This window comes from Desulfotomaculum sp. (genome assembly GCA_003513005.1).
GTDB lineage: Bacteria > Bacillota > Desulfotomaculia > Desulfotomaculales > Nap2-2B > 46-80.
Genome location: DOTD01000055.1, coordinates 1 through 57,671, shown reverse-complemented (window position 1 = coordinate 57,671; position 57,671 = coordinate 1). Strand labels below are relative to the sequence as shown.

The window sequence follows — 57,671 nt, the reverse complement described above, 5'->3', positions numbered from 1 at the left end:
ATCGAGCAGTCTGGTTATTACGTCCAGCAAGAGGGACATCCCATCCTGTCCCAGGGTAACTGCACAATGTTTTTTCTGTTTGCCGGGGATGGCTAAAAAAAGACTCAGTACCTTTTCTGTATCCGCGACCAGGCCTAGAGCCTGCAGTTCTGCAAAAAGAGAGCGCACTTTCTTCTTTTTGTCCTGCAGCCAGAAACATAATAATTCATTTATCTTTGCCAGTGGATAAAGGTGGCTCTCCCGGCTAAACTTATTAATGGTTCTTAACGCTTCCAGGCGCCTTCGTTCCTGGATTAGGCAGATGGCTTTACATAATTGTATTTCAGGGGAAGAAGCGCCGTTTGCCGCGGCGCTTTCAAAATATTCCAGGGCCAGTTGATAAGCCCCGTGCCGGAAGTATATTCCCCCCATGATTTGATTAGCCTCAGGTGTGCAGAATTCAAATACTTTTTCCAGACTTTCTTTCGTGTATTCAGGATTTTCACGGGGTTTAAGTATTTTTACCATACTTTCCAGGGCGGGAGTAAAATTCGGGTTGTCCCGCAGACTTGAAATATAGTTCTTTAGCGCATCCTCGTAGTCTAAAAAAGTTTCCGCGATTTGACCCAGGTGGTAATATGACCTGAATCCTCTCACGCCGCCAAAGGAAGCGTAAAGGGAAGGCTGCGCCGGCATTGAAACGGCGTTTTGGAAAAATTCACGGGCTTTATTATACTGTTTCAATTCCAGAAACAGCAGCCCGGCGTAATAATACAGATCCGCATAATCGGGGAAAAACCGAAGGCCGAGCAGGGCGGTGTCGAGCGCTTTTTCCGGCTGTTTGGCTGATTGGCAGGACATGACGATATAACGGAACAGCTTGGGCAAATATATTGTGTTTGGATCGATGCCGTTTGCGGCCTGGATCAGTTCTACGGCCGCTTCCTCGTATTTTTCGGCGCGGAAAAGCTCTACTCCGTAATGATACCTTAGCAGCCGGTTTTCAGGATCTTGCAGCAGTTCTTTTTGAATAATATTAATGTTCCTGTTCTTCTTATCTTTTTCTCCGATCTGCTTGTCTAAATAACCGTAATGGATTATTTCAATTTCCTCAGCTATCCGGTAGGACGCCTGATTATTTTTTTCCAGGATTACACCGGCAATCTGCTCGTGAATCGCCCCGCGGAACCTGTAATCCCGCCTGTTTCGAAAGAGGCGAAAAACCAGGTCCGGACAGCTTTCGCTCCACCCGTCGTTGCCAAGGTAATTGATTATTTTGACAAAATAACCTTCCACAGCGTTGTCGTCAATAACTCTCCTCAGCGCTTCTCTGCTGCTTTGCGTTAATTCCTCATCCGCATCCAGAAATAGGACCCAGTTTCCGGTAGCCAAATCAAGGGAAGCGTTGCGGGCGTCGCTGAAGTTTTCGTTCCAGAGAAACGATTGGACCAGCGCGCCGTATTCAGCAGCTATCTGACCGGTATTGTCAGTGGAACCCGTATCGATAACAATTATTTCGTCGACAGCGCCGGCTGCGCTGTCAAGGCACCTTTTAATGTTCTGCGCCTCATTCTTGACAATCATACACAAGCTGACTCTTGAATCCATTAGTTTACCAGATACCTCTTGGAATTATTTTTTTACAATATATGCCGACAAAAACGAACATTCCACATGAAGCAAAATATTATATATTATTGGAGATCTAATTAATGGCATATTAACAAGTATTATGGAGGTTGATTTTAGTTGCCAAACTATAAAGTATTTCAAGACACCCCTGACCAGTTGAGAACAAAAGTCTTCGGCGGAAATGACGTAGCTTTTAACACCGACTCGACAGGCAACCTGGGCATAACTTCGACTGGATTGGCTATCACGCCGCCAACCAACGGTTTAAGCATTACCAGTACCGGCCTGGCTATCACGCCGCCCAGCGGCGGTCTTTCCATCACTCCGCCAACCGACGGCCTGAGCATTACCAGCACCGGCCTGGCTATCACGCCGCCGGTAAACGGCCTGTTGATTACAACTTCGGGTCTGATTACTACCTTAGGTACCACCGATGTGTCGGAAGTCAGGGCTAACATAACCAATACCGCAGGCAGTCCGGATACGACATTTAACGTGCTGGGATTAAGCAGTTATACTTTCGGGGTAGTAAATAACTCACTGGCGCCGGACGCGCAGGCTCTGGTCAAACTCCAAATCAGCCCGGACGCCACAAACTGGCTGGACGAGGACGGACCGGTGACCATTAACCAAAACTCTTTGACTACTCTGGTAGCATCCGTATTCTTAAAATATGCCAGGGTTTATTACAGCGCCGTCAACGCCGCCAGCGCCGTAACTCTGAACATATTCTTCCAGGGCCAGCTCTAAAATAATGTGAAGACCAGGAGGTCTTCACATTATTTCATGAGTTAAATATTTTTTAGTTCATAAGTGGGTATCACTTGGTACCCACTTAAATGATCTCTTATGAAATTAACATTGTCAAATTCAGCGGGGTGTATGGCCTCCACGCCAACCTATCCTTAAAATCAACTTGTATTAGGAAGGCCAACTGCCTACGCGCTCATGTTCACCTCTTTTACTTGTACGAACTCGTTCACTCTCGGACTCGGTCAAAACTCGGCGTTTACACGTCTCAAACACTTCCTCGCTTGTCATCGGGTTCACTTGTTCTTTGAATTAAAGCTCAATATCGTACTTAAGGCATTAGCCTCGCTTTATTAATAAATTTTTCATGATGAATTTTCATCCTTTAAGCTGGCGCCCCGTCCTACTAATTAATCAACCAACTCCGAAAGCAAATTATCCATCTGCTTTTTGGTCAGGTAAGGGCCTTTAGAATACGATGTTGGAGTAGGACGCTTAAGTGCTCTGGCTATAATTATTTCTGCTTCATTTTTAGAGATAATGTCATTCGGCCTGAAAGTATTATCCGTGTATCCGGAGATGATGCCCATTTTTAGCAACGGGTAGATGTATCTTACATTGGAGGAATCCTTATTAATGTCTGTGAAGGTAACGGGACCGTACTCTTCCAAACCAATTTTTTTGCTGAGAATTGCCAGAAATTCTATCCTGGTTATAGGCAGATCGTCATACTGGCTGGACGTTGGCACTGACTCAGCAACTGTCTTGTTATTTTTACACTCGTCGATCGAAATATGCCAGCGGGTAAACACAGCCATAATGCAGATCACGACAACGAGTATTATGATTAATAAAAATTCCAATGTTTTCATCTTTAAAGCCCCCACTTATGCACTTTTCCCTTTTAAAATTATTCATTTTACTGAACAATATAACTACCCTTTTTTGAAAAAATCTTCCTTAGGGGGGTCAACTACTAAACGTGCTTAGGTTCAAAATCACAGTTAAGGCATCGGCCTTCCTTTGTTGATAAATTTTCATCATTTTATCTGGCGTTGCTTTAGCGGCATGGATATCTATCTGAAAACTGTTCCAACCTAAACCGGAACCAATATTAAAATTCCATATATCGGTATTTTAAAAAAATATAAAATATTTATAATTGCCTATTGACACAAATAAAAATATAAAGTATTATGATTATACCCTCAGAAAGGGATCACTCGAGTAAGAGGGGTACCCCTGAAAAACCGGCGGGCTAAGCCGGGGCTGTTAAGAACCTGTTGGTAATAAAAGCTTTTACTTGGGGAAGTCGAGTAGTAATCTACCGGTAAACTGAAATTCGGAGGTAAATTGGGAAACCAGGAACCAGCCTAAAAGTAAGCAGATGTCCCTTGGAAGTAGAAGTTTCAAATAAACAGGTATTAAAAGCCACGGTGAAAGACTTGTAATAGGTGAAGGAGATAGCTTAACAAAGTTATTTTTCGGCAGTTGTTACATGAAGTAGCCGGTTAATCTGAAAAGCAGTCTGCCAAGACTGGCGGATCAGAAGGGGTAAATAAAAAAAGGAGGACGTGCTGAGTTGCACTACGCTCCTGGAAAAGGGTAGGCGCCAATCCGTTAAGGATACCGGACCTGCCCTTTTTCGTTATTAGATACGCTGAAAAACACTTCAGCCCTGCTAACAAAGCAGGGCTGAAGTGTTTTTCAAATCAGGCAATTTTGTCACAAACAAAGGCTCAAAATCACACTTAAGGCATTGAATTTGTTGATTAATTTTGGCGCCGCTCTCGCAGCATGGATGTCTAGCCTTAAACTTCCTATAATCCTCTTTTCATACCCGGTTTCAACTCGCGTATTTCTTTTTAATACTTCAGGACGGTGTTAATACCGGTAAGAAGTATTCGCTGTTTTCGACCATTCCTCAATGCTTGTTTTCCAAATATGTTTACATTCTTTCAATGCAAAATTAATCTTGCTTTAACAAATTGCAGCATTGAATTAACAATTTAAAGGTACAATCTATCTGATACATCAACTGGCAGGAGGGGGGGGAGTTGAAGTAGTTCGGAGGGTCGTATTATAGAGATTTTTACAGATTAAATGTACATCGAAAGGAAATGGAGGGTAATTAATGAAAAAACGCTTACTGGTTGTTTCTTTAGTTACAGTTCTGACATTGTTATGCGTTCAACTTGCCTTTGCTGCGGGAACTATTTCCGTGCAGGTAAACGGTAAGGTATTATCTATGGATTCGGAACCATTTGTTAAACAGGGTAAGGTTCTTGTACCTATGAGGGCAATTTTCGAAACCCTCGGTGCTTCCGTTAAATGGGATGATAAGGCGCAAAAAGTAACCGCCAAGAAAGGCAGCACAGAAATAGTTTTATGGATGGGCAAGAAAGAAGCAAAGGTGGGCAGTAAGACTGTAAATCTGGATGTACCTGCTGCAGTAAGCAACGGGCGTACTGTTGTCCCTTTAAGATTCGTAGCCGAGTCTCTTGGCGCTAAAGTTGACTGGGTAAGCAGCAAGAACCTGGTTGTTGTCACCACCGGCGGGGGCGGCGCCGCTGCCGCAGAGCTCAGTGGTTCTTTAAAAATGAGCGGTTCGACATCTGTGCAGCCTCTGGCCGAAGAACTGACGCAGGCTTTCATGAAAGAAAATCCCAAAGTGCAAATTACAGTGACCGGCGGTGGTTCCGGTGTAGGTATTAAAGATGCGGCGGACGGCAAGGTAAATATAGGCAACGTTTCGCGTGATCTGAAAGATAGCGATCCCAAGGGCCTTGTAACTACGACCATTGCCAAGGACGCCATTGTAATCGTTGTCAACTCGAAAAATCCGGCTGACAAGCTGACCACAGATCAGGTCAAAAAAATTTATACGGGAGCAATTACCAACTGGAAAGATATCGGCGGTAAAAATGCTCCGATTATAGTTAATTCCCGGACTGCCCCTTCCGGCACTTTTGATTTCTTCAAAGAAAAGTTTTTAGGTGAAGACAATGTTATCGCTACTGCCAAACAGCACGCATCAAACGGTTTGGTCCGCCAGGCTGTGGCCGGAAACGAAAACGCCATCGGATTCATCTCCATGGGCTTTTTAGATTCGAGCGTCAAGGCGCCAACTTTGGACGGTGTTAAACCTACCCTGGAAAATGCCAAGAACGGCACATACAAGGTAATCCGCCCCTTCGTTATGGTGACAAAAGGCGCTCCGACAGGACTGGCCAAGTCTTTCCTTGATTTTGTTTTATCTTCAGAGGGACAGAGTATTGTTAAAAAAGAATATATTTCCATTCAATAGAATATCTGTTTCTTTAGCGGATCCCGCCTGTTTTCAAAAGTCAGGCGGGATATTTTTCAAAGAGGAGGAAGGAGGATGAGAAAATGGAACTGGAAAATGTTTCCGTGATAATTCCGGAAAAGGCGCCTTCTGCAACAGGCTTCTTTACTAGACCAAGGAAGCCGTTTAAAGAGAGAATTATCGAAAGAATACTTTTACTGCTGACTGTTCTTAGCAGCATTCTCATATTCTTTGTCATGTTTTTCGTGATCAGCAAAGCTATTCCCGTATTGAAGGCCAGCGGCTTTAGTTTTGTTTTTTCCGGGGGTTGGGATGAAAATTTCTTAAATGCGTGGCAGACCAGCGGTGAACAATCCGCGTGGAGATTCGGAGCTTTGCCTCTAATTGCGGGAACGGTTTTAACCACTTCCGGGGCTTTGGCTTTTTGTCTGACGTTTGGCCTGGGTTGTGCAATTTTCCTTGCAGAAATGTGTCCGGCCTGGCTGAAAAAGCCATTAGAATCTACAGTCAGGCTGTTAGCTGCCATTCCTTCCGTAATTTACGGTTTGATCGGTTTAATGATCGTAGTGCCTTTTTTATCCAAACACCTGATCAGCAATGAACTTTCCTTGAAAATGATCAAAATTTGCGCCCTGGATGGAACAAGCCTTTTGGCTGGAATAATTGTGCTCAGTATGATGATCGGACCAATTTTTATCGCCATGGCCAGCGACGCGATTAAATCTGCGCCGAAAAAATATAAGGAAGCTTCCCTGGCGTTAGGATTATCCCACTGGCGAACAATAGTGAAAATAATACTTCCGGCGGCTCGTAACGGTATTGTTGCCGGCGCCATACTGGCCGCAGGCAGAGCCATTGGTGAAGCGATTGCTCTTTCTATGGTCACCGGCAGCGTGGCCAACCTGCCTAATCCGTCCCACGGGCTGGTTTTCTTTCTGGAGCCTGTCCGTACACTGGCTTCTACTATTGTAGACAACGCTGAAGGTATGAGTGTCGCATCCTGCGAATCAGCCCTGTTTGCCTGCGGTTCTTTCCTTCTTCTGTCATGTGTGCTGTTGAGTTCTTTTTCCAGAATCTTTTCAGGAAAGCTGCGGCCGGGGGGTGTTTCGGATAAGTAAAGGAGAAAATGCGGCAGGCCATGCAGCCTGCTGGTTATCCGGTTTGCTTACCTTATTTCTTTTGTTGTTTATAGTAATATTTCTTGTTCTAAAAGGAATTCATGTTATAAGCTGGGATTTCATAACGACTAATCCCAAACCGAGTTTGGACCAGAATCTCACCGGAGGAATTTTTACTCCCATTATAGGCACCTTTTTACTGGTCGCCCTGGGAACCTTGTTTGCCCTGCCGTGGGCCTTGGCTACGGCGATTTATCTGGCTGAATACTCTGGAGGAAATTTATGGGTAGGACCTATTCGGACGGGTATAGATATTTTATCAGGGGTACCGACTATTGTTTTCGCTATTTTCGGCCTGGCCATTTTCACTAATCCGCATCTTTCATTATTCAGCACGATGGTTGAAGGTGTCGCAAACGCCAAGGCTTTTGGCCGCAGCTTTATGGTCAGCTCCATAACTATGGCGATGATGGTGCTGCCTTTTATTATCAAATCTATTGAAGAGGCTATCACGGCCGTACCTTCCGCTTATCGGGAGGCCGCTTACGGGATGGGAATCAGCAAATGGAGAACGATAAGAAAAATAGTTTTGCCGTCTGCCACATCTGGAATAATCACCGGCGTTGTTTTAGGCATAGGCAGAATTGCCGGAGATACGGCAATTGTGTGGCTCTGCCTCGGTGGAAGCATGACTTTAACAGGTACCCAGCCCTGGTGGCAACCGCAGAACTGGCTAGCCACACTGCAAAATACGGGCAGTACGCTGACTACTTATATTTTTTATTCCTCACCCGCCGGTGAAGGAAACTCACCGGATAAGGCCTTTGGCGCAGGTTTGATTTTGATCGTAATTATATTTGCCTTGAATTCTCTGGTTGACTATTGGGGCCGGTACAGAACCTTAAGGGAGGAATAAAGAGGCAATGGAAAATAACGGATGTAAAATAAAGGTTAAAAACCTGTCGGTCTGGTACAAATCATTTCAAGCTTTAAGAGAAGTTAATATGGAGATTTACCCGCAATCAATTACAGGATTGATTGGACCTTCGGGATGCGGCAAGAGCACGTTTTTGAGATGCATGAACAGGCTGAATGACCTGGTCGCTTCCTTCAGACTGGAAGGAAATATAGATATAGACGATTACAATATATACAAGCCGGAAACTGATGTGGTCATGATCCGCCGCAAAGTCGGCATGGTTTTTCAGCAGCCAAATCCTTTTCCCATGTCTATCTTCGACAATGTCGCCTTCGGGGTGCGTGAACATAACCCTAAAATTAAAAAAAGAGAACTGGAAGATATAGTGATAGACAGTTTAAAACGGGCTAATCTCTGGGATGAGGTAAAAGACAAGCTGAATGTGTCCGGTTTGAGTCTCTCCGGCGGGCAGCAGCAACGTTTATGCATCGCCAGGGTGCTGGCCGTCTCTCCGGAAATAATTTTGCTTGACGAACCCTGCAGCGCTCTTGATCCGGTTTCCACGGCAAAGATTGAAGAACTTCTTTTTCAGTTGAAGAATTCATATACGGTACTGGTTGTCACCCACAACCTCGGACAAGCGAGAAGAATTTCCGATTACCTTGGTTTTTTTCTTAACGGAAACCTGGTTGAATACGGAAAAGCCGCTGATCTGGTTGTTAAACCCAGTGAAAAGTCAACTGAAGATTACCTTGCAGGTAATTTTGGCTAGAAGCCCAACAACCCCCCCCCTTACTAGAGGATGGGCAATAAAAAGGCGCCTCCCATCCTCTAGGCAACCTTTTATACAAGATAAGGAAACTCAATACAGGGAAACGGTTCTTGAAGGGTTGCTTAAAGATTCAAACCGGTTAACAAGACAAGCTCCAACAACTAGGTGCGCAACAGATGTTGTTACCATCCGGAAAAATATTTTTTGTTGTTTCCTTATATATATTTAACTTTATTCAGTTAAATGTTTCATTATAGAATTACTTTACTGGGAGAGTGTTAATATGCGTATATTGGTGTTAAACGGCAGCGCACGCAAAAATGGAACAGTTGCCAATCTTCTTAAAGAAATTGCAAACGGTGCGTCTAATAAGTATGAGGTTGAATGGATTGATGTACACGAACTTAAAATCAGGCCATGTACCGCATGCATGAAGTGTCGAACAGACCGGGAATGCATCTTGCCGCAAGACGACGGTCACGTAACAGGACGTAAAATAAGGGATGCTGATGGTCTTATTGTGGGCACTCCAACTCACTGGGGAAATATGAGTGCGCAACTTAAGCTTTTATTTGACAGGAACGTGCCAATTTTTATGGGAGAAAAGCCTAATGGAATGCCCTTCCAACGCCAAAAGGGAAAGCCAGCGGTTATAGTAACTGCCTGTACCACGCCATGGCCGTTCAACTTTATCGCAGGCCAAAGTAGAGGGGCAATTAGAGCAGTTAATGAAGTATTGCATTATGGGGGATATAAACTATTGTGTAAGATTGTTAAATCTGGTACTAAGGTAAAGCCAGATATCTCCAAGAATTTATTAAGGAAGGCCAATATTCTTGGGAGCAAATTCTAATCTTTTAAGCTTTTTAAAAGAAGGGATTCCCGCTTTTAAATACAAGAATCCCTTCTTTTATGTATTTCGGTAACCATTAAAGCGACATTGAAAAAGTACCATACTTTTTGTGCAGGATTTTTAGATTAAAGTTTGCTCAGCATCCTGGCAACCAATGAAGCCGCCTCAGCACGAGTGGCGTTGTCATTGGGGGCAAAAACATTGCCCGGTTTTCCTGTGGCGATGCCCTGTTCCACAGCAATGGCGATGTCGTTCGCAGCCCAGTCCGGAATCTCAGCAGCATCGCTGAAGCTCAGTGTTCCTGACTTCGCTGCGCCGTCCCCCTGGCCAAGGGCGCGCACGATAATAATAACAATCTCCAAACGTGTAATCGGCTGGTTTGCCCGGAAGGAATTGTCTTCATAGCCGCCGACAACACCCTTATCCACCGCCCTTAAGATGTATCCCCTGGCCCAGTCCGGGATTTCCGCCGCATCAGAAAAAGCGGGATTGCCTGGTTTTTCCTCCCAGCCCAGAGCCCTGCCCAGGATTGCAACAAATTCAGCTCTGGTAATGCTGCTGTCCGGCTTAAAACTGCCGTCGGGATAACCTGTTATGATGCCTTTTTCACCAAGTTCCGTAATGACTTTGAACGCCCAGTGGGTTGAAGGCACGTCAGTATATTCTGCCTTTATGCCTGCCGACGGCGCTTCGGTTTTTTTAAGGGTGGTGAAGCTCCAGTTGGTACTCTTGTTATGATAGCCGGAGCAGCCGGATCCGCTGTTTGCCAGAACGGCTTCAGGAATGGTAACGGTGTATTTGGTATTGTACTCAAAAGCATCATGTGACAGGGTCAGCTTTGTCCCGCTTAGAACAGCTGCGACATTGCCGACCTTGTTTCCGTACTCGTCAGTGATAGTGATGCCGTTTAATGAGTTTGTGGATGCTTTGCTTACGGCAATGTCAAAGATCACACTTACTTCGGCATCCAGCGCCACATTAGAGGCTCCCGTCTGCGGAAGGTAACTGGCAGCCGCGGGTTGTTTGCAGGGGCTTGCGCTGCCGCCTCCACTGCTGCTGCCGCTTGCAACGGTAAAAGCAGCCCTGCCGGCGCTTCCGCCGCCGGCCACATCCGCGGTCCAGGTACCGGTGGGAGCGCTCGCCGGCACTGTGAATTGAAAGGTGTAGCCGCCGCCGGCGCCTGCTGTGGTCTGATCAACAAAAGTCGCACTGCCGTTTGGATCTTTAATTGTAATGCCTACCGGAACGTTGCCCTGCGGCGCTGTTCCGCTGATCGTTACGACGCCGCCCGGCTTGACACTAGCCGGAGATACGTTGACCATACCGGTGGCTTCACTCACGGAAAAGGTCTTGTTGGCTGCGCAGCCGCCGCCGGCCGCATCCAGAGTCCATAAGCCCGTGGGAGCATTTGCCGGAATTGTTAAATAAAAACCAAACGAACCATCTGTTCCGGTACTGGTTTCATCCACGTAAGAAAGTGCGCCGTTTGGATTTTTAACGGTAATAGCTATGTGTACGCCGGATACCTCTTCCCCAATATAGTTACCTTTAATTTCCAAAGCTTCTCCCGGCATTGCGCTGGGCTTAACATCAAGCTCTATACCTGGGATAATTATGGTCAGGTTGTTGTCTTCCGGCGCAGGATCAAACCAGATTGACAGTAGTGCGCCACCCAGCATTTTGACCATGCTATCCGCAGACGAAGCCATCCCCTGGATTACCGGGAGAATCTGCTGATTAACCGACTCATCTCCCTGGTAATGGGCTACCATGGCATCAGCCAGCAAGTCATTAATGGTCAGAGGGGGAACCACAACCGTATTTGCCATCTGTTCGGCCTGTTGTAAAGCTTCTTGCGGCGGAACTCCCTGTTTTATCAATATGCCTGCCAGTACTTGAGGAATCAGCCCTTGCAGACCGTTCACCAGGAATTCTTTAGCGTAATCGGGGAAGGGTTTCCCGCCAGTGTCGTAATTGATTGACTCAATGTGAGAGGTGGTTACAATCAGCTTGTTATCTGCCGTCAGTTCCACCAGACGGTAAGGACTGGGGTATGTCACCAGCGAGCCGTTTTCGATATCATAGATATACTTGTTGCCCACCTGTTTTGATACAACGTCCTGGGCATGGAAGTGACCGGTAAAGACAACATTCATCCCCGCCTGGGCAAGTTCAGAAGAAATCTGATCGGCATCATTGATCACATATTCCGGAAAGATCTGCCGCTGGACGGAGAAGTGATCGATCAGGTTGTGGTGCATCATCCCTAATACAGTCTTTCCGGCCAGTTTTGCCGCGCTGATCTGGTCCTTGATCCAGTTCAGAGTGTCTGCTGAAAAAGCGCCTTCGGTCTTACCGTATACGGCTGAATCCATCGCTATGATCCTGAGACCGTTCACAGGCTCAACCACATAACTTAACGAGTTGGGATCTTCGGCAATGGCCTCCGCGTAACCAAAAGGACTGTAAATACTTTTGAATTCCCCGGGCGACAAGTTATCCACCGGGATTGCCTGGTCGCCTACATACCTGCAAGCGCCCGGGTTATAGATATCATGGTTGCCATCAATGACATATACCTTCTTACCGCAGTCCTCCAGATCCGCGAGCAGTGCCGCGAATTTCTCGTGGCATGTCTTTTCGCCGTCCTTGGTGAGATCGCCCGGGATCAGAACCACGCCCGCATCAGTATTCTTGATCTGTTCAATCGTTTCTTTGACGATAGCGTCGCTTTCGGCCAGCATTTTCCTGTCATTGGACAGGTATTCTTCAAAAGCCGCGCCCGAAGCGCCAAGCTCGGGGTCAAAGTAATGCGGATCTGCGAAAACAGCAATTTTATTAAAATCTGGCACAGGCGACAAGGACAAATTCTCAACATTGGTAGCTTTTCCAGTCCCCGCCGGAACGCCAAAAATGGCCCCCATTAAGATGACCATGGTCATGAACAGGTACGGCAGACGGCGCCATAGCTGTTGTGTGTGTTGAGCGCATCTCATTTCCAACACCTCTTTAGATTTAATCAAAATCCGGTATCAATGGAAAACTTCTTACTCACCCCCCGTAAAAACAACAATCTTCTGTCCAGGTCCTTACTCTTTTTAGAACAGCTAAAAAGGCCAGAAATATTATGCCATATCTTCTTTAAACAATTATTAAAATTCCGTAAGCTGGAAATTAAGTTGTCGTAAAATTGCTGTTAAGACAGTATTAAGCAAAATAAAATGTGATGCAGGAAAAGGTTCTCGAAATAATATTTACCAAAAAAAGAAAATCTTTTTTAATTTTGTTATTGCAATATTTTACTTTTTTAACCAAAAATTAAAGTTTAGTTAGCATTGATTTAATAATGCTTTAAAAAATATTTTTTATAATCAATTAAACAAGTAAACAGGATATGCTTAAACGGCCTTACGACAATTGTTGCCTGGTATAAGTGTGAGGAATCTTTAAGGAAGAGGTGATTAACGCCAAAGATTTAATTCATAGCTTGCTGTACGAAAATATAATTCTCATCATTCCGATGACTCCGCGCAAGCGGCATGGATGTCTAAAAAGAATGAAAGTGGGGTGTTTAATATGTCAAGGAGAATTTTAAATTTCAGGCTTTTCGCATCTTTAATTTGTCTGGTTCTCCTTTTTTACTGCGTCTCTTTTTTTATTTCCTCCAATATCCTGGCTGCCGAGCAGAATCTCAAGCTGCAAATACTGGCCATTAATGATCTTCACGGGGCCCTGGAGTCAAGAACTTTAAACAACAAGCCTATTGGCGGCGCAGCGGTTTTAGCCGGCTATTTAGATAAGTGGGAGAATGAAGCTGCCGCGCAGGGGATTCACACCTTTCGGGTGCACGCCGGCGATGTGATTGGGGCAAGCCCTCCGATATCAGCCCTTCTGCAGGACGAACCGACCATGAACATTTTAGGCGTGGCCGGTTTTGTTTACGGATGCCCGGGCAACCATGAGTTTGATGAAGGGAGAGAGGAACTTTTGCGCTTGCAAAACGGAGGCGCTCACCCAAAAACGGAACCTTACACCGGCGTCTGGCCAGGCGCTGCGACACAATATCTTTGCGCCAACGTAGTGGATAAGCAAACTCAACAGCCTATTTTTCCCCCTTGCGCCGTCAGCGAAGTGGAAGGAGTTAAAGTAGGCTTTATTGGCGCTGACTTGGAAGAGACACCCACCATCGTCATGCCTTCCGGTGTAGCAACCCTCAGTTTTCTCGACGAAGCGCAGTCCATCAACAAATATGTGAACGAGCTCAAAGAGCAAGGTGTTGAAACTATTATTGTCCTCCTGCACCAGGGCGGCGCGGGCGACCGCCAGGGCGGGCCGATTTCGGGAGAAATAGTTGGCATAGTGAACGCTATAGACGACGAAGTGGATGTTGTTATCACCGGACACACCCACACCGGCTTCCGAGGAAACATCGGCGGCAAAATAGTCACGCAGGCATACTCCAACGGCACCGCTTTTGCTGATATTGATCTGACTGTTGACCGGACGACAAAAGACGTAGTTGAGAAAAGCGCCCAGATTGTCGATACTTACCACGACCCAGCTATCCCTGCTGATACCGCGGTGGAAGAACTGGTGAATTGTTATAAAGAACTGGCGGCTCCCATCAGCAATCAGGTAATCGGCACGGCTGCTTATGATTTGACAAAGGATCAGAATAACGCGGGAGAAAGCGCCCTGGGCAACTTGATTGCCGATGCCCAGAGATGGGAAATGGACAGCGAGCTTGCTTTCATGAATCCGGGCGGCATCAGAGCAAATCTTGAGGCGGGTGAAGTAACCTGGGGAGAACTGTACACCGTCCAACCCTTTAACAACACCCTGGTAAAAATGAATCTTACCGGGGCCCAAATCGAGACGCTGCTGGAACAGCAATGGAAAGACCAGCCCTACCCCCGAGTTTTACAGATTTCAGGTCTAAACTATACCTGGGATCCCGCCCAACCGGCCGGCGAACGGGTGGACCCCGCCAAAATCCTGGTCAATGATCAGCCCATTGAAACAGAAAAGACTTATAGCGTGACGGTAAACAGCTTCCTGGCTGACGGAGGCGATAATTTCACCGTCCTGAAAGAAGGCGCTGAACGGGAAAACGGTCCGGTAGATTTGGATGCCCTGGTCGAGTATGTCCAACAGCTGGACCAGCCCTTTGGCTCCTCTATCGAAGGAAGAATCAGTATCCCCCTGGATATATTTGTTCAGGTCACAGATTTGCACATCAGTAATTTTACCGATGCCCAAAAAACTTTTCAGGCGAAATATGATCCCCTGGCATATGCCCCGGTATTTGTTGAAGAAATGAAAGCCCTGCGACCTTCCTTTATCGTAGCCACAGGTGACCTGGTGGCAAAGGCCGAAACGAAATCTCTGGCAAAGGGCATGGAGTGGTTTGATCTCTATCTGAATAACATTGTCAATCCCGTTACCTCGGAAGGAATAACCTTTTATCAAGTACCCGGCAACCACGATGTGGGCGGAATAAAGTACTATAAAAAACCTGAGGACATTCCTGAAAATCTCAAAGAATACTATGGAGACGGGCTCTTTACTAAAAAGACAGGGTTTCCGACATTCTATTCATTTGACCAGAATGATTATCACTATATTGTTCTAGATCCCCTGGAATTGGACAGAACCGTCAATCTCCCCGAAGAGCAGTTAAACTGGTTAAAAAACGACCTTGAAGCAAATAAGGAGAAAAATATCATTTTGTTCTTCCACCAGCCTTCTTCCAACTGGGAAGACTGGGCGGAGGTAAGTGATATCCTGGACGGCTATAAAATAAAAATGATGCTTGCCGGGCACTGGCATACCGACGAAGCTGTGGATAACGGTTTTCCCGAACAGGCCACAAGTTCGTTCAGCGGCTGCTGGTGGCGGGAAACCGTGGGCAAGGACGGAACCTCCATAGGCTACCGCCTGGTTTATCCCCTGGCCGGTGAAGTACGTCATTTTTATAAGGAACTGGGAGCCAATCAGCAGATTAACATCACTTCGCCTGTGGATATTGCCATTGACGGAGATACGTCATTCAATGTGCAGGCCTATGACGCCCTGCAGCCGGTAAAAGAACTGTTCTACCGGATTGACGGATCTGCCTGGCAGCCGATGTATATGGAAAAGGTAGGAGTTTGGTACGACGGGAAAGCAGCCCTGAATATCACTCCCGATAATAATTATCATAAAATCGAAGTTGGCTATGAAGCCGCCGATGGAACAGTATTCAGCAAGGCGCAATGGTACAAGTTCGCTGATGATAAGACAGTAACCATTCAAGAGATCTATGATCATTTTGATAAATTCCATGGGCGCTATGCTACCGTCAGGGCTACGGTTACGGCTGCCTTTGTGGACGGGCAAATGCCGGTTCTGCAGGATGAAACAGCCGGTATTACCGTGTGGGCCGGTGAATGTGCGGGCAGACCCGCTTTCTACGATGGGCAGGGGCTTATCTTGAGAGGGAAGGTAGCCACCGACGGTAATGGATTGCAGCAGATGCATTTAAATGACGCGGAAAATGTCCAGATTACAGGCACGCCCTGGCTGCCGACGCCGAAAGCCCTTGAAATACAGGCCGTAGGCTCATATCTTTACCAGTTTGTCAAGGTGGAAAACGTCAAAGTGACAGAAGCGTCGGAATACGAATTTTATGTGGAAGACGGCCTGGGTCAAAAACTGCTCATTTATACCGGAGATGTCAGACCCGCTTACAACCCCCTTGACAACCTGAAAATAGGAGACATTATAAATGTTTCCGGTATAGCCTGGTCCTATTTGGGAGAGGCCGAAATCTGCCCCCGCTTTCCGGAAGACATTGTTACAGTCACTCAAGCCGGAGAGCCGGCGCAGGAAACAGCCATAATAGACTGGCTGGGGATTTACGATGACCAGCAGAAAGCGTACCAGGGGCCTTTAAAAGCAGGAAAGAGTTATTATCTGGTATGTAAACCGAAAAAGAATACCGCCGGAAGCATAAGCGCACTATCAATTCTGGAAGTTCTTAATATCGACCAACCCCAATTTTTAAACGCCGCCCGCCTGTCAGTGACGGAAAACCCGTCTGAATTCGCAGCCCTCTACCAGCCGGCGGCGAGCGGTAATTTTACATTGAAATGTTTTTTATGGAACGGCTGGAGCAACAGTGTCACCTGGAGTTCGCTGGCTGAACCGAAGGAAATTGATATCACAGTATCTCCATAGATAGAACTGTATGTATCTTAGCTGTCTCACCATTGATGACAAAAACCGCTTGCCGGATACCAAACCGGCAAGCGGTTTTTTTATTGACACTGTTTGACTAAGTACACCAAGGTCATTCAACACTATTTAATAACATTGTCAATTGTTCTTTAAATCCAATCAAAAACTTTTCTAAAGAATCTAATGTTACTACAAAATCGAAACCCCTATTGTAACCATGCGACTCTCCCTCAGTCAACTCAGCCATCATAACCCATAATTCGATATTTATTTGGTTGTCTTCATATGTTTCATAAAAGTGCAGAGAAAAGTAATTTTCTATTGGACCCCATGATAAACGCACTATTTCTTTCTTATTTGACTTCAGACTGATTGCTGACTCTATTCGTTTTATCAAGAGGTTGATATCTTCCACAGAAAATGTCGCGCCACTCTGTTTTGAGTATGAATACTCTTCACTATCTTCAATTCGAAGAATAAATTCAAAAGGAATCCAGTTTTCAAAATACGGCCTTTCTTTTTTTACATCAAATCGTTGATTTTTAATTAAATTAAGTTCTAATACGACATTTTCTTCTCTGTTAATTAGTATTGGCATGCGCTCGCCTCCTATAATTGTGGACTGAAAAATAACATCATCAATACCGAAAACAACACCATTAGCAAGCACGATTTCTTGCATTTTTAGGCAGCCGACTCAAAGAATGAGCTAACTGTTCCAGTCTCTAATACTCTTCATTATCAGCGCCTTGTACAATATTAAGATTACCTATTAATAACTGAATCTTCGGAAAAACATTTTCAATGAAACTTCCGTTATTGCTTTCTCGAATAATAAATCGTCCAAATTCACGTAATTGTAACTCAAAAGAATAATCTACAGGTTCTTTATTTTTATCTACCACTATACAAACAAAAAGCTCACTCTTTGTTAATGCTGTCATTTCCTCGAATTCATTATTATTTTGAAGCTCAAACCAGTATAACGGCATTTCGTCCCTATACCCAATACCTGGTGATATATATCCTGTGGTTATTTTTTTAATTCTTTCTTTTATAAAATTACTTGTCTTTGATGGAAAATAATTATTTACCCAATAGTCAGGATACATAAATAAGATTACATCATTATCCTTTTTAAAACAATTTAAAATTTGCATTATCTTTTGATACTCTGATCTACGTATATATTCTATTTTGTAAGCATTCACTTCTTTATTCATTACTAAATTCATCATTCTATCTCCTCTAAGCCCTCCAACCATACATTTCAGGAAACCATTCATGGATTGCATAATACGGTATGTTGCCATTTGCATCGCATTCTTCAAAATGCAATGGTTCATATTTACCTGTCTTTGTACCATTTGGCAATTTTATAGGTTGATTAATATGAATCTCGCCAACTTTTTTTCCTAAATTATTGTACACATCATATATTTGCATTTCTGCATCAATATCCCCAGGTCTAGAGTTACCACTCTTAGTATATCCTTTTCTGTTTAGGAAATTATCTAAGTTACCTGAATTTCTTCTCCATCCCATCTTCCCTGTTCTATTTATTACTCCGCTAGGACCATTCACTAAGCCGTCTAGCTTTTGAGAATCAGCCCTTAAAATACCTCTAGAACGATCGGCCATTTTCGTAGAGACAAAAGATATTCCAGTCATTACCGCTGCTTCTGCCAGTTCTGATACTGCAGCAGCGCCAAATACAACCCCGCCTACACCTGTCTCAGAAGTTGCCAGAGCCATTGCTCCAGTTAATCCTGCAGTATCCAGTGCCCTAAGAGCTTCAGCTGCACTTCCCGCTGCGCCAACTGTATAAGCAGCAGTAAACACTGCATCCGTAAATGTTTTAGCCCGCATAAAGCAATAATCATCTTCTGCTGGGGTCACGTGCAAAATCCATTGGGCAACCCCGAAACACACATTATCATCAAGACCGAAAATAACACCATTAGCAAGCATTAGTTTTTCGTCATCAGTTAATGAAAGAGGATCAATACCAACTTTGTTATAAAATATATTTAAAAGCTGATTCTTTTTATTATTAATTGCTTGTTGAATATCATTGACCAGACCCATAGAGTTAACTGATTGTGTTGCTATTACATTGGCATCTAGAGAAGCAGCCGCTGCTCCTCCACCTTGACCTGGGGCATAAGCGTAATAATTATCTGTATCTATCCAAGTACTTCCAATAAGGGCATATTGTCTCCATTGATATTTGCCGTTTTGTTTAGCTATTGCATATATGACACCAGTATTTTCACCAGCATTTCCTCCAATATCTGATAGATATATTTCTGCGTCATCAATAGTGAAACGGTACCAATTATGGGCTGTTATACGTATAGGATCCCAAAGAGATTGCCAATTGGGACTATCTGACCACATATTCCAAATAAAAACATCAAACTCACATTTTGATATGTCGTTTGGCAGTGAAATACTATAAGTTATAGTTCTGCTTTCTTTCGGAGCAAGTTTCATCTGAAAATAGCCTAATTCCTGGGGACATTTATTATTTAAAAGCTGAAAAATTGGTAATACATCTTGTGATACAGATTGATTATTTGTTATTTTTATTTTTGCTGTAAGTATTACGTTCGGCTCTAGATAAGGAGGTGTAAATTCTGCTACAACAGAAATACTATTTGAGAGTGTTGTTATTTCTGATTCAGAATCTGCTTGTCTGGAATTAAACTTTTCAATATTATCCCAAATAGAGTTAGTTGCGGAAGTAGTTGAATCAATTTCAGGAGCATTAATGTTAATACTGCTTGAAGCTACTTCCAGCATGCTTACTACTGAGGAAAGCGGTACTAAACTTGTTTCTTTTAAACTGGAACCTTCCCATACAAACACGCTAACCTTGTATCCTTCTACGTTATGAGGCAGCAGAAATCCACCACCTAATTTGTCTGTTCCCTCTGCCGGCAGTTGGGAACCAATCGTTACAAAGTCTTTGAGTGCCCTATCCGGGCCAAACAATGCTACAGAAACCAATATATTCTGCTTATTTGTGATGTTATTGTTAGTTATGTTAACTGCTGCTTCAAATTGAGCATCCGGAACTAAAATGGTTGCATTAGGAATTTTATTAATCATGAAGCTGACCGTTTTCGTCACCGGTACTGTCGAAGACGGCGCTGCCAGTGTGATAGGTATGACCTGGCTTGAGGATATATAGTCAAACGTAGTGGTTCCTGGAATTGCTATATTTTCTCCGCAAACGATTACCTGGTAGGTCCCCTGCACTAAACTCTTCAGTTTGAAGCTATATATAAAATTACCGCTATTATCGCATGTAAGCTGACCAATATTCTCTATGTTCTGCTTCGGGTTGAAAACTTCTATTGCCAACTGCTTGCCTACTCCCGATGCTATCCGGCCATTAATTATTACGATTTTTGTTGACGTTTCTAACAATGCTGTTAATACTGGAACGGTGACATTTGTGACAGTCAACCTGGCACTAGTGCTTTCGTAATCATAACCCCTAAACTTCAGATAGTATGATATGTTGGCTTGTAGCTCATATTGCAATAAGGAGAAATAATTTCCTGCCGAATCGTCATCATATGCGATCATATTTGTCAGATTCTGGTCGGTATAAAGTTCAAGATACGTATCGTCCGAATTACCCGTTCCTGCATAAGGTCCTGTGTAGAATTTATATAAACCTTGCACAGCAGGAGTAAATCTGAATATGTTATATTCTTGAAAAGCAACCTGCGTGTCTATCGGGGTATCCAAATAAATGGTCTGTATTGGCACTACTTTTGAGACAGTCAGCCTTGCATGTACTGCTATATTCGAGTTGTAAGGACGCAGTTTAATGTAATAGGTAGTTCCGCCTGTTAAAGATTTACTTATCTTTGAGAAGAGGTTTCCGGCAGAATCGTCATCATATGCGATTCTGTTGGTTAAAGCTGAATCTGTATACAATTCAAGGTATGTATCGTTTGAACCGCCTGTCCCGGCATAAGGACCTGTAAACATATTGTATGTCCCAGAACTGGACGGCGTGAATTGGTAGATCTTCTGAGAACCAGTCGCCAAATTAACATCAATAGGGGTATTCAAGTAAATAACTTGTGCTGACTGGATAGTTGTCGAATCAGAGCTTTCGTAAACGCTACCGCTTACACTACCTTGTAATTTGCAGATATATTCATCAATAGCTTCTTGATAGCTGTATTCCAACTTCATAAAATCTTCTGATTTTGTAGCATAATAGGAGTTTATTTGAACCTGTGCTTCTGCTGCCATTTCTTTGTTTTTAGATAAGGTGTTTAGGTCGTCTGGAAGAACGCGTACCTTATTTTCGGCAATTATTAATCCGTTCAGCTTCTCTTCGATACTTTTTGCTAACATAGTATCACTATTTTTATTCGCCATTTCGTACATATTTCTTAGTTTATTCTTATATTCGGCAAATTGGACATCCTTTTTTACAATTTCAAATGGTATGTCCGGATTTGGTGTAGGCTGCGGTGTAGGCTGCGGTGTGGGAGTGATTGAAGAATCGGTCAATCCCAATGCATTTGCCACATTTACGAGACCATTGCCATAAATGTTTTTAGCTCCTAATGGTGTTGCGGTTTGATATAGCTTCTCTTTCACCTGTCCATTTGACCATTTCTTGTTTTTCGACCAGAAAACAGCAACTGCACCCGTTACGTGTGGTGTTGCCATTGAGGTTCCCGACATAACGCCATATCCTCCGTCTGAGGTGGTACTGATAACATCTGAACCGGGCGCTACAAGATCTATTTCATTTCCTGTGCTCGAATAGCTCGCACTCTGAAGTGACTGGTCGACAGCCCCTACAGACAGCACCTCGGGATAACGCGCCGGGTAAACTTCTGTCTCCTCGCCAGCACCATTATTTCCTGCCGCGGCCACTATTAATACTCCACGGTTAGTCGCTTCTTTTATCATATCATGCAAAGCCATGCTATCCTCTATTCCGCCAAAACTCATATTAATAATATCAATCTTGTTATCAATGGCCCACTCTATACCGTCAATTACCTGGCTGTAAGTTCCACAACCGTTTTGGTCGAGGACTTTAACGGCATATATTTCAGCCTTCGGAGAAACACCAACAACTCCTATTCTGTTATTCACCGCAGCAATTATCCCTGTCACATGGGTTCCATGTCCGTTATCATCAGAATAGCTTACAGTATTTGCAACAAATGATATACCCCCTTTGACTTTCAGGTCAGGATGCTTTGTGCAGCCGGTGTCCAGCACTGCTATATTTACATTGTTTCCATTGTAATTCTCTTCTAACGTCAGGTCGGCCTTTATTGCATGAATTCCCCAAGGAATAGTTTCCGTATCTTTTTTCATTTTTTTGACAATATCATGTTCCTTTTGGACTGGCCCTGTAGCATCGGTGTTCGGTTAAGTCCTATTAATCCCATTAGCAACCATCATTAACACTTAATCCCTGGTAATTAACCCGATAAAATATCGTAATTGCTCCTTGACAAGCAGGACGATACCCTCCATATGTGGAATTATCCTCCAGATGATACCATGTTGGTGGGGGATTTAAATTGGTTCCACTACCCGGCAATCTCGATCCACGAGAGGTCGAAAAGACACTAAACAAGATGTTCTCCCCGGACTGGCTGAGAGAAGCAGCAAAGAGAGTCAAGTACATACAGCGGGAGCGAAAGGTCGATCCGGTGATCCTGTTCTGGATCCTTGTACTCGGCTTCGGGGTCGGGGTGCAGCGCACCATCGCCTCCTTGAGAAGGGCCTACGAGACAGCATCGGCGGAATCGATCGTCGCCTCTGCCTTCTATGATCGCTTTACCGAGGGCCTTGTTAAGTTTCTCAAGGAGTGCTTGGCACACGGCATTGCAGATCTCGCCAGTTGCGGCAGCCTGACACTGTCAGAAAAACTTCAGGGGTTCAAGGACCTGGTTGTCAACGACGGCACGATCATCAAGCTGCATGATACATTGGCTGAAAGGTTCCCGGGGACGAGACACAAGGCGGAACTAAAGATCAGCCTTGCCATCGGGCTCACCGGCAACACCAAGAGCATCGGGATCTTTGCCGGCAAGACCAACGACCTCCAGACTATCCGTATCGGTCCCTGGGTAAGGGATCATATCCTGCTGTTCGACCTGGGCTATTTTAAATATGAGATGTTCAGCAGGATCAGGAAGAACGGAGGACACTTTGTCAGCCGGTTAAAAAGCGGCGCAAACCCAAAGATCGTCTCTGTGCTTCGCTCCTACCGGGGCAACGCCATCGACCTAACCGGCAAGAAGCTGAAAGATGTCCTCCCCCGTTTGAAGCGGGAAGTGATCGATTGCCTGGTGGAGGTCGAGTTCAAGGCCAGCGCCTCCAGAACCAAGAAAACGGAAGGGGACTCTTTCGAGGTCTACCGTCCCAGAAGCGGCGCATCCAAGACAAGAGAGACATTCCGTCTGGTCGGAACGTTCGACGAGGAGGCTCAGGAGTATCACCTCTACATCACCGATATCATGCCGGAACAGCTCTCGGCGGAAGACACGGCGCTGCTCTACCGGGCTCGCTGGAGCGTCGAGCTTGTTTTCAAGGAACTGAAGCGCCTGTACCAGTTGGACGTGATCACCAGCGAAAATCCTATTGTCGTAGAATCATTGGTGCTGGTGGCCATGCTCACCCTGGTGGTCAGCCACCGGGTGCTGAACCATGTGCGGCTTCTCTTCCCGGAGAAGAGCGAGCGTTTCACCCCCTTGCGCTGGGCGGAAACCTTCTATACATCAGCGAACAAGCTGTTGGACAAAGTACTCGAATATGCGGGAATTGACATGACTGCCTATATGATTTTGATGTTCTATGCTGGTGAGGGTGTTGACCCCAATGTGAACAGAAAACGCCTGTTGTCACCCTGGGTAAAAGCAGTCAATTCCCAGTTAAAAGGTTCTACTATTTGATATATTTGGTAAACCGATCACCAATGGGCCCTGTAGAAGCTATTTTTACTATGGAATCAGCCTCCACAAATAGAACATCGCTGTCATTTTTCAAATCCTGAACTTCATTTGAATTCAATTTTGCTGCCAATAAATTTATCTTCTTAAATTTCTTTATAACCTTTGCATTCAAAGATTTTCTAGTTAAAAATTTTTCTCTGTCGACATTTTCTTTGAAACGTATCAAATATTGCTTTTCCTCGCTTCCGGCAAATGCGGTATTCGTAGCATTTATTAACAGGAAAGTTATACATAAAACAGCAATAATCCCATGAAAGAATAATTTCATATATACCGACCCCCGTTAAATTTTATTTTTGTTGCATTGCAGCATTATATAAGCAATTAATTAATCACTTTATCACCGGCAAAGAAGTATATAATTTTAAAAGCTCTCACTCATTGAAAAATGTCTTAGATTTGCCCCTAATTTAAATATGATTGCATTTCCTCATAGATTGAATATTACTTCTCAATCATTGCTTAAGCAGCCTTAATGTATAAGATATTTTCAATATGTGGTTTGCGTAGGCAAACTTAGGGTGATATTGTAGCACATTCCCCCGTTCGTATTTACCTCACGAACCACTTTTTAATTAATTATGCCTATTGAACTCACCCCCTTTTACTATAGGAAATAGACCTCTATAAGCTTTTCACACTACGTCATTACTGCCTGATAATCATGGCCCCATCCCTAGCGAAATTAAAACTATAGGTGGGCTTTAAAAATGTTTTCAACACTATCAACAATTTCAGTATGCCGAACTATTTTGCTGTGGCTTCCGCCCTGGCCATAACTCTGGGAATAATTGCAGGTATTGGTTTAATTGGCTCCCACTTCGTCACCAGGGGTAAAAAATACGACGTAATCGGCGGCAAGAGCTCGCAACCGGTCTTTATATCCCTGGGGCGCTATTCCCGCCCCCTGTTAACCTTCACCATCCTCTTTGTTTTCTTTTTTCCCCTCGCCCCCCTTTTTGCCGTCGCCGTGATATTGCAATTATCTCAACATTAATAAAAACTTCTTGCCGGCTAACAATCCGGCAGGAAGTTTTTTTATTAAACAATTAGCCAATTTGTAATAATTCCCCGGTTCGGCTTGTGATTACCGGCAGGATTCTTAAGGTTAAAATTTGCTCAGCATCCTGGCAATCAATGAAGCCGCCTCAGCGCGGGTGGCGTTGTCATTGGGGGCAAAAACATTCCCCGGTTTTCCTGTGGCGATGCCCTGTTCCACAGCAATGGCGATGTCGTTCGCTGCCCAGTCTGGAATTTCTGCCGCGTCGCTGAAGCTCAATGTTCCTGATTTCGCTGCGCCGTCACCCAGGCCCAGGGCGCGCACGATAATAATTACAATCTCCAAACGTGTGATCGGCTGGTTTGCCCGGAAGGAATTGTCTTCATAGCCGCCGATGACGCCTTTATCCACCGCCGTAAAGATGTATCCCCTGGCCCAGTCCGGGATTTCCGCCGCATCAGAAAAAGCGGGATTGCCCGCTTTTTCCTCCCAGCCCAGAGCCCTGCCCAGGATTGCAACAAATTCAGCTCTGGTAATGCTGCTGTCCGGCTTAAAACTGCCGTCGGGATAACCTGTTATGATGCCTTTTTCACCAAGTTCCGTAATGACATTGAACGCCCAGTAGGTTGAAGGCACGTCAGTATATTCTGTCTTTACGGCAGCAGCCGGCGCTTCGGTTTTTTTAAGGGTGGTGAAGCTCCAGTTAATACTTTTGTTATGATAGCCGGAGCAGCCGGACCCGCTATTTGCCAGAACGGCTTCAGGAATGGTAACGGTGTATTTGGTATTGTACTCAAAAGCGTCATGTGACAGGGTCAGTTTTGTCCCGCTTAGAACAGCTGCGACATTGCCGACCTTGTTTCCGTGCTCGTCAGTGATAGTGATGCCGTTTAATGAGGTTGCGGATGCTTTGCTCACGGCAATTTCAAATACCACACTTACTTCGGCGTCCAGCGCCACATCAGAGGCTCCCGACTGCGGAAGGTAACTGGCAGCCGCGGGTTGTTTGCAGGGGCTTGCGCTGCCGCCTCCTCCACCGCTGCTGCCGCTTACAACGGTAAAAGCAGCCCTGCCGGCGCTTCCGCCGCCTGCCGCGTCCACGGTCCAGGTACCGGTGGGAGCGCTCGCCGGCACATTAAACAGGAAGGTATAGCCGCCGCCGGCGCCTGCCGTGGCCTGATCAACAAAAGCCGCACTGCCGTTTGGATCCTTTATTGTAATGCCTACCGGAACGTTGCCCTGCGGTACCGTTCCGCTAATCGTCACGACGCCGCCCGGCTTAACACTGGCCGGAGATACGTTGACTACCCCGTCAGCGGCTCCCACTTTAAAGGTTTCGCTGGCTGCGCAGCCGCCGCCGGCCGCCTGCGCCTGCCAGTAACCGTAAGAGGCATTGCCGGGAAGGGTGAAGGATATTACGAAAGAACCATCTGAATCAGTCTTAGTTTCTTCTGCGAAAATAACTGCTGCGGAAGGATCTTTTACGGTTATGCCGATGGGCGTTCCGGCTGCCCCGTCGCCGCTGAAAGAGCCTCTAATTTCAACTTCTCCACCCGGCATGGCGGTGTCAGGCACACTGAGGTTCAGCGTGCCGGCAGCCAGAGCCGCACCGCAGAAGAGCAGCAGGGCAAGCGATAAAACCAGGCTGACCAGCGCAGGCCTGCGTATTTTGGAATGGCTCATTAGCTTTCCTCCTTTTTGCGTCAAAGGCTTAATGATGCCTAAGTATATAGACACTTCCATACAAGAAGCGCCTGCTTTCTTAAAAATACCTGAAAGCAGGAATGAGAAGGAGCGGACGAACCGCTCCTTCTGTTATTCTAACTAGTTAACGGTTATTGAAGACTCAACGGGATCGGCCAGGGATTGCCAGGCTGCATTGTTGGACCATCCGTTCCAGTACAGTCCCTTTAAATTATAATTTCCGCTGCTAGCAGGCTGAAAAAGGACAGAATACCCGGTATCCTGGCCCCCGGCCACCTGCAGATTGGCTGCGTTAAGGAAAACAGGCTGGGAGCCGTACAGAGCCTCAACAATCGCCAATCCGGACAGACTGCCGTCAGAGTTTTTCCTGGCCGTCCATTTAAGGTAGTATTGTTTTCCGTGGGTTAGTGCGCCGCCGACAGGGTTCTGGTTTCCATCCAGCACGGACAGACTGCTGATCGTGGCGCCGGCGGCAGCGACGCCGATATTCAAGGAAATCCTGCCGCTGTCTGAATAGCCGTCCCTTGAAACAAATACGCTGTAGTCCCCGGCATCCTTAAAGGTATAGCCCGCCTTGCCGCTGCCGTCGGTGGTCAGGGTGGCCAGGGTGTTGTTTACGCCTTTCTTGACCGTAATCTTGGCGTCGGCCACTGCCAGCCCCATGGAAGTAGCTGTAAACTGTGTGGGCAGTCCCGCAACAGCGCCGGAGCGCTGTAGCGCCAGGGGCTTGTCCAAGTTTAAAAGCTGGGCGATCTTACGGGCAATATCAGTATTGTCAATGGTTCCATTGAACAGCTCCGCTCCGGGTCCTTCGGCCATAACCGGCACCATGGCGGCGGTGTGGTCCATGCTGCTCCAGGAGTAATCATTTGGTCCGTTGTAGGTGAGTCCGCCACACTCGTGGTCGGCAGTGACAATAATCAGTGTGTCGGGATGGGCCGCCTGGAAGTCCAGGGCGGCTTCAACAGCATCATCGAAGGCCAGGGTTTCGCCTATGTTGTTCTCAAAATCGTTGGCGTGGCTGGCCCAGTCAATCTGGCCGCCTTCAACCATAAGGAAGAAGCCGTCACTGTCATTAGCCAGGACCTCCAGGGCTTTGCCGGTCATGTCAACCAGGTGCGGCTCAGGGCAGTCCGCCGGGCGGTCGGCTTCCTGGGTCAAGCCGTTATTGGGATGGAACAGTCCCAGCAGTTTATCGCATGTCGCCGCGCTCACACCGCTGAGGTCGCCGGCATTGCCTGCATACTGGTACCCTTGGGCGGTAAACTCACCGAGCAAGTCCCTGGTGTCGTTGGCATCGTCATGCTTTTTGCCTGTTCTGTCGTAATATGCGGCCCGGTCGTCAAAGTTTTCCTGACCGCCGCCCATGAGCACTTCGATAGGATTGCCCTTGGCGGCAAAGTTATCAAAGTACTGCGCTGTGATCTTGTTGAACTGGTTGCGGTGAGGCACGTGGCTGGCGAACCCGGCCGGGGTGGCGTGGGCGATCTGGACGGTGGTTACCAGGCCGGTGGCCAGCCCTTTATCCTCGGCCAATTCCAGGATTGTCGGCACGGAAGTCCCGTCAGGCAGCAGGCCAAGCACGTTATTGTTGATTTTATAGCCTGAAGCCATAGCCGTAGCCGCTGAAGATGAATCGGTTATATCCGCATTGGCGGAACTAGTTGTCATTCTGCCCGCGGCATCGTTTACATCGTCTATGTTCAAATACCCGCCTGCTGCGTCCCGGGCAGCCTTTACATGCTCGAAGCCCATGCCGTCGCCGATAAGCAGGATGACGTTCTTTGGCACTGATTCATCCTTTAAAACACCGAACTGGTCAATTATATACGGCTCCGCATTATACTTGCTTTGATCTATCTCGTAAGAGACGACGGTCAGCCTATCGCCATCTACGGTGATGCCTTCAAAGTTCTGGATCTGGCTGCGTACGGGCCGTCCCGGATTACTTGGATCGGGACCGTAGACAGCGGCATGATGTTCATCCGCCACCTCAAAGAGATCGAAGTAGCCGGAGTCGATCGTCTTATTCCTATAGTATACCTTTGCTCCGGCGGTATTTGGAATTAAGTAAATTGTACCGTCGGGATTCACAGTATACTCGATTTTTTGGCCGTTCAATGTCTCCGTAATCTTATCTGCAGGCGCCGCAGTACCGTCGCTTTTTATAGGTTTGCTGCGCGCATAGATATGGTCGTGGCCCTGAAGAACAAGGTCGATTCCCAGATCTGACATAATAGGCGCAACAAGTGTCCTGACGCCGTTCGGGCCCATAATATCGTTATCGGTAGCATGGTTGGAGGTGGTGTAAGGCCCCTTGTGCAGAACTGCGATAATCCATTTGGCCCCTGCGTCTCTTGCCTCCTGGACGTCATCCCTCAGCCATTGGATTTGAGCGGGAGTAAAATCGGCGTATTCGGCGGAATCCTCATTTGTGTTGAGCACGATGAAGTGAGCGTTGCAATAGTCATAGGAGTAATAGGCGCCGCTGGTGGCAGCCGAGCCTTCAGCCGGATTTACGTCAAAATGATCCATGAAGGCATTGTCCTGTTCATCATGGTTACCGGAGGCAGGAACAATAGTAGTATTTAAGAGGCTTTCCTGCGCATGTCCGAGCAGCCAATTCCATTGTTCCTCGTTGCTTCCGGTATCAACGATGTCACCATTGTGAACTAGAAACTCAGCATTGGCGACAGTGTCGAGAGACTTGGCGATTGTTTCTGACGAAAGAACCGCCTCTCCTTCATTCTTGGCCTGCGTGTCTGCAAGATCGATGAAGGTAAAGGCGCCGCTTTTGGGAGCTGTCTGGAAGGCGCCGGCGTCGCTCCAAAGGTCCAGGGCGGCGTCACCCACACGGAAGTAGTATGACGTATCCTTCTTCAGGCCGTCAGCTTCAGCCTTGTGGAGAAGTTCTGCAGGGGAATTCGTAGAGATGGCGTATTCGCCGGTAAATTCAACAGCATTGCTGAAATCAGGGGCTGAGCCGGTATTCTCAACAACCTGCAGATCGCTGTTGGCGGAGGCAAAAGTGGTGTACCACGTGAATCCCTTCGAAGCGGCAGTATCCCCGTTGAAGGTCACGGTTACCTTGCTGACCTCGCCAACCGGAGCGTTGGGATCCGGAATGACGGGCTGCTCATCTGGTAATTCTCCCGTTACTCCCTGGATAGACATTTCAAACCAGAGGTCGGAGCTTTGTCCGTCGTCCTGATGGACTTCGGCAGCAATTGTATTCAAGCCTTCGTTAAGCGCAGAGACGGGAATCTGGAAAGTTTCTTCCTTGGGTTTGAACTTAGCGGAAGTGTTGTAGTTAACTTCCACCCCTTCGTCAATCCCGCGGCGGAAAGCTTCCGCGCCGTTAAAATAAACGACCGCTCCGTCGTCAACGTGAATATATACTTCCAGCGCTGAATAATCGCCGAGGCTGCCAACGTCGGCAGTGGTGCGGAAATAGGTGGTCATGTTTTTATTGTCGGGATCGGCGCCGTAGCCTACTTCAGTAGCCAGGGGGAGCGTGGGGTCTGTTTCGGAGAACTCGTCACCGAATCCAAGCGGCGCCTCCCCCTTTTCCCAGGTAGAATCATCGTAATATACATCGCGCCAAACAGTCCCGAGGTCAACACCGTTATCCAGGTATTTCCATTCGGCATTCCTGGCCAGTATAGTATTGTTGTCTTCTGCGGCAAATGCATAGCCTGGTACCATAAGCATGCTTAAAAGCATACAAATCAGAAGAGTTACGGACAAAGTCCTTCTTGCTTTTTTCATATTTCTCCTCCTTCATGCTGATGTATACTGATATCTCCATTCTACCGGTCTCCCTTTTCAAGGTAACAAAGCCGGTCCACCGCTTCAACATAAGCTTCATCGCGCATGGCGCCTGGAATTTAGTCTGGACACCATATAAAGGATTAACCTACTTCTCACCTCCCAATTTTTTAAACATTGCTTTCAATAATTTCCATGTTATAAGTTATAATATAAAACCTTTAAATTTTGTTTAAGATACGGTACTGCCCATGTTAACATTTTGTTAAAATAAGGTTAAAGGGAATTATTTGAGGCGCGCAGGATAGTTAGATTAAAGCCGGCCGAGGAATCCCGATGATAAAAGAATAGCGCCCCAATCAAGGATACCCAGCGGCTGCGTCCTGAGCGCCGCTCTCAATCCCGGAATGTAAACCGCTCCCAGCAATAGACCGCTGGATATGGCCACTGCAGGCGGCAGGTATCTATTTTGGCCTGATATTACATCTTGATCTGTTTTATTCCTCGAACGACAGTCAAAAACATGGAACATCTGGCTGGCCACCAGGTTGGCGAAAGCTATGGTTTTTGCTTTTGGCAGATTGCCGGGATTGAGCAGGTAAGCGCCGGTAAATAACCCCAGGGTGGTTGTCCCGATCCCCAGACCCCGGGTAATAATCTTCCGGCCCAGTCCTTCGCCGAATATGCTCTCGTCCGGCTGGCTGGGAGGAAAATTCATCCCTTTGGGATTCGGCGGTTCCATTCCCAGCGCCAGAGCAGGTATTCCCTCGGTGACCAGATTAATCCACAGGATATGTCCCGGTTCCAAAGGTATCGGCAGATTCAACAGGGCGGCGGAAGAAACAGCCGCAATCTCACCCAGGTTGCCGGCCAGCACGTAGCGTATAAATTTCCGGATATTGGATTTGATAGCCCTGCCCTCTTCAACAGCCGCGACGATTGTGGTAAAAGAATCATCCGTCAGGGTAATGCAGGATGCCTCACGGGTAACGTCAGTACCCGCCTTCCCCATCGCTATTCCAATATCCGCCTCTTTAACCGCCGGGGCGTCATTTACCCCGTCGCCGGTCATGACCACCACATAACCTTTTTTCTTAAACGCCCTCACGACTTTGAGCTTCTGCAGCGGGGAGGCGCGATAGATTACGTCAATCCGATCAATCTGCTCCTCCAGTTGATTTTGGTTCATTTCCTCGATTTCTTTGCCGCTGATTACCTTTCCGTCATTCAAGATGGCCAGCTTTTTTGCAACGGCTACAGCAGTGTTGTGGTGGTCGCCAGTAATCATGTTTACTTTGATTCCAGCCTGTTGACATTTAGCTACCGCGGCCTGCACTTCAGGCCGCGGGGGATCAATCATCCCCAGCAGCCCTGCAAAAGTAAGCCCGTGGAACAACTCATCTTCATCATAAGGCGTATCTTTTTTCACTAAATATTTGAAAGCGACCGCCACCACACGCAGAGCATCCCGGGTCATTTTCTCATTGGCTATCGCTATTTCATTTCTCTGCTTAAGGTCAAGAAACATTTCCGACTCTCCGGAACAGGCGCTGCCGCACAGCAGCAGCACCTCATCGGGCGCTCCTTTTACAAAAACCAGCCTATCCTGATCTTCTTTCTCCACTACTACGGCCATCAGTCGTTTCAGCGGATCAAAAGGGACCTCCTGAATCCGGCGGCAGCGCAGCCCGTTTTGATAAATACCCGCCTTGGCCGCTGCAACCAGCATCGCCCCCTCCGTCGGATCTCCCTGGATCTCCCATGAATTAACGGCGCTATTCTGGTACAGGCCGGCATTATTACACAATACACAACCCACAAGGGTTCTTCCTAACGCCCCGTTTTCACCCGGGTTTACTTTCTTCCCCTCCTGCCAGAAAAAACCTTGAGGCAAAAACCCTGTACCGTCTACTTCATAAAAAGAACGGCCGGTGTAGACAGAGGTCACTGTCATTTCGTTAGTAGTCAGGGTACCTGTTTTGTCTGAACAGATAACCGTGGCATAGGCAAGAGTTTCGACAGCGGGCAGTCTTTTTACGATGGCGTTGCGCTTAACCATCCGCTGGACTCCAAAGGCCATGGCGATCGTCACTATTGCCGGCAGTCCCTCCGGAATCGCCCCCACCGCCAGGGCTGGTCCGATTCTCAGCATATCGTAAAGCGGTCTCCCTCCCGCTATTCCTCCCAGGGTTACCATACCGCATACACCGATACAGGCCAGCGACAGATCGCGGCTCAGTTTGTTAAGCTGTTTCTGAAGAGGGGTAGTTTCCGCCTCCACGTTTTCCAGCAATGAGGCTATCTTGCCCATTTCTGTCGAACGTCCGGTGGCCACCACTACAGCCTTGGCCCGGCCTCTGGTTACTAAAGACCCCATGAAGACCATATTATTCTGCCCGGTCATTCCCAGATGCCCGTTTTGACAGATCCCGTTCTGCTTACGTTCTGCTTACATACCGGAGCCGACTCTCCGGTAAGCATAGATTCCTCAACTTCAAAACAGCTTGTTTCTATTAAACGGCTGTCAGCAGGCGCCAGGCAACCAGCTTCCAAAATAATAACGTCCCCCGGAACCAGCATATTGGCGGCTATCTTCCGCTTCAACCCATCGCGGATTACTATAGCTTCGGGAGCAGTCAGTTTTTTAAGATTGGCCAGAGAATCTTCCGCCCGGCGCTCCTGAATGGCGCCAACCACCGCTTCCAGGACAACAATTAAAAAGATCCCCATCCCATCAGCAAATTCGCCAAGGATAAAAGAGACTACACCCGCTCCAAGCAGCAGTTTGGTAACAAGGTTTTGGAACTGCCCGAAAAACAGCGCCATTGTCGAAGGCTTTTTAGGTTCCTGCAGCCGGTTAGGCCCAAAAAACTTAAATCGCTGATCGCTTTCATCACGCGACAAGCCGTTTTCCTGATGTGTGCGCAGAACGTCGATTACTTCCTCCTGCGCCATCTCAAACCACATCCGGCTGATTGCGCCGTGTGCGATGCGGATCATGTTGTGCTCTACAGGTTTTTTTTATTTTCGCCTTGCGCTTGCGGGCGACGCTTACGATCGTTTCTTTTTTTGTAACCAGCCTTGCGCCTGTATACGGCGCCCTTATGTCCATTCATTTTTAACAGCCTGGCCGAATTGAACAATACCGCCAGGCTGCTTGCGTTGCTTAACACCGTCGCAGCCAGCGGATTGGTATAAGCCCCCAACGCCAGGGCTAGTCCAAAGATATTGGCTCCAGCCGATATAATCAGGTTCTGGCGAGCGGCTTCCGAGCTGTTTTTCGCAATATGAATCGCATAGTTGAAACCTTTCAGATCAGATCCCACGATCACAATCTTGGCGGCTTTAAGTGTTAACGCCTCACGGTTATCGCTCAGGGCAACTCCTAAATCAGCGCGGCGGAAAGCCGGTATGTCGTTTATCCCGTCTCCCACAACAGATACAATCTTTCCCTCGCTCTGCAGCTGCTCTACTATTTTGGCGTAGGGGCAAGTAGGGACGGTTCTTGCTTGCCCCTACTTACCAAAAGAAAGAACCTCGCATTATGGAGGTTCCTTAAAGCATCGTTGTATTGACAGTTTTGTAACGGCGAATCAATTACGTCTTGACCGGAAAAAGGACACCCCGGCCAAAAGATTGTATCCCGATTCCCGGCTCTTCAAACGTATATACTCCCAGAAATCGCCTAAAAAATCTTCCCATACAAGGGCAGACTGCTTGTTGCCAGCTTCCTTTTTCTTTATCTCGACAGTCATATCCACTGCTTCTTTCAGAAGCGAGAAAGCCGCCTCAAGCTTATCATGCAGTGCATCAGCGCTCAACGGACCCATCCCTTTACTGTCCAAGCATTACTTCTCATCTGTAACTGACGGAACAGATTCGCCTTCATTCCTGATTTCATCATCAATTATGTTTTTGGACCTCTCGAATTGGGCTTCGGCCAGTATGTCCTCAACGTCCTCTTTTAGATTTGAGATAATGCCCTGCACTCTTTCAGAGACCTCCATGGTCTCCTTCAACGCCCATTTTGTAACAGGCTTCAGCGATTTGGCTACCGAGGGCAAAAACAATAATGCCAGGATTGCCGTACTCAAGCCACACTTAAATCCACGGCCTTCACGGGAATTCATCAGCTCATAGAACCGGCAGCGTATTGTACCCCGCTTCTGAAGCTGCTGCACAGCACGCAGTATCTCGCCGGGGGCATAACCCATTTCCTGTATTTCTTCCATAATATCCTGCGTTTTCTCACGTGCGTGAAAATTATTGGGGTTCGCCCGCATCTCTGCGCGAATCTCATCCCGCATGACGTCCAACAGCTGCCTGTCATACGCATCCAGCCGGCCTGAGTTTATACTCCCCTTAATTTCACTGACATGTTCTCTCTTTAACTGTTCCCACTCCTGGCGGTCATTCCCCGGGAGTTTTCCCCATCCCCGCCCGTATTTATTTTCGTGTTCTTCGCAATGCCTCAACTCTTCTATAATTTCCCTTTTCAGACTCTCCCTGGTTCGCTGATCCGGTATCGCCGGCATATGTTCAATTTCCCTCTCTCCGGCCCGCATATCCAACAGTTCATTTTTCAAATCCTCTTTCAGGGTTCTCATCCGCTCCTCTTCAGCCAGGTCTTCGATATTATCTTGACGCACTCTTTTCACCTTCATAAGAGATTTCTTCCAAACCTTATCTATATTATTTCACCTGATATTACTATTATTCACATAGTTTACCATGATTGCTATAATGAGGCTCTGCGCAATCGCCCTGCAATTAAGCCAGGCTAACATTAAACAACATTAAACAGCTATAAAAAAAATGCCCCTGATCATTTTAAAAAGATCAGCAGGCAACATTTTATGTTCAACTTTAAGGATTTGGCGTGAAGATTTCCGATCAGGCCCCTTTGTTAACTAAAATTCCCTGATCTGAAAATAGTGACGCCCTTGGCCCTGACTTATATTTTAAATTGGCGCCGCCGGTATACTCTACATCAATTACCCTCGTTACTAGAGCCTGATCAAGACAGATAACTATATCTATACCGACTGCTTCGCCTTCTTCCCTGAAACGTTGTACTATTTCCAATCCATTAAGTCCTCCCTCACTTTCTCTGAGAATCCTTACCAGAGAACGCAATAACTGATCCACATTTCTTCACTCCTCTCCTTTAATCGATACTGCTTCTTCCTAACACCGCTATACAGTGCAAAGGTCAAGAGCCGGGGTCCGTCCGTTTTCCAGTAAAGCTACTTAAGCCATAATAAACTTGTTTCTTTAATTCAGTATTAAATAATGGTTAAGATTATGAAAAGCCACCAAGAAAAGCATGCTGTATTATTCTATATCTGAGAAGTCAACTCAAAGTTTCTGCCGGCAATGCAATTGGTTATCTAAAAACAGTACATATTACTTAAGAACCGGCGGAAAACTAAGCGTAATAAATTAATAAGCGGGGTGAAAAATAATTGTTGGATGAATTGGGACTTGTGGTTGTAAAGGCATTACGCCGCAACACCATACTTTTTGCCGGAGCGGTTGTCGCTGTTGTAACTATTAAACTGTTTAAAAGACCTCTTCGTTCCCTGGCGGTAGCCGTCACCCGCGGAACACTCGACATTTCCGATCGCGTAACTTCAACCGCCGGTTCGATAAAAAAAGATCTTACCAGAATTGTTGAATCGGCCAGAGAAGAAGTAAAGGCAGACGCAGACAGAAAAAATAAAGATAATCCGGCGCCTGTTCAAGTTGATCCTGCGCATATCAAGGGAGAAATGCAGGAACCAGAAGAAAGTCAGACAGCAAATAACTCTGCAAAAGTGGAATCTCCTGAATCCGATTTGTAAAAAAACAATAATCCAAACCCGGCGAACAACAGCAAGGTGCTCGTTGACAAAGATTTAACACAAATTTTATTTTGCTTTAACTCTTTTTCAATAATTTTATCCTAATATATTAGTAGCGTAATAAAAACAAAAGGAGGTATTATTTTGGGCTTTAGAAAATCCGGGTTTGGATTTGTTGCGCTTGCTGTTGTTGGTCTTTTATCGCTTTCCCGTGACGCGGTAGCGATCGTGGTAAACTCCGGCAACCCTGTTACAGGCCTGAACATAAAAGATGTGGCAGACATTTACTCCGGTAGAATAGATGATTGGAGCGAAGTTGGAGGAAATTCGGGTAAAATAACGGTAATTGCCCGGGCAGAGGGCTCCAGCGCCAGAAGTGTTTTCGAAAAAAATGTTATGAATCAAGAAAAAATAACCACAGACGCTATTTTTAAGAATTCCAACAGTGAAGTACAAGAAGCCGTTTCTCATGACGCCTCCGCTATTGGTTTCGTTTCCCTGGACTACACATACGGTCTTAGGGTTTTGGCTCTAAATGGCATAGAATGTAATATGGAGAACTGCCTGAATGGCAGTTACCTCTTGTCGAATAGCTTAGATTACATTCCGGGAATTTCCCTCCAGCAATTTGAAAGAGTTAGAAATTTTGCCCATGGACAGCAGAATTTAGCCAAAGAAAAGATATACTTACCTGTTTAACAAGAAACTTTAAAACGGTTCCCTCCCTGAAACAGATAAAAATCTATACTGCGCTACGCTCCTGGGAAAAGGGACAGGCGGCAATCCATCAAGGATACCGGACCTGCTCTTTTTCGTTAGAGGCGCTGAAAAGATTAGCCGAAAAGATTAGCCCTGCTGACAAAACAGGGCTAAAGTGTATTTTAAAATGGAGGAATTACTGCCGCTATCTTTTAATCATTTCAAGAAATGCCTCAATTCTGGTCTTGAGCTGCCCGGAATCCTCTTGTCCATAATCGGTCTCGATTCTTAGCAGGGGTATTCCATGATCTTTTAATGTTTTCTCAACCCGGTTCGCTTCGATCATGTAGGGATCACAGAAGATGAGCGAACAGTTGATTACACCGTCGGCCTTATATTCCTTGGCCAGCCTGACAAGTTCTTCCGTCCTGCCTTCATTGGGCGTGAAGCAGGCGCAGTTAGTCTCAATGTACCGATCAGCTATGGATTTAAGCATCTGGTCCACACTTTCGCCCTCTTCGGAAACCAGGTTCTCAAAATAGCGAAGCCCGGTGCACATTTCCTCGGCAACAATAATGGCGCCGCTGCTTTCAATAAGGTGAGACACCTTCCAGTTGGGGACAGCCATCGGTGTACCGGTTAGAATAATTCGCGGCGCATCCGGTTTGTTTACTCCCTTGCCTTCCCTGACCCGTGTTTCCAATTCCTCACAAAGTCCGCTCACCTGTGAGGTAAACCGATCAACATCGTCATACATAGCGATTTGTTCAATTAACAGGCTGTCTTTGCCGCTAATGGGCAAAAGGTCATTTTTACGCATTTCATTAAGGCGCAGAAGAACGCTGCGCTTCGCGTTTACCTCTTTAATGGAACGGCGCAGGCTTTCCGGTGTTATCTTATTGCCCGTGTACTCTTCAACCGTTTTCAGGAAATCTTGTATTTCCCCAAACCAGAACTGCCTGTCCTTTTCACGCCTCATCTGGGGAATTTCCAGAACGTGGACGGGAACATAGTCGTTTAAAATTTCAAACGCCTTCTTCTTGCCGTCGCAGGTAGTCTCGCCGACTATCAAATCGCAGGACTCAAAATAGGGGCAAACCCTGGCCAGTTTAAATCCCATAAAAGATTTTATCAAAGAACAGATGTTTTTAGGCAGCACTTTTTCGGCCTGGGCAGAGCCCATTTCAACACCAGAGCATAATCCAACAAGGATACCGCCGGCGGCGCGGACAATTTCCTCGGGAACAAAAACACAGTAGGCTCCTACCACTTTGCCGCCTTTCGCCTTGTGCTCCTGCAGTTCCTGGATGCGCAAACCGTGAATTTCAGTAATAACAAAGTCAAAGTATTCCATTTTATCCGGCCTGTTTTCCTGTTTAAGATAGACATCCCCATAAGCGGGCGGAAGCACATTTAAAAGCTGGTCGTGGGCTTCCAAGTCAAGACCGAGTGATTCCCACATCGGACGGTAATCATTACCCATAAAAACCTCTCCTTAATAATTAATTAACCGACTTATTAATCTGTCAGTTAGACTTTACTGTTTGATAACTATTACTTCATTTAATATAAATATTCCTTTATTAATGCCATAAATTGTTTCTATGCAATCGTCTTGTTCAGATAAATTAGCTTTATTGGTGGCGGTGAACTCTCTTTGGGAAATAGCCGGCAGACAAACCTATTGCTTATCCCGGCGGCCTACAAGGTAATCAAGTGTCACATCAAAGAAATCTGCAATTTTTATTAAAACCTCAAGGGTGGGAATATCTTCTTCGCCAAGTTCATAATAAGAAACCGCCCGCTGTGAAACCCCAATTTCCTTGGCTAAATCAAGTTGGCTTAATTTTTTGGAGCTTCGAAGTTTCTTAAGCCTGTCGCTGAACGTCGACATTTTTGAACCTCCCGAAAATTCTTGACAAGAAGCCGAGCTTCTATTTATCCTATTGTTTAGATGCTTCAGTCATGTAAGATTAGTATCTCTAAACTGCCTCTTTTTATCACAAAAAAGATATCAACCGCACAACCTTGTTATGACAATAGATTGAAAGAAGAAGTGGGGAAGTCTAAAAGCAGCAGAGGGATGGACTTCTAAATCTAAATATTAGGGAGGAAGTAAAAAACCAGTGTTTACTCTAAAATCTTCAGCTTTCGCCAATGGGGGAGCGATCCCTGAAAAATATACCGAGATGAATATTGTTTCACCGCCTCTAAACTGGGAGGACATTCCCAAAGGAACAAAAAGTTTTACTAAAATAAATCCGCTTTTAGGGCACACTATTAAAAGATTCATTTCATTTGCAAAGAAAAATCTTTCAGAGATCGAAATTCCCCGGGTAAGCCTTAGAGAATTCCTCAAAATAGGAAGTTTGAGAGTGCTTTTTCTAAGGATAAACGGGGATCATAAAAAATAGGTTTGCCCCCTGGGAACGCCTGCTAAATAAAAACCATACTATGTAACAGGAAAATGAAAGGGGGATTTTATAATGGGCTTTGGAATTACGGGCGACTGTGGCGGTGGTGGAGGTTTCGCTTTCCTTATTTTCCTGATCCTGATCCTATTAGTGTTAGGTTCCTGTTGCTTCCCCTGCAGTGTTGAAAAATCTTAATTTTTAGCACCGTTAATCTGTGTTAAAAAAGAGCCCTTCGGGGTTCTTTTTCTTGCCGCCTGTTTAAAAATTTCATTTATTGCACAAAATATAAAAATAAAAGCAAAAGGGTGGTTGGCTATGGAGTTAAGCGCAAGGAACCAGTTGAAAGCGCGGGTAAAAGAAATTAAGTCAGACAATATTACTTCCGAGGTCATTCTTGATGTGAGCGGACAGGAGATGTGTTCGATCATCACGACAGGTTCAGTAAAACGGTTGGGATTAAAAGTGGGCGACGATGTCAGCGCCCTTGTTAAGGCAACCTCGGTGATGGTGATGAAATAAAGTTTTTCCTGGAATCCTGATTCAGCCTCCGTTTTTTTGCGGGGGTTATTTTTTTTTAGGCTTTGTTGGTGAACTGCAGCTATTTAAGAAATAAAAAGATCTGCGTGGTTAGCTCCTGTGGCGGTGTTACAACCGGGTCGTTAAAGTATATCTCATAGACAACATCTTTTGTTTCATACCCGTTTTCTTTCACCCAATCTGAAAGAAACAGGTAAGCTCTTGGAATACCGGGATAAGGCCCTGTGTGAGTGCAGGAGGCAATCTTGCCGCCGGGAATAATGCTTGTTGTCATATTGTCAACTTCTGCAAATGCCCTGGAAACAGGAAAACCTATCTCGATATCAATCGATTCTGATTCCATGTTTATATCATAGTAGGCTGCAAATGGCGGACCGGTAGGTTCCTCTTCGAATTTAGACAGGTGTTCCTTAATCTCTTTTAAAGATTTTTCCATCACTTTTGGCAGGTCCTGCAGCCTGGTTGTAGTCCGGATAGTTAAAGCAAGTTGAATGTATCTGAAAGTAATTTCGCATTTATCAGGCATTTTTCTTTCCCCCTAGATTGAAATTTCTTAGTTAAATGAGCTGATTTATTATTCGTTGATCCTGTAATTTAAGATATTATTTTACGCTTATTTTTGACAGGTCAGGTAGGGATAAAAAACTAAGATGCCGATGACCACCGAACAGACCGCTGCCAGTAAAACAGCCCCGGCGCTTATATCCTTGGCTGCCTTGGCTAGAGGATGATATTCCCGGCTGTGAAGATCAACAGCTAATTCTATGGCTGAGTTGATCATTTCGGCAACCAAGACCAGAAAGATAGCAAATAACAGGCAAATGAATTCTGATTTGCTTAAATGCAGAAGAGCGGCTAAAAATAAAACAAGCGCGGCGGCTGCAAAATGAATGCGCATGTTGCGCTGCGTGCGAATTGAATATAATATCCCCTCGGCAGCAATTTTGAAACCAAGCAGAAAACCGCCGTTTTTTTTAACTTCCTCCTGCATCCTTTGTTATTTTTGCCCTGCCTTTCTTCATGAGAAGAACAATGATATTTTCATTAAAGAGTAAAAATTTACTTTATTTTTTCGACAATATTATTCTTTTCCCTGCCAGATTCTAATTAAACCTTAATTAATTATGAACCCTAAAGAACTTCCAGAGTTGCAATATTATGGTTATCATATTGGGCTACGGCAGGACACAGAGAAAGCTGACGTACAATAAAGAAAGATTTATCAGCAGCGAAAAATAGAAGTAAAAAATGTTTTGTTTTGGCCGGTGTAATTAAAGATAATACTTACAGCTTTACAGGTTTTGACTTGTCCTTAACTCCTATTCCCGAACGCGTTGCATAATAAAAATCAGGCAGGGACAAATAAACTTTATCACCCATAACCACACCGCTGAAGCGGAACGGGCTGGTGTTAAAAATTATAACTTCTCCTTCCCTGATGTGAGGGAGTGTTTCAGCATCTTCCAACGACATCACAGCATAAAGTTCATTTGTTTTATAGATTATGGGATCTCCTTCAAAATCATACAGGCCTTCGATAATACTCAAGAAGTTTTTCACGATAAAACTCCCATTTTACTTTAGGCAGCCTACGGTTTCCCAATATATGAGGATGTTCTTTTCATAAAAGCACAGCAAATAAGCCATTACTTACTATGATTATATCGTGGGAATTACCACTGGATCAATAGCCGCGACGCTGACCGTAGACTTAAATATCAGGATTCGGCCATAGTGGGTCAGTCTTTTTCGTGGACGGCAGGATCAATTCGTTTAGAACGCTGTTTTCACTAAATTCGGCAGGATTAACGGTTCAATTACTGGCCGGGATAAAAAGAGGGCTTTAGAAGAATTGGAAGAACTTAACATGCACTGGAAAAATACCGCCAAATAATCTTTTTTAGTTTATCTTACTTTGACTTTTAAAGTTATCCAAATAAGCAGAAGGGAAAACCCTGCAAATCCCACCATCCAGGAAAGGCTGATGAATCTGTGCAGTAAAGAACTATACAGTCCGGCAAAACCGAAAATTATAAATATCATTGCTGAAATCCATTTGACAAAACGTTCCGGGATTCTTTTTCCGGCAACGACTCCTATATACACGCCGAGGGCGTCGGAAATTACCATTCCGGTTGTGGTTCCCAATAATGTTTCCAGCGGTGAGTGGTACTTGGCCGCCAGGGCAACAGTAGCCAACTGCGTCTTATCACCCATCTCGGCAATAAAAAAAGCGATGGCGACAGTTGCAACCGGCCCTAAAAATAATTCTCTTTTTTCCTCGCCGCTTAACGTATCCCCGCGCAGCGTCCACAAACCAAATAAAATAAAAGATCCGGCAGCAACAGCCTGTACAATGTCCATATTAAATGACGTCCCCAGGTAAGACCCCAGGGCGACAGCCAGCGCATGGTTAAGCAATGTAGCTATAAAAACGCCGAGCATGACGCTTCCGGCAGGAAAGCGGGTTGCAAAAGCCATTGCCAGCAATTGCGTCTTATCCCCCATTTCTGCCAGTACAACCATTGCGACTGATCCTAAAAAAACCAGCAATAGAGTTCTCCTTTCCCCTTTTCCGGGGCATTATACCCAATGCATGCTTATCCCTTGAATACAATAAATATAACCTTGAAAATATTTTTTTATTAAAAGGGGCTATTAATTAAAAAAAGACGCCGGGTACCGATATATATCCTTTGGAAGCTTATCTTTTTTAGTAAAACATGTCAAGGGACGCTTGCCGGGTTGATTAAACAGCAGGTCTACAGTATGATTCCCCGGGAAGGTTGTGAGGAATACCAGGTCATTGCCGGAAGCTCAGAAATTAAATTAACTGCACATGAGCACGCTTAGCAGTTGATCTCTCTAATGTACATGAATTTTCATCCTCTTGTTGGCGCCGCTGGCGGCATGTGGAACTTCTACGCAAGTCAAGAACCGTCCCCACTTGCTCCACTTGCTCTTGCTTCCCACTTGCTTAGAATTTTCTTGCTTAAAAGGCAGGGGACAAGCTATACTAAAACCAATATATGGCAGTATGTATCTGTGTTGAAGGAGAAACAGCCTTGAAAAAACGCGGAACAATAACCAGTTCTTTCGGATCTCCAGGCAGAAGAAGCCATGATTCCAAACCATTTTACAGCAGCAGGCTTTTTGAAGAAATCCGCGGGGCAAAAGGCGTCGCTTATATAGAAAATCCCGTCCCCGTTGAGAATCTAAACAGGATCTTCTGCAAAACCAGCGAGAATATGGAAGAAATCCCTGACTACAGCGTCCATCTGGCTGTAACCTCACCGCCCTACAACACGGGAAAAGATTACGACGAAGACCTGAATCTCAGTCAATACAGGAGCTTTCTGTTAAAAGTCTGGAAAGAAGTGTACAGGGTTCTGGTGCCTGGCGGAAGGATTTGTGTAAATATAGCCAACCTTGGCCGAAAACCATATATACCAATTCATGCGTTTGAGATCGAAGATATCCAGTCGGCAGGCTTTTTTATGCGCGGTGAAATTATCTGGAACAAGGCAGGCAGCGCAAGCCGTTCCACAGCCTGGGGGAGCTGGCTTTCCGCCGCCAACCCGACTTTGCGGGACGTTCACGAATATATCCTTGTCTTTTCAAAAGAAGTTTTTTCAAGAAAAGCCCCGGCGGAAAGAAAAAGCACCATCACCAGGGAACAGTTCCTTGAATATACAAAGAGCATCTGGACTTTTCCTGCCGAACAGGCAAAAAAAATAGGCCATCCGGCGCCTTTTCCGGTTGAACTGCCGTACAGGCTGATCCAGCTTTATACTTTCCAAAACGAAATAATCCTTGACCCCTTTATGGGCAGCGGGCAAACTGCAATCGCGGCCCTTAAAGCCCAAAGGAACTATATCGGGTATGAAACAGACAGCAGCTATGTTCAGCTTGCTTCAAAAAGAATCGGTGATTGGGCCTCGGCTCAGGAATAACTCCTGCCTCCCCTTTGGATAATCCCTCCCCCCAGAAGTGTATCTCCCAGATAAAAAACGGCTGCCTGACCCGGCGCGACCGATCGCTGGGGTTTGTCAAAACGGATTGCTATCGCACCATCCTGCAAAGGAGACATTAAAGCAGGCGAACCCTGCGCCTTATATCTGATTTGTACCTGAACCGCCATCGGTCCCTCCGGTTGATCAATGGAAACAAAATTATTCTCCATGGTTGTAAAACAGTCGGACAACAGCGCTTCCGGGGGACCAAGAACAACGGCATTGTGTTCAGGATCAATATCCACCACGTAAATTCTTTGGCCCATCGGCAGCCCAAGGCCGCGGCGCTGGCCGATTGTGTAGCAGGCAATGCCCTTGTGCCGCCCAATCTCCCTGCCCTGCAGATCAAGAAACTGTCCCGGCTCGATTAACTTACCCGCTTCCTCCTTTAAAAAATCGCGGTAGTCACTGGCAACAAAACAAATTTCCTGGCTTTCAGCTTTTTGCGCAACCGGCAATTTTTTTGCCAGGGCGATTTTACGCACTTCTTCCTTTGTCAGACGCCCCAGGGGAAGCAGCAGATGCCCTGCCTGCTCCTGTTTGATGCAGTATAAAACGTACGACTGATCCTTTTTTTTGTCGACAGCCCGGCTGAGTATATAGCAATTGCCAGTGCTGTCGAACTCAAGACGGGCATAATGTCCGGTTGCCAGATAGTCGAAACCAAGCGAAAGCGCATTCTTGAGCATGAGATCAAATTTGATATGCCTGTTGCAGGCGATGCAGGGATTGGGTGTCCTGCCGTTTAGATATTCGCGGCAGAAATAATCGATAACTTTTTCCTTAAACGGCTTTTCGAAATTCATCACATAATGCGGGATTCCAAGCATACCGGCTACCGAGCGGGCATCTTCAACAGTCTCCGGAGAACAGCAGCCCAGAGGTCCTCTATCCTCTGATAAAGGCCAACCGGCAAGCCTCATGGTTACCCCTGTGACGTCATAACCCTGCTCAACTAAAAGGGCGGCGGCAACAGAACTGTCCACACCGCCGCTCATCGCGACAAGAACTTTCAACTAAATACACCCACTAAGCTGACTTGCTTTTATAGTCCCGGATAGCGTCATGCAGCGCGTCTGCAGCAAGATTCGAGCAGTGCATTTTTTGCGGCGGGAGGCCGTCCAACTCTTCTGCAACGTCATTCCTGCTTATCTTCAAGGCTTCTTCAATCGTTTTCCCCTTGGCCATTTCTGTGACCATGCTGCTGGTAGCGATGGCTGCTCCGCAGCCGAAGGTCTTGAATTTTATGTCTGTAATAACATTGTCCTCAACTTTTATAAAAACTTTCATAATATCTCCGCATACAGGATTGCCTACATTGCCTATACCGGAAGCATCTTCTATCTCCCCTACGTTACGGGGGTTGGTAAAATGCTCCATAACCTTTTCTGAATACATGACGGTCACTTCCCTCTTAAAAAAATACTTCTAACCTTTACAGGACTGACTTATCCGGCAATCGGCGCAGCCGGCGTCTGTAACAAAGTCTTCTTCCTCGCTGAACGGCGATATAGATCTCAGCCTTTCCACAATCGGACCCATTGTTTCCAGGAAATAATCCACGTCTTCTTCAGTGTTGCCGCTGCCCAGAGTAAGGCGCAAAGAACCGTGAGCTATTTCATGCGGTATTCCCATGGCCAGTAAAACATGCGAAGGTTCGAGGGAACCCGATGTACAGGCGGAACCGCTTGACGCGGCTATGCCTTTCATGTCCAGGCTGAGCAGCATCGACTCGCCTTCGATATATTCAAAGCAGAAACTGACGTGATTGGGCAGGCGAATTGACGGATGGCCGGTTAATCTTACTTTTTTAAAACTGCTCATGACCCCGTCGATTAGTTTATCACGCAGGTCCAACATTTTTTTGTTCTCCTGCTCCATATCGTTAACTGCCAGTTCGGCTGCTTTTCCCAAACCGACAATGCCGGGTACGTTTTCCGTACCCGCCCGGCGAAGCTTTTCCTGCGCGCCGCCGTGAAACAACGTCTGCCTCAGGCGTGTTCCCTTTCTTATGTAAAGGGCGCCGATACCCTTGGGCCCGTATAGTTTGTGCCCGGAGATCGACAATAAATCAACACCCAGCTCGTCTACTGTAAAAGGAACTTTGCCGAAGCTTTGAACCGCATCCGTATGAAAAATAATTCCCTTTTGTTTGACAAGCTTGCCTATCTCCCTGATGGGCATGATCGTTCCAACCTCGTTGTTGGCGTGCATTATCGTGATCAGGATCGTTTTATCCGTTATGGACTCGGCAAGCTGATCAACGTCGACCATGCCGTAATGATCGACGGGCAGGATTGTGATTGTAAAACCCTGTTTTCCCAAAGCTTTGACTGTATTCAATACGGCGTGGTGTTCAACCGCGCTGGTAATAATATGGTTGCCCCTGTTCCTGTTGGTTTGAGCAACTCCCTGAATAGCCATGTTATCCGATTCTGTCCCTCCGCTGGTAAATATTATTTCGTTAGAATCGGCGGATATAGCCTCGGCAACTTTTTCCCGCGCCTCTTCGACAGCCCTGCGGGCAATTACTCCAAAATAGTGCTGGCTGGTTGGATTGCCAAAATTTTCACCTGTCAAAAACTTGTCCATTTCTTTGGCAACAAGGAGATTGACCGGTGTTGTGGCGCTGTGATCAAAATAAACTCGACGCATATTGTAAAACCTCCTTTTTAAGCAAAAAACTTTCTTCTATAGCTTTATTTTCTCCCTTTTGATACCATTTCACGCACGTCCCGCTTTTTGCTGCGAAAAAAGCGTCAAATTCAAACTTCCCATACGGTAGCCTTCAAGATCAAGAACGATATACGTATATCCGAACGCTTTGAACCCTGTAAGAACCTTCTCACGGCAAGAAATCAGTTTTTCTATCTCGGAGATCTGGATTTCAATCCGTGCAATTTCACCGTGATGCCTTACTCTGACCTGACTGAAACCAAGGGTATGCAGCAATTCCTCCGCCTGATCGATAATATCCAATATTTTCTTTGTTAGCGGGACGCCGTAAGGAATCCTTGAAGCAAGGCAGGCAGAGGAAGGTTTGTTCCAAAAGGAAAGTCCCGACTCTTTTGCGTATTTCCTGATTTCTTCTTTTGTAAAACCAGCCTCCACAAGAGGGCTCCTTATGCCCAGTTCTTTTAAAGCTCTGCTTCCGGGACGGTAATCTTTTTCATCATCCAGATTTGATCCGTCAATTACCCATCCGGCATTATTCTCTACGGCTATTTTTTTTAAAATGTCAAAAAGCTGCCGCTTGCAATAATAGCACCTGTCAGGCGGGTTGTTGGCAAGTTCCGGCTGGGAAAGCTGATCTACTTCGATGGCAAGAAACTTTGACCTTAAACCCCTCGTGAATTCTTCAGCAAATATATACTCGCTCTCCGGAAAGGTCGGCGCTTTGGCCGTTACAGCAAGTACTTTTTCTCCAAGTGCTTCGTTGGCCACATAAAGCAAAAAACTGCTGTCAACACCTCCTGAATATGCTAAAACAACGTTTTCCATACTGCCAAGAAGACCCTTGAGAAGCTGCATTTTTTCTGCCGCCGTTACATCATTCTTCACCTTTCCCTTGCATAATTTCATCTCTTTGTTATTTAGGTTATCCAACATAAGCACAAACGAAATTCCTTTTATCTAAGTATTTCCTTTTTAAAAGACAAAAACCTTCTGGGAGATCAATATTATTAGGTATAAATCTTTATTTCCTTTATTCCTTATCGTTTTGACTCTGGGACGGGCCGTTTTTCAAAAAATATACTCCTGTAGCCTCACCCAGGTTTCCAAGGTATTCCTCAATCCTGTTCTGCCTCTCGGAAAGAAGGTTGATTGCTTCCGAAACCGGATCAGGCAGTTTTCCATGTTCAAGATTGAATACCGGCTTACGCCCGTTAATTTCGACTACCCTTCCCGGGATGCCAACCACCGTGGCGCCGGAAGGCACCGGCTTGATCACCACCGACCCGGCCCCGATCTGGGCTCCGTCACCAACGGTTATCGGGCCGAGCACGGTTGAACCGGTCCCCAATACAACGCAACTGCCGATTGTAGGATGCCGTTTTCCTTTTTCCAAAGTTGTTCCTCCAAGTACAACCCCTTTATACATCAATACATCATCGCCTATTTCTGAAGTTTCCCCGATAACAACTCCCATCCCGTGATCAATAAAGAACCGCCGGCCTATTTTAGCGCCCGGATGAATTTCTATACCGGTTAAAAAACGGCTCAAGTGTGACAAGAAACGGGCTAAAAACCTGAAATTATTCCGCCAAAGAAAATTGGCCGCCCGGTACAGCCAAATCGCATGTAGACCTGGATAGCAGAAAATAACTTCCAGAATGGTCCTTGCAGCAGGATCGTTTGTAAAAACAGCTTTTATGTCTTCTTTTATAATACCGAACAAGATAATAAACACCCCATCTCGCCCTGATGCTGATTAGCCCATCCAAATAGAAGCATTAATAAATATAAGAAGGGCTATTCTATCTTATCGTCTATTATGGTTTAAGGCGCCGGATTCAGCTCAAATTTATGCCCATTACCTTTGCTTCTGCTTTTCAACAAGATCCTGCAGGGTAATATCTAAAATTTCATTCATCGCTCTCTTCATTTCATCCCAGAGGTCCCTGGTTACACAAAATTCCGAACGCGGACAAATCTTCGGATCGTCCACACACTCCACGGGCGCTATAGACCCTTCAAGTATTTCAACTACCTCATTGAGCCGGATCTCCTCAGGGCGCTTCCGCAATGAAATACCTCCACGGGATCCCCGTGTACTTCTGACTATCCCTTTAGTTATTAAAGGAGTAATCAGGTGCTCCAGATAGGGAAGAGAAATTTCTTGCCTTTGAGCAATATCTTTTAACAAAACACGTTCCTTATCATCGTTTAAGGCCAGATCCAAAAGCGCCCTGATCCCGTAACGAGCTCTCGTGGAGATTTTCATAATCCGCCTCCCTGTCCTAATGTTGAGTGATATAATCTACAATATATACATTAAATAATGCCGCTATCCTTGTCAAGATGCCAGTGAAAGATATTTATCAGATTCTCTTATTTGTTATTGAACTTAATTTCCAAAAATGATACATTATTATTTGTTAACTAATATGCTTAGGTAGGTTGACAATAAGAGGACAACGGAGGGTTTTTAAAGATGGGTTTAGCATTGGAACAGATCAGAAAAAAGGTGCTTTCGGGAGACAACCTGCTAAAAGAGGAAGCATTGGAGCTTACCGGATGGCCTTTAGAAAAATTAGATAAATTACTGGAAATGTCAAAGGAAATCAGGGAGCATTTCTGGGAAAAAGAGGTTAGCCTTTGTTCAATAATTAATGCTCGCTCGGGCCTATGCGGGGAGGACTGTATCTTTTGCGCCCAGTCATCCCATCATAATACCGATATAGAAAGATATCCGCTGATCAGTCCTGAAAAGGCATTTGAAAAGGCTTTTCAAATGGAGGCAGCCGGGGTAAGACATTTTTCCCTGGTTACCAGCGGCGGGAATGTTACCGGAAAAGATTTTAATAAGATCCTTGAAATCTACAGGGTTTTGCGGGAACGAACCGGTCTTGAACTTCACGCTTCCCTAGGTATGCTTAATGAAGAAAAAGCCCGGCAGTTAAAAGAAGCAGGTATAACAACTTATCATCATAACCTGGAAACAGGACGTAATTATTTTAAAAATATTTGCACCACCCATTCATTTGATGACAGAATAGCAACTATTTTGGTAGCCAGGTCGGCCGGATTGGAGATATGTTCCGGCGGTATAATAGGTATGGGTGAAACCATGAAGGACAGATTGGAAATGGTTCTTGAACTGAGGGAATTGGATGTAAAATCTATCCCGGTAAACATTTTAAATCCTATTCCCGGCACACCTCTCGAAAATCAGGAACGCCTGCAGCCGGAAGAAATTCTAAAAACGGCCGCTATCTTCCGTTTAATTCACCCCCGGGCTACTTTCCGTTTGTGCAGCGGCAGGGAAAACGCCCTCAAAGACAAGCAAGCTATTGCTTTAAGCACGTCGTTTAACGGTATGATGGTCGGGGGTTATCTTACACTGCCCGGCGAAGAAATGGAAAAAGATCTGGAGATGTTATCGAAGGCAGGCTTGAAGGGCAGTTAAAAATCAGGTCAGGACCCCCCATGCTGCTAAAGCAGCGCCAGCTTAAAGGATAAAAAATTCATCAACAAAGGGGGGGGTCAATGCCTTAAGTGCGATTTTTAGGCTTCATTCAAAGAACGGGTGAAGAACCCGAGGTTACGCGAGGGAATTGTTTGAGGCGCGTTAGCGCCGAGTTTTGACCGAGCCTGAGGGTGAACGAGTTCGTACAAGTATAAGAGGCGAACATGAGCACGTAGGCAGTTGGCCTCCCTTATGCAAGATTATTTTCAGGATAGCTCAAATTAATTAAAAAGATATTCAGCATAATGCTTAAAGACTCAGGGCGATTTTTTTAAAAGCTTCAAGAGTAAAGTCTATTTCATCTGTAGTGTTGAAGTAACCTGGACTAAGACGTATTGTACCGGCAGGAAAGGTTCCAAAAGTTTTGTGCGCTGTTGGCGCACAGTGAAGGCCTGCCCTTGCTTTTATATCAAAAGCCTGATCCAAAATAGCGCACGCTTCCCCCGGTTCGAAACCTTTAAGATTAAAAGAGAGTTTTTTTCTATCTCCCAGGGAGTCAGCACACCATCCTCAGCAGACGGTTTTATTTTCGTAACTTTGACCCCTTGATTAATCCCGCCGTTTCGCAGGTAAATATTCTCCCCGAACCGGGAATCTTCGGATAAACGCAGCGAAAGCAGGGCGTCTTTCCGGGTATAATATTCATGCACATCCCGTATGAAGAAATTACGCCCCCATATACCCAGGGAATTTTATGCTTTAAAGCAACATCGTTGATGAGAAAGCGAGTTTCATAATTGTCCAGTCCGTCCAAAATCATGTCTGCTCCCTGAACAAGCTTCTCAATATTCGATACGTTTACATCTGAAACTACTCCCTCAACTTCAACTGACGAGTTTATCTTTTTTAGGCGTCGCTGTGCCGCGATGGCCTTCGGCAGATGGTTACTTATATCGTCTTCATTAAAAAGAATCTGGCGGTGCAAATTATGATATTCAATAAAGTCTCTGTCGATAATCTTCAATTTGCCCACCCCGGCGCGGGTAAGAGCTGTGGCGGCAATAGAACCCAGCGCGCCACAGCCGATAATAACCACTGTACTGTCCAGTAATTTCTTCTGCCCTTTTTGCCTATGCCGGGGAAACTGATTTGTCTTGAGTATCTGCCGAACAACGTATACTCTCCCCTTACTTTTTACCCTTGACTGGCTTTCAGGCCCTGATCCAGATCGTCAATAATATCCCGGATATCTTCAATGCCTACTGATAGTCTGACCAAATCATCGGTTACACCTGTGCTGATCTGCTCTTCCGGGGTAAGCTGGCTGTGAGTAGTGGTAGCCGGGTGAATGACAAGCGATTTGGCGTCACCGACATTGGCCAGCAGAGAGAACAGTTTAAGGTTATCCATAAGTTTGCGGCCGGCTTCTTTTCCTCCCCTGATGCCGAAGGCCAGGATCGCCCCAAAACCGTTTTGCAGATATTTCTTCGCCTTGGCATGGGAAGGATGATTGGGCAGACCGGTATAATTTACCCAGGTTACGGCCGGGTTTTCTTCCAGGAAACGGGCGACTGCCAGAGCGTTGTCGCAGTGCTTTTGTACTCTTAAATGCAAGGTTTCCAAACCCTGCAGGAATAAGAAGGCATTAAACGGGCTTAAGCAGGCGCCGATATCTCTCAGCAGCTGAAGCCGGACTTTAAGGATATAGGCTAAACCGCCGAATGCTTCGCTGTAGACTATCCCGTTGTAACTGGGATCAGGTGTTGTGAAATCCGGAAAATTGCCGTTTGCCCAGTTGAATTTTCCTGAATCTACAATCACTCCGCCGATAGAAGTGCCGTGACCGCCGATAAACTTTGTCGCCGAGTGAACGACAACATCTACACCGTACTCGATAGGACGGCACAAGTAGGGTGTTGGCAAAGTGTTATCAACTATAACAGGGATTCCCGCTTCGTGCGCGATTGCCGCGATTGCCTCGAAATCGGGAACGTCCAGCTTCGGGTTGCCGAGATTTTCCATATAGATTGCCTTTGTTTTAGGTGTGATGGCCTCCCGGAAGTTTTCCGGAACTTGCGGATCAACAAATGTAACCTTGATTCCAAACTTGGGGAAGGTCTGTGAAAAAAGATTGTAGGTGCCGCCATAAAGGCTGTTCGCGGAAACAATCTCATCACCGGTGCGGGCAATGTTTAAAATGGAATATGTTATGGCAGCCTGACCCGATGCCGTGACCAGAGCCGCCGCCCCGCCTTCCAATGCGGCAATTCTTTGTTCCATAATATCCCAGGTGGGATTCATCATCCTGGTGTAGATATTGCCGAATTCTTTTAGTCCAAACAGGTTCGCCGCATGGTCGGCGTTGTTGAAAACATAAGAAGTGGTCTGATAGATAGGCACTGCTCTGGCATTGGTAGTCGGGTCAACCCGCTGACCGGCATGGACAGCCAGTGTATCAAAGCTTAATTTCTTTTCAGTCATTTTTTGTCCTCCTGTATTTTTTGGGTAAGTAAGATCCTGAAAATAATCTTTTCATAATAATTATTAAGTGGACCTAGTTGGCACGGTATTGTCACCGCTCACTCCGATGCTCCGCACCGACAGCAGCGCGGCTTGCTTCGGACCGGACTAGCGGCGCTGCAAAGGCGGCATGCAAATTTACAAAAAAGACCATCCTTTAAAAATTGGACTTCACTTGAGCTTTTTCAAGAAGCATTAAGTTTGCCGCTGGTTTCGCACCGCAGTCCGGTTACCCTCGCTTCGCCGGCTACTGTTACCGGGGCTTAAGCAAGTCGTTCGCTGTTAACAATACCATGCCCTTTGGACGGCTTTACTGAATACGCACCTTTTTATCATCTGACGGCGGTGTGTGCTCATGCTCGCCTAGCTCAAAATCGCACTTGAGGCATTGCTGCCGCGCACATCTTTGTCTTGCTGCCTCCCTCCATTCCCTTCGGCCTGCCCTAAAAAAGGTTATTTTGCGTGAAACTACACTGAAGACACGACAAACAGAACTTCTTCGGCGCGAGTATCGTCCTCTTCCCGAAAGTGGGTTGCTTTACCGTCAATCGTCGATAATCCTTGAATTACCCGTACATTATTTGCCCCGACCCAATCAAGAAAGTTTCTTACCGTAAAAAGATGAATATTCGGCGTGTCGTACCATTGGTAAGGAAGCACCGGTGTAATCGGCATCCGGCCCGTCGAAGCGAGATATTCGACTACAAGCCGATGCCCGAAGTTCGGAAAACTGACGATGCCTGCGCCTCCTACACGCAGCATTTCATTAAGTACAAAGATTGGTTTATTAACCACTTGAAGCGTCTTTTCAAGCACAACAAAATCAAAATACTTATCCGGAAAACCGGTAATGCCCTCATCCAAATCCAGATTAACAACAGGAACCTCCCTGGCAATAGACTGGGCAACCTGATCAATGTCTTTCTCTATGCCAAGTCCCAACACAAGCTTATTTTTAATCAGCCTGGCCAGCAGCTCTCCATTCCCGCAGCCCAAGTCAAGCACGGTAGCCCTTTCGGGAATAATTTCATAAATTACGTCATGGTCCCACCGGTTTTTTTTAAGCATTTTCATTCCGGGCCCCCTTCAAGAAAGCTCTTCACTACGTAAGACAACCTGTCTACTTCAAGCAGAAAAGCATCATGACCATATGACGAGGGAATGTTAACGTAACTTACATGTTTTCTGTTGCGGGACATGGCCAGGGCCAGTTCTTTCATATGTTCCGGCGGGTAAAGCCAGTCGGATGAAAATGATACCAATAGTGTTCTGCACTGAATGCTCTGACACGCCTTATCGAGATTCCCGTCTCCCCGCAAGGATGCGTCATAGTAATCCGCAGCCCTAGTGATAAACAAATAACTGTTTGCGTCAAATCTTTCTACGAACGACTCTGATTGGTGCAGCAGATAGCCCTCTACTTCGAAATCCACACCAAGATGATATCCCGGTCCATCACCGTTGCAAAACTTGCGGCCGAATTTATTCTGCATGGAAATTTCTGATAGATATGTAATATGACCCAACATCCGTGCAACCGAAAGCCCCCTGTCAGGAGTGGAACCGCCATAATAGTTACCTGAATGAAAATTGGGATCGGTTCTGATAGCGTATCTGGCAATAACATTAAAGGATAGTCCCTGGTCGCTCAAACGGGCTGATGAAGCAATAATTAACGCCCTTTCAACCCGGTCGGGATAAGCCAGCGCCCACTCCAGCGCCTGCTGGCCGCCAATAGATCCCCCGGCCACAGCATACAAACGTTTAATTCCAAGGTAAGTAACCAGCCGTTCCTGAAGCCTCACCCAGTCCCCTACAGTTACTACAGGAAAACCTAATCCATAAGGCCGGCCGGCGCCGGGATCAATAGATGCGGGACCCGTTGTGCCGTAGCAGCTTCCCAGAATATTGGAGCAGATTATAAAATATTTTTTCGTGTCGAAAGCCTTCCCGGGACCCACCATATCATCCCACCAGCCAGGGCGGTTCTTTAGCCAGGGACGCCCCAACTCATCTGCATTTTTAGTCCAGCCGGCGACATGGGCATCCCCCGACAGGGCGTGAAAGACAAGAATAGCGTTATCCTTTGCCTCGTTTAACTCACCGTATACTTCATATTCAACATATACGGGAGCGATTGTTTTCCCGCAATCAAGCGGGAGGGGATTTTCTTCGTCAGCGAGCAAGACAATGCGGGAAACAACCCATCCTGCAGATCGCGAAGAGTCCGGCCTTGAATATTTAGCTGATTTTTCAGTTAGCAGGTTAAGCGGATCACTCATTTTTTACACCTCGAGATAATAGTCATTGCCCAAAAAGAGAACCTCTTCCAAAGATAAGAAGAGGCTCTTATTATTTCCTCTTATCTTTCCGGTGTTCCGGCAGGAATTAGCACCTTCCAAGCAAAAGCTTTCAGGTTGCTGAAGGTTCATCGGGCCAATCCCTCCCCTTCTCTGGATAAGATAGTATTATTATTATTTATATATTATTAATTAATATAATAGATGTTATAGTATTTTGTCAACAACATTTTTTCACTAAGGCATTATTTCTTTGAACCCGCGCCAATCCTGCATTTATTCCCGGAACATGACTTCCAAGAAAGCAATTAGCTTGCTGAACAGGATAAAATTTTGAAATATTTTTTGACAGAACCAAGTTTACAGGATAGAATAGCTAGAAATACAATTGGATATATATACAATTATTTTTGTAGGAATATCTTCGAGCGAGGTGTTCATACTTGAGGTTCTCCACACGAACCAGGTACGGGCTGAGAGCTATGGTAGATCTGGCGCTGCATTACAATCCGAATGCAACCACACCACTTGCACAAGTAGCGGAGAGGCAAGGAATATCTGAAGGATACTTGGAACAGGTAATGACCGATCTTCGCAAAGGAGGACTTGTGCGCAGCGTCAGGGGATCACAGGGCGGCTACCTTCTTGAACGGAAACCGTTTCAAATAACAGTAGGCGAGATAATAAGGTGTCTGGATGGCCCTCTTGGTCCAACCGGCTGCGTAAAAGAAGAAAATCCCGAGTCATGCGATCGCTTTGATACATGTGTCACGCGGATATTATGGGAAAGAATCAGAGAATCGGTAGCATCAGTAATAGACAACACTACACTGGAAGACCTCTGCAAAGAAGCCGAAAAGATCAGATTGGCGGGAGAAGCCAATATGTATTGCATTTGAGCCTGCTTTTAAATCACCCCTCCTCATCTTGCTTCTTGCCCATTTTTCTAAAAAGATATTGACAGGAAAATTTTGTTCGTCTAATATGATAGTATGATAATTGGATTTATAATATAATTAATCTATTGATATTAGGTCATTATCTTAAGGTAAAAATAAAAAAGGAGTGGGAAAATGTCCAGAATAGCAAACAGTCTCACTGAATTAATCGGTAAAACACCATTGCTGCGCCTTGGCCGGATATCGGAAGGAGCCAAAGCTGATTTGGTGGTAAAGCTGGAATCTTTTAACCCGGCCGGAAGTGTAAAAGACCGCATCGGATTTAATATGATCCGCCGGGCTGAGGAACAGGGATTGCTGCAGCCCAGCTCAGTTATTATCGAGCCGACCAGCGGCAACACAGGAATAGCTCTTGCTTTTGTCGCCGCCAGCCGCGGCTACCGCCTGATTCTGACCATGCCTGAAACCATGAGCATCGAGCGCCGGAACCTGTTAAAAGCATACGGAGCCGAACTTGTGCTCACACCGGGAGCTCAGGGAATGAAGGGGGCGGTACAGAAAGCTGAGGAACTGGCTAGGGAAATACCCAATTCGTTCGTTCCACAGCAGTTTGAAAACCCGTCCAACCCAGAGATCCACCGGCTGACAACCGCAGAGGAGATCTGGGAAGACACCGGCGGACAGGTAGACATTGTTGTCGGTGGTGTGGGTACAGGCGGCACTATTACCGGCATCGCCCAGGTAATCAAGCCCCGCAAACCCCAATTTAAGGCAATTGCAGTCGAACCTTCCGATTCTCCGGTTCTATCCGGAGGGCAACCGGGTCCACACAAGATCCAGGGGATTGGCGCCGGGTTTATTCCCGGTGTGTTAGACCTGACTCTGGTGGATGAAATTATCAGGGTAAGCAACCAGGATGCCTTTGATACGGGACGCCGTCTGGCCAGGGAAGAAGGACTATTGGTCGGGATATCCTCGGGCGCGGCAGCTTTCGCAGCCCTGGAGGCAGCCCGCCGGGATGAAAATCAGGGCAAGCTTATCGTAGCCATCCTTCCCGATACCGGGGAGCGATACCTGAGCACGCCAATGTTTCAAGAAGAATAGGACCCCAGAAAGTCAAAAGAATTGTATTTATCCGGCCATAAATGTAAAAAAAATGGGCATATCACCCATTTGAAAAAAATATATCTGATAAGTATAATAAAAAAAACACTAATTACATAGTGGAGATATTTCAATCGTCAATCCCTTGATTAACGCCAAATTGGTCTCTATAACGAAGAAGTTTTGGATTTTGAAATGCCAAATTCACCAATTTATCAACTTTTTCAAGAGGTTTAGACGGCGGATTCTTCGCAAATGCAAACAGATTAAGAAAATCTTGTAACCTGTCGCGGTTAAATCCTGAATGAGCGTTGAGAAACTTTTTCAGCCTGTCGAGGAAGTCGTTTATAGGGTCGAGCGGATTGTCAGAGTCCTTTAGCCCTTTCATGTCTTTTGCCGAGTATTCTTGGCTTTTGAGATTTAACGCAGAAATAAGTTTCTTGTGTGCTACTTCCTTATCGTGTACCAGTGTTGAGCCGGGCGCAATATGGGTTGAGAAAGCCTGAAAACTCTTTCGTTGAGACGGTTTGCCAAAGCCTTCTACAAAGCAAACAACGTTTTGCTTGTCTGTAGCAGCACCAATACAGATTTGATTGTGCGATAAACCGCGATATTTAGTACCGTCCTCTTTGCGATCAATCTGCGAACTGATTACAGGATAATAGGTCTCATCAAGCCAAATAGTTCCGGAAAGAATAATTCCTTGTTGATAGTCGTTCAACGTTAAAAAGAGCTTGTTTAACCAGTATCTCGATGTAGAAAAGGCGTTCTTGTTGTTCCAAGAATCTGCATTTATGCTCAAATACCTGAACAAGTTCAAGCAATACTCCATCCACTCACTGACAGATATTTTGCGTCCGTCAAAAATAGTGTGAGTAGTTGGCAGAAATGTTTGACCGCACGAACAAATATATCGCTGGATGCTATTGGCAGTAAGTCCACGTTTACTAAACTGCTCAGAGCCACAGTGCGGGCAATTTGTCGGAACAAATGAATTGACCATCGCGGCTTCGCCGGATTCACTAAGTTTGGTATGTCGTGCCGCATAATGTTCCTTGTAATGTGCTTGCAGAAATTCTTGCGTTGCCGTCAATTCCTTCACCCCATCCCACGGCGTTTTGCGCCGTGATTCACTATGACTTTTGACGACCATTTGCTCACTCTCCATTATAACAGAAT

49 protein-coding genes, 1 pseudogene and 1 riboswitch (1 of these 51 running past the window's edge) are annotated in these 57,671 nt (G+C 45.9%); of the genes and pseudogenes, 17 read left to right on the top strand and 33 right to left on the bottom strand.

Features of this window, described 5'->3' with window-relative positions; translation table 11 throughout:
* Positions 1-1,587: the 5' portion of a glycosyl transferase family 2 gene (locus tag DEH07_07025; protein ID HBY04285.1), read on the bottom strand. The gene continues 387 nt to the left of window position 1, outside the view; 1,587 of the gene's 1,974 nt are visible here — the first part of the coding sequence; it begins with the start codon at positions 1,585-1,587; its stop codon lies beyond the left edge, outside the window.
* A 141-nt stretch (positions 1,588-1,728) separates the two neighbouring features.
* Between DEH07_07025 and DEH07_07020 the strand changes: the two genes are divergently transcribed.
* Positions 1,729-2,361: a hypothetical protein gene (locus tag DEH07_07020; GenBank protein HBY04284.1), complete on the top strand. Its 633-nt coding sequence runs from the start codon at positions 1,729-1,731 to the stop codon at positions 2,359-2,361.
* A gap of 410 nt (positions 2,362-2,771) precedes the next feature.
* Here DEH07_07020 and DEH07_07015 read toward each other — a convergent pair whose 3' ends face one another.
* Complete coding sequence (locus tag DEH07_07015) at positions 2,772-3,233, bottom strand: hypothetical protein (GenBank protein HBY04283.1); 462 nt, start codon at positions 3,231-3,233, stop codon at positions 2,772-2,774.
* Between the two features lie 1,262 nt (positions 3,234-4,495).
* On the opposite strand from DEH07_07015, the gene DEH07_07010 reads away from it, so the two are divergent.
* From DEH07_07010 to DEH07_06990, 5 genes are all read left to right on the top strand, one after another.
* Positions 4,496-5,668 (top strand): phosphate-binding protein, encoded by a 1,173-nt coding sequence (locus DEH07_07010; protein HBY04282.1) that lies wholly within the window; start codon positions 4,496-4,498, stop codon positions 5,666-5,668.
* Positions 5,669-5,751: 83 nt separating this feature from the next.
* Entirely contained in the window at positions 5,752-6,786 is a 1,035-nt protein-coding gene (gene pstC, locus DEH07_07005; GenBank protein HBY04281.1) for a phosphate ABC transporter permease subunit PstC, read from the top strand.
* Entirely contained in the window at positions 6,770-7,702 is a 933-nt protein-coding gene (gene pstA / locus DEH07_07000) for a phosphate ABC transporter permease PtsA (GenBank protein ID HBY04280.1), read from the top strand. The genes pstC and pstA overlap by 17 nt, the downstream gene beginning before the upstream one ends.
* Positions 7,703-7,709: 7 nt before the next feature.
* Positions 7,710-8,477: a phosphate ABC transporter ATP-binding protein gene (gene pstB / locus DEH07_06995; protein ID HBY04279.1), complete on the top strand. Its 768-nt coding sequence runs from the start codon at positions 7,710-7,712 to the stop codon at positions 8,475-8,477.
* 283 nt (positions 8,478-8,760) lie between these two features.
* On the top strand, positions 8,761-9,330 hold the full coding sequence (locus tag DEH07_06990; GenBank protein HBY04278.1) for an iron-sulfur protein: 570 nt from the start codon (positions 8,761-8,763) through the stop codon (positions 9,328-9,330).
* A 125-nt stretch (positions 9,331-9,455) separates the two neighbouring features.
* Here the strand turns inward: DEH07_06990 and DEH07_06985 are convergent, their stop codons facing one another.
* The gene (locus DEH07_06985; protein HBY04277.1) at positions 9,456-12,326 is read right to left on the bottom strand and encodes a hypothetical protein; all 2,871 of its coding nucleotides are present in this window, start codon (positions 12,324-12,326) and stop codon (positions 9,456-9,458) included.
* Between the two features lie 580 nt (positions 12,327-12,906).
* Here DEH07_06985 and DEH07_06980 point away from each other — a divergent pair.
* On the top strand, positions 12,907-16,548 hold the full coding sequence (locus DEH07_06980; GenBank protein ID HBY04276.1) for a hypothetical protein: 3,642 nt from the start codon (positions 12,907-12,909) through the stop codon (positions 16,546-16,548).
* 112 nt (positions 16,549-16,660) lie between these two features.
* On the opposite strand, the gene DEH07_06975 is transcribed toward DEH07_06980, so the two are convergent.
* The 3 genes from DEH07_06975 to DEH07_06965 all read right to left on the bottom strand — a co-directional run bounded on the left by DEH07_06975 (position 16,661) and on the right by DEH07_06965 (position 21,915).
* Entirely contained in the window at positions 16,661-17,146 is a 486-nt protein-coding gene (locus DEH07_06975) for a hypothetical protein (protein ID HBY04275.1), read from the bottom strand.
* 127 nt (positions 17,147-17,273) lie between these two features.
* Complete coding sequence (locus DEH07_06970) at positions 17,274-17,786, bottom strand: hypothetical protein (GenBank protein ID HBY04274.1); 513 nt, start codon at positions 17,784-17,786, stop codon at positions 17,274-17,276.
* Between the two features lie 10 nt (positions 17,787-17,796).
* Positions 17,797-21,915, bottom strand: a complete 4,119-nt coding sequence (locus tag DEH07_06965) for a hypothetical protein (GenBank protein HBY04273.1) — start codon at positions 21,913-21,915, stop codon at positions 17,797-17,799.
* Between the two features lie 266 nt (positions 21,916-22,181).
* Here DEH07_06965 and DEH07_06960 point away from each other — a divergent pair, with 266 nt between their 5' ends.
* Positions 22,182-23,501 (top strand): IS4 family transposase, encoded by a 1,320-nt coding sequence (locus DEH07_06960; protein HBY04272.1) that lies wholly within the window; start codon positions 22,182-22,184, stop codon positions 23,499-23,501.
* Here the strand turns inward: DEH07_06960 and DEH07_06955 are convergent.
* Positions 23,494-23,829: a hypothetical protein gene (locus tag DEH07_06955; protein ID HBY04271.1), complete on the bottom strand. Its 336-nt coding sequence runs from the start codon at positions 23,827-23,829 to the stop codon at positions 23,494-23,496. The two genes, DEH07_06960 and DEH07_06955, sit on opposite strands and share 8 nt — an antisense overlap.
* Before the next feature lie 429 nt (positions 23,830-24,258).
* On the opposite strand from DEH07_06955, the gene DEH07_06950 reads away from it, so the two are divergent.
* On the top strand, positions 24,259-24,558 hold the full coding sequence (locus tag DEH07_06950; GenBank protein ID HBY04270.1) for a hypothetical protein: 300 nt from the start codon (positions 24,259-24,261) through the stop codon (positions 24,556-24,558).
* A gap of 111 nt (positions 24,559-24,669) precedes the next feature.
* Here the strand turns inward: DEH07_06950 and DEH07_06945 are convergent, their stop codons facing one another.
* The 8 genes from DEH07_06945 to DEH07_06910 form a co-directional block, all read right to left on the bottom strand.
* Positions 24,670-26,304 carry a hypothetical protein gene (locus DEH07_06945; protein ID HBY04269.1) on the bottom strand — a complete coding sequence of 545 codons (1,635 nt, stop codon included), beginning with the start codon at positions 26,302-26,304 and terminating at the stop codon, positions 24,670-24,672.
* An 81-nt stretch (positions 26,305-26,385) separates the two neighbouring features.
* The gene (locus DEH07_06940) at positions 26,386-30,033 is read right to left on the bottom strand and encodes a hypothetical protein (GenBank protein ID HBY04268.1); all 3,648 of its coding nucleotides are present in this window, start codon (positions 30,031-30,033) and stop codon (positions 26,386-26,388) included.
* Positions 30,034-30,346: 313 nt separating this feature from the next.
* Positions 30,347-32,437 (bottom strand): ATPase, encoded by a 2,091-nt coding sequence (locus DEH07_06935; protein ID HBY04267.1) that lies wholly within the window; start codon positions 32,435-32,437, stop codon positions 30,347-30,349.
* Positions 32,434-33,033 carry a hypothetical protein gene (locus DEH07_06930; GenBank protein HBY04266.1) on the bottom strand — a complete coding sequence of 200 codons (600 nt, stop codon included), beginning with the start codon at positions 33,031-33,033 and terminating at the stop codon, positions 32,434-32,436. Before DEH07_06930 ends, DEH07_06935 begins: the two co-directional genes overlap by 4 nt.
* 8 nt (positions 33,034-33,041) lie before the next feature.
* A complete protein-coding gene (locus DEH07_06925; GenBank protein HBY04265.1) occupies positions 33,042-33,509 on the bottom strand; it encodes a hypothetical protein in 468 nt (155 codons plus the stop codon).
* A gap of 117 nt (positions 33,510-33,626) precedes the next feature.
* A complete protein-coding gene (locus DEH07_06920) occupies positions 33,627-33,863 on the bottom strand; it encodes a hypothetical protein (protein ID HBY04264.1) in 237 nt (78 codons plus the stop codon).
* Positions 33,864-33,881: 18 nt separating this feature from the next.
* Positions 33,882-34,697, bottom strand: a complete 816-nt coding sequence (locus DEH07_06915) for a hypothetical protein (protein HBY04263.1) — start codon at positions 34,695-34,697, stop codon at positions 33,882-33,884.
* A 229-nt stretch (positions 34,698-34,926) separates the two neighbouring features.
* Positions 34,927-35,181, bottom strand: a complete 255-nt coding sequence (locus tag DEH07_06910) for a hypothetical protein (GenBank protein HBY04262.1) — start codon at positions 35,179-35,181, stop codon at positions 34,927-34,929.
* 317 nt (positions 35,182-35,498) lie between these two features.
* Here DEH07_06910 and DEH07_06905 point away from each other — a divergent pair, with 317 nt between their 5' ends.
* Complete coding sequence (locus tag DEH07_06905) at positions 35,499-35,876, top strand: hypothetical protein (GenBank protein ID HBY04261.1); 378 nt, start codon at positions 35,499-35,501, stop codon at positions 35,874-35,876.
* 108 nt (positions 35,877-35,984) lie between these two features.
* The gene (locus DEH07_06900; GenBank protein ID HBY04260.1) at positions 35,985-36,575 is read left to right on the top strand and encodes a hypothetical protein; all 591 of its coding nucleotides are present in this window, start codon (positions 35,985-35,987) and stop codon (positions 36,573-36,575) included.
* A gap of 205 nt (positions 36,576-36,780) precedes the next feature.
* On the opposite strand, the gene DEH07_06895 is transcribed toward DEH07_06900, so the two are convergent.
* Entirely contained in the window at positions 36,781-38,058 is a 1,278-nt protein-coding gene (locus DEH07_06895; protein ID HBY04259.1) for a 3-hydroxyacyl-ACP dehydratase, read from the bottom strand.
* Between the two features lie 198 nt (positions 38,059-38,256).
* The gene (locus tag DEH07_06890; protein ID HBY04258.1) at positions 38,257-38,469 is read right to left on the bottom strand and encodes an XRE family transcriptional regulator; all 213 of its coding nucleotides are present in this window, start codon (positions 38,467-38,469) and stop codon (positions 38,257-38,259) included.
* A 232-nt stretch (positions 38,470-38,701) separates the two neighbouring features.
* Between DEH07_06890 and DEH07_06885 the strand changes: the two genes are divergently transcribed.
* Both DEH07_06885 and DEH07_06880 read left to right on the top strand, forming a co-directional pair.
* Positions 38,702-38,989 carry a hypothetical protein gene (locus DEH07_06885; GenBank protein HBY04257.1) on the top strand — a complete coding sequence of 96 codons (288 nt, stop codon included), beginning with the start codon at positions 38,702-38,704 and terminating at the stop codon, positions 38,987-38,989.
* A 315-nt stretch (positions 38,990-39,304) separates the two neighbouring features.
* Positions 39,305-39,508, top strand: a complete 204-nt coding sequence (locus tag DEH07_06880) for a molybdenum-pterin-binding protein (protein ID HBY04256.1) — start codon at positions 39,305-39,307, stop codon at positions 39,506-39,508.
* A 79-nt stretch (positions 39,509-39,587) separates the two neighbouring features.
* Here the strand turns inward: DEH07_06880 and DEH07_06875 are convergent, their stop codons facing one another.
* From DEH07_06875 to DEH07_06860, 4 genes are all read right to left on the bottom strand, one after another.
* Positions 39,588-40,052: an AraC family transcriptional regulator gene (locus DEH07_06875; GenBank protein HBY04255.1), complete on the bottom strand. Its 465-nt coding sequence runs from the start codon at positions 40,050-40,052 to the stop codon at positions 39,588-39,590.
* Between the two features lie 87 nt (positions 40,053-40,139).
* Positions 40,140-40,517, bottom strand: a complete 378-nt coding sequence (locus DEH07_06870; protein ID HBY04254.1) for a diacylglycerol kinase — start codon at positions 40,515-40,517, stop codon at positions 40,140-40,142.
* 293 nt (positions 40,518-40,810) lie between these two features.
* On the bottom strand, positions 40,811-41,086 hold the full coding sequence (locus tag DEH07_06865; protein HBY04253.1) for a hypothetical protein: 276 nt from the start codon (positions 41,084-41,086) through the stop codon (positions 40,811-40,813).
* Positions 41,087-41,431: 345 nt separating this feature from the next.
* The gene (locus tag DEH07_06860) at positions 41,432-42,052 is read right to left on the bottom strand and encodes a UPF0016 domain-containing protein (GenBank protein ID HBY04252.1); all 621 of its coding nucleotides are present in this window, start codon (positions 42,050-42,052) and stop codon (positions 41,432-41,434) included.
* Positions 42,053-42,555: 503 nt separating this feature from the next.
* On the opposite strand from DEH07_06860, the gene DEH07_06855 reads away from it, so the two are divergent.
* A complete protein-coding gene (locus DEH07_06855; protein ID HBY04251.1) occupies positions 42,556-43,479 on the top strand; it encodes an SAM-dependent methyltransferase in 924 nt (307 codons plus the stop codon).
* Here the strand turns inward: DEH07_06855 and DEH07_06850 are convergent.
* From DEH07_06850 to DEH07_06825, 6 genes are all read right to left on the bottom strand, one after another.
* Entirely contained in the window at positions 43,470-44,537 is a 1,068-nt protein-coding gene (locus DEH07_06850; protein HBY04250.1) for a tRNA 2-thiouridine(34) synthase MnmA, read from the bottom strand. The two genes, DEH07_06855 and DEH07_06850, sit on opposite strands and share 10 nt — an antisense overlap.
* Before the next feature lie 31 nt (positions 44,538-44,568).
* Positions 44,569-44,937 carry a Fe-S cluster assembly scaffold protein NifU gene (gene nifU, locus DEH07_06845; GenBank protein HBY04249.1) on the bottom strand — a complete coding sequence of 123 codons (369 nt, stop codon included), beginning with the start codon at positions 44,935-44,937 and terminating at the stop codon, positions 44,569-44,571.
* Between the two features lie 30 nt (positions 44,938-44,967).
* Complete coding sequence (gene nifS, locus DEH07_06840; protein ID HBY04248.1) at positions 44,968-46,194, bottom strand: cysteine desulfurase NifS; 1,227 nt, start codon at positions 46,192-46,194, stop codon at positions 44,968-44,970.
* 69 nt (positions 46,195-46,263) lie between these two features.
* Positions 46,264-47,121, bottom strand: coding sequence for an ATP-dependent sacrificial sulfur transferase LarE (larE, locus tag DEH07_06835; GenBank protein ID HBY04247.1), 858 nt, complete (start codon positions 47,119-47,121; stop codon positions 46,264-46,266).
* 124 nt (positions 47,122-47,245) lie between these two features.
* Positions 47,246-47,926: a serine O-acetyltransferase gene (cysE, locus tag DEH07_06830; GenBank protein ID HBY04246.1), complete on the bottom strand. Its 681-nt coding sequence runs from the start codon at positions 47,924-47,926 to the stop codon at positions 47,246-47,248.
* A gap of 147 nt (positions 47,927-48,073) precedes the next feature.
* Positions 48,074-48,487 carry a hypothetical protein gene (locus DEH07_06825; GenBank protein HBY04245.1) on the bottom strand — a complete coding sequence of 138 codons (414 nt, stop codon included), beginning with the start codon at positions 48,485-48,487 and terminating at the stop codon, positions 48,074-48,076.
* A gap of 207 nt (positions 48,488-48,694) precedes the next feature.
* Between DEH07_06825 and bioB the strand changes: the two genes are divergently transcribed.
* Positions 48,695-49,669 (top strand): biotin synthase BioB, encoded by a 975-nt coding sequence (gene bioB / locus DEH07_06820; GenBank protein HBY04244.1) that lies wholly within the window; start codon positions 48,695-48,697, stop codon positions 49,667-49,669.
* A gap of 309 nt (positions 49,670-49,978) precedes the next feature.
* On the opposite strand, the gene DEH07_06815 is transcribed toward bioB, so the two are convergent.
* The 5 genes and pseudogenes from DEH07_06815 to DEH07_06795 form a co-directional block, all read right to left on the bottom strand.
* Positions 49,979-50,221: a hypothetical protein gene (locus DEH07_06815; GenBank protein ID HBY04243.1), complete on the bottom strand. Its 243-nt coding sequence runs from the start codon at positions 50,219-50,221 to the stop codon at positions 49,979-49,981.
* Positions 50,222-50,252: 31 nt separating this feature from the next.
* A pseudogene (locus DEH07_06810) lies at positions 50,253-50,842 on the bottom strand (hypothetical protein).
* 21 nt (positions 50,843-50,863) lie between these two features.
* A complete protein-coding gene (locus DEH07_06805; GenBank protein HBY04242.1) occupies positions 50,864-52,150 on the bottom strand; it encodes a homocysteine synthase in 1,287 nt (428 codons plus the stop codon).
* Between the two features lie 507 nt (positions 52,151-52,657).
* Positions 52,658-53,263, bottom strand: coding sequence for a methionine biosynthesis protein MetW (gene metW / locus DEH07_06800; GenBank protein HBY04241.1), 606 nt, complete (start codon positions 53,261-53,263; stop codon positions 52,658-52,660).
* Positions 53,260-54,471, bottom strand: a complete 1,212-nt coding sequence (locus tag DEH07_06795) for a homoserine O-acetyltransferase (protein ID HBY04240.1) — start codon at positions 54,469-54,471, stop codon at positions 53,260-53,262. Before DEH07_06795 ends, metW begins: the two co-directional genes overlap by 4 nt.
* Before the next feature lie 77 nt (positions 54,472-54,548).
* Positions 54,549-54,653, bottom strand: a riboswitch (SAM riboswitch).
* 279 nt (positions 54,654-54,932) lie between these two features.
* Between DEH07_06795 and DEH07_06790 the strand changes: the two genes are divergently transcribed.
* Both DEH07_06790 and cysK read left to right on the top strand, forming a co-directional pair.
* On the top strand, positions 54,933-55,388 hold the full coding sequence (locus tag DEH07_06790) for an Rrf2 family transcriptional regulator (protein ID HBY04239.1): 456 nt from the start codon (positions 54,933-54,935) through the stop codon (positions 55,386-55,388).
* 174 nt (positions 55,389-55,562) lie between these two features.
* Positions 55,563-56,492 carry a cysteine synthase A gene (gene cysK, locus DEH07_06785; protein ID HBY04238.1) on the top strand — a complete coding sequence of 310 codons (930 nt, stop codon included), beginning with the start codon at positions 55,563-55,565 and terminating at the stop codon, positions 56,490-56,492.
* Positions 56,493-56,622: 130 nt separating this feature from the next.
* Here the strand turns inward: cysK and DEH07_06780 are convergent.
* Positions 56,623-57,671: hypothetical protein (locus tag DEH07_06780; protein HBY04237.1), on the bottom strand; the 1,049-nt coding region annotated here is incomplete at its 5' end.

Coding starts and splice junctions, on each gene's coding strand:
- DEH07_07015 (HBY04283.1), bottom strand. CDS start 3,233: ATGAAAACATTGGAATTTTTATTAATCATAATACTCGTTGTCGTGATC.
- DEH07_07010 (HBY04282.1), top strand. CDS start 4,496: ATGAAAAAACGCTTACTGGTTGTTTCTTTAGTTACAGTTCTGACATTG.
- pstC (HBY04281.1), top strand. CDS start 5,752: ATGGAACTGGAAAATGTTTCCGTGATAATTCCGGAAAAGGCGCCTTCT.
- pstB (HBY04279.1), top strand. CDS start 7,710: ATGGAAAATAACGGATGTAAAATAAAGGTTAAAAACCTGTCGGTCTGG.
- DEH07_06990 (HBY04278.1), top strand. CDS start 8,761: ATGCGTATATTGGTGTTAAACGGCAGCGCACGCAAAAATGGAACAGTT.
- DEH07_06985 (HBY04277.1), bottom strand. CDS start 12,326: ATGAGATGCGCTCAACACACACAACAGCTATGGCGCCGTCTGCCGTAC.
- DEH07_06980 (HBY04276.1), top strand. CDS start 12,907: ATGTCAAGGAGAATTTTAAATTTCAGGCTTTTCGCATCTTTAATTTGT.
- DEH07_06975 (HBY04275.1), bottom strand. CDS start 17,146: ATGCCAATACTAATTAACAGAGAAGAAAATGTCGTATTAGAACTTAAT.
- DEH07_06970 (HBY04274.1), bottom strand. CDS start 17,786: ATGATGAATTTAGTAATGAATAAAGAAGTGAATGCTTACAAAATAGAA.
- DEH07_06965 (HBY04273.1), bottom strand. CDS start 21,915: ATGAAAAAAGATACGGAAACTATTCCTTGGGGAATTCATGCAATAAAG.
- DEH07_06960 (HBY04272.1), top strand. CDS start 22,182: ATGTTCTCCCCGGACTGGCTGAGAGAAGCAGCAAAGAGAGTCAAGTAC.
- DEH07_06955 (HBY04271.1), bottom strand. CDS start 23,829: ATGAAATTATTCTTTCATGGGATTATTGCTGTTTTATGTATAACTTTC.
- DEH07_06945 (HBY04269.1), bottom strand. CDS start 26,304: ATGGAAGTGTCTATATACTTAGGCATCATTAAGCCTTTGACGCAAAAA.
- DEH07_06940 (HBY04268.1), bottom strand. CDS start 30,033: ATGAAAAAAGCAAGAAGGACTTTGTCCGTAACTCTTCTGATTTGTATG.
- DEH07_06935 (HBY04267.1), bottom strand. CDS start 32,437: ATGACCGGGCAGAATAATATGGTCTTCATGGGGTCTTTAGTAACCAGA.
- DEH07_06930 (HBY04266.1), bottom strand. CDS start 33,033: ATGATCCGCATCGCACACGGCGCAATCAGCCGGATGTGGTTTGAGATG.
- DEH07_06920 (HBY04264.1), bottom strand. CDS start 33,863: ATGGGTCCGTTGAGCGCTGATGCACTGCATGATAAGCTTGAGGCGGCT.
- DEH07_06915 (HBY04263.1), bottom strand. CDS start 34,697: ATGAAGGTGAAAAGAGTGCGTCAAGATAATATCGAAGACCTGGCTGAA.
- DEH07_06895 (HBY04259.1), bottom strand. CDS start 38,058: ATGGGTAATGATTACCGTCCGATGTGGGAATCACTCGGTCTTGACTTG.
- DEH07_06890 (HBY04258.1), bottom strand. CDS start 38,469: ATGTCGACGTTCAGCGACAGGCTTAAGAAACTTCGAAGCTCCAAAAAA.
- DEH07_06880 (HBY04256.1), top strand. CDS start 39,305: ATGGAGTTAAGCGCAAGGAACCAGTTGAAAGCGCGGGTAAAAGAAATT.
- DEH07_06875 (HBY04255.1), bottom strand. CDS start 40,052: ATGCCTGATAAATGCGAAATTACTTTCAGATACATTCAACTTGCTTTA.
- DEH07_06870 (HBY04254.1), bottom strand. CDS start 40,517: ATGCAGGAGGAAGTTAAAAAAAACGGCGGTTTTCTGCTTGGTTTCAAA.
- DEH07_06860 (HBY04252.1), bottom strand. CDS start 42,052: ATGGTTGTACTGGCAGAAATGGGGGATAAGACGCAATTGCTGGCAATG.
- DEH07_06855 (HBY04251.1), top strand. CDS start 42,556: ATGGCAGTATGTATCTGTGTTGAAGGAGAAACAGCCTTGAAAAAACGC.
- DEH07_06850 (HBY04250.1), bottom strand. CDS start 44,537: ATGAGCGGCGGTGTGGACAGTTCTGTTGCCGCCGCCCTTTTAGTTGAG.
- nifU (HBY04249.1), bottom strand. CDS start 44,937: ATGTATTCAGAAAAGGTTATGGAGCATTTTACCAACCCCCGTAACGTA.
- nifS (HBY04248.1), bottom strand. CDS start 46,194: ATGCGTCGAGTTTATTTTGATCACAGCGCCACAACACCGGTCAATCTC.
- larE (HBY04247.1), bottom strand. CDS start 47,121: ATGAAATTATGCAAGGGAAAGGTGAAGAATGATGTAACGGCGGCAGAA.
- bioB (HBY04244.1), top strand. CDS start 48,695: ATGGGTTTAGCATTGGAACAGATCAGAAAAAAGGTGCTTTCGGGAGAC.
- DEH07_06805 (HBY04242.1), bottom strand. CDS start 52,150: ATGACTGAAAAGAAATTAAGCTTTGATACACTGGCTGTCCATGCCGGT.
- metW (HBY04241.1), bottom strand. CDS start 53,263: ATGAAAATGCTTAAAAAAAACCGGTGGGACCATGACGTAATTTATGAA.
- DEH07_06795 (HBY04240.1), bottom strand. CDS start 54,471: ATGAGTGATCCGCTTAACCTGCTAACTGAAAAATCAGCTAAATATTCA.
- cysK (HBY04238.1), top strand. CDS start 55,563: ATGTCCAGAATAGCAAACAGTCTCACTGAATTAATCGGTAAAACACCA.